The organism is Catellatospora coxensis (assembly GCF_016862635.1).
GTDB classification, from domain to species: domain Bacteria; phylum Actinomycetota; class Actinomycetes; order Mycobacteriales; family Micromonosporaceae; genus Catellatospora; species Catellatospora coxensis.
This window is the reverse complement of the sequence record NZ_BONI01000049.1, coordinates 1-54,431: the sequence shown is the minus strand read 5'-3', so window position 1 is coordinate 54,431 and position 54,431 is coordinate 1. Positions and strand designations below refer to the sequence as shown.

Here is a 54,431-nt window from a genome sequence, read left to right as displayed (position 1 = left end):
ACCCGAGGTGCCCGGCCTTGTTGGGGTGGTAGGACTCCCCTGTGGGCCAGGACGTGCCGTTGATCCATTCGACGTCGTCGCAGACCGCGTGGCCGGTGAACGGGCCGCGGGCGTCGACGAAGCCGAAGCCGTGGGCCGTCGCGCGGGCCTTGGTGGTGGTGGCCAGCAGGTCGGCGGCGGCGTTCAGCTCGGCCTGCTCGCCGGGTGAGATGCGGGCGATGGCGTTGCACTCCTCGCCGTTGAACAGCCGCGGGTAGCCGACCACGACCACGGTCGCGTTCGCAGCCAGCGCGCGGATGCGGGTGTAGAGCTGGTCGAGCTGGCCGGGCAGGGTGTTGCGGATGTACGTCTCGGCCTTGTCGATGTCGCCCCAGCAGGTGTACGGCCAGGGTTTGGCGCACTGGACGATCACCGAGGACCAGCCGATGTCGTTGCCGCCCGCGCTGACGGTGACGTAGCGGGTGTCGGCGTTGAGGCTGCCGAGCTGGCCGATGAGGATGGCCGGGATCTTGGCCCCGGCGCAGGCTGCGAAGGTGAGGGTCGCGCCGAGCCGGGCGGCGTCGAGCTTCGGGTAGGCGCTGTTCGAGCGCTGGCAGGTCGTGTCGTAGTACTCGCGGGTGCCGGTGCCGGAGGCGTACGAGTCGCCGAGGGCGGTGTACGCCGGGGCGGCGGCGTGCGCGGGCGTGCCGAGCAGCACGAACGAGAGCGCTGCCAGCAGGGGTACGGCGGCGCGGAGCGGGAACACCATGGGGGCTCCATCACGGGGGTGTGGGACGGGTGCGCACATGCTGTCAGAAACATTCACAAACGTGAAGACGACCTGGTGGAATTCTTCGCCCGCCGAGCACTGTGGACGCGTCCGGGCGAATCCGCCCCGCAGGCAGCGCGGCGTCACTAATCTCAGGGCATGAGCCCGTTGCCGCGCGCCCTGCTGTGGGACCGGATGGTCGAGGTCGGCACCGACATCGCCCTGGTCGACCTGCGTCCCGAGAAGCTGCTCGCCCACGGTCAGGTGGTCGCCGCCGAGCCGGTGCCGCACGCCTGCCGCTACCGGCTGACCACGGTGGACGGTTTCGCCACCGACACCATGACCGTCGAGTCCGAGGGTGCCGGCTGGCAGCGCGAGGTGCGGCTGGAGCGTTCGGGCGACTCGTGGCGGGTGACCACCAGCGAGCAGGGCAGGTTCGGTTCGGTGCAGCTGCCCGGCATCGTCGACCCGGGCCGGCTGGCCGGGGTGCTCGACGTCGACCTGGAGGCCACCGCGCTGACCAACACGCTGCCGATCCGGCGGCTGGGCCTGCTCGGCGCGGAGCCGGGCACCACGCACACCGTGCCGATGGCCTGGATCCGGGTGCCGTCGCTGCAGGTGATCCCGGTGGAGCAGACGTACACGGTGGTCGACGCCGGCACCATCCGCTACACCTCGGGCAGCTTCACCGCCGACCTGACCGTCGACAAGGACGGCTTCGTGACCAACTATCCCGGCTACGCCAGCCTGGTCGGCTGAACCCGGTCACCGGGCCGTCGCACGCGCCTGCGTCATGCCCTTGTTCGCCAGCGCGTCGGCCCGCTCGTTGCCCGGGTCACCGGCGTGCCCGCGCACCCACCGCCACTCGACGGTGTGCCGCGCCACCGCCTCGGACAGCCGCTGCCACAGATCCGCGTTCTTGACCGGCTTACGCTCCGACGTCAGCCACCCGTTGCGCCGCCAGCCGTGCATCCACTTGGTGATCCCGTCGCGCACGTAGGTGCTGTCGGTGTGCAGGTGCACGGTCACCGGCCGGGTCAGCGCCTCCAGCGCCTCGATCGCCGCGGTCAGCTCCATCCGATTGTTCGTCGTCGGCCCCGGATCCCCACCGCACAACTCCCGCTCATGCCCCCCGTACCGCAGCACCGCCCCCCACCCGCCAGGCCCCGGATTCCCCGAGCACGCCCCGTCGGTATAAACCACCACAACCCGCCCGTCACCCTCACCCACCCCGGCACCGTACCAGCCCCCACCCCCGACGATCTTGCGCGAACCGTGGGGACGACACGGGCGCACCAGCCATATGCACCACAGTTCACGCAAGATCGTCGCGATCTTGCGTGAACCGGCGGGCGGGGTGGGGTGGGGTGGGGTGGGGTGGGGTGGGGTGGGGTGGGTTAGGGGATTGTGGCGGGGCCGTGGGGGGTGGTGGAGCGGTTGGCGGCGATGGCGTGGTCGATGCTGTAGAGGCCGGCGCCTACGGCGGCGAGCAGGAGGCTGCCTACGCCCAGGGCGATGACGAGTTCGGAGCCGCCGGAGCCGACGAACAGGCCGTGGCCGATGTGCACGGTGAAGAACGCGCCCAGCATGTCGAGGAAGAGCAGCACGCCGGCGATCGGCACGAGCAGGCCGACGATCAGCATCGCCCCGCCGACGAACTCGACCAGGCAAGCGAACCAGGCGGACAGGGTGGGCAGCGGCACACCCATGGCCTTGAAGCCGGCCGCGGTGGGGCCGAGGCCGACGGTGAACAGCTTCTGCCAGCCGTGGGCGAAGAAGATGATGCCGATACCGAGCCGGGCGATCAGGATCGCCAGGTCGCGGATCTGTGCGGGAAAGACGAACATCACGCCGCCTCCGGTCGGTCGGCTGCACTGAATGGCATGAACATCACTTTTACACAGCTGAGTGGTGGTTCGCGGTGATATCGGGGATCGCCGGAGCTCGGCGACACGCGTTTCGACCACGGATGAGTCCGCCCGGGTACCCGCCACGATCGCGGACATGGTGAGATGCGGTGGTGCGTACGGGTCGTGAGGATCGCGCCCGGTTCGCGGAGCCTGTTGGCATCGCTGCCGTTTCGGCTTACCCTGACGTGGCCGTATGAACATCAACCTGGGAGAACGGAGGACCCGATGTCGTCCGATCGTCTGATCAACCGGCGCTTCGAGTACAACGGTCACCACTGCACGGTGGCCGACTACGACGGCGGCAAGCGCCTCGCGATCGTCATGGACGACCAGCCCCACGTGGTCTACTCCGTCAACATCGACCTCAGCGACCGCAACATCGGCCGCCAGCTCGACCTCTACCTCTCCGACGGGCAGTACTACGCCTGGCCGGCCCGCGGCCGCGGCAAGCCGCCCGCGCTGCTGACGCCCGACGCGATGGTGGAACGCACCAAGGACGTGTGATCCCGGCTGGCGCGCGGTCCGCACCGCGCCGGACCGCACGCCGCCATCCTGCGCTTTCAGCGCCCCATGGTTAAGAAGGGCACCTTCTACAACGCGGAGCGTTGTGAAGGTGCCCTTCCTTTGCCTTAAGCGTCGAGGTCGGCGAGGGCGAGGGGGAGGGCTTCGGTGAGCTTCTCCATGTCGGGCAGGGCGGCGCCGTCGGCGTAGAGGCCGATGTGGACGCCGTCGCGGTAGCGCGACAGGCCGATCGCCAGGGCGTGGCCGCTGGCCAGCGGGGCGATCGGGTACAGCTCCTCCAGGCGCGCGCCGCCCAGGTGCAGCGGCAGCGGCGGCAGCGGCACGCTGGTCACCACGATGTCGAACAGCAGCGGCGCGGCGTGCGCGGCGAACGGGGCGGCGAGCCGGTTCAGCGCCGAGGGCAGCAGGTCCGCGAGCACCGGGATCGCCCCCGCGCCGCGGCGCGGCCCGGCGGCCTTGTTGCGGTCCATGGCCTCGCGGACCGCGGCCAGCCGGCGGGCCGGGTCGGCCTCGCCGACCGGCAGATCCAGCAGGTACGCCGAGAGCTGGTTCGCGTCGTCGCTGCCGCCCGAGCGCATCCGCTGGCTCGCCGGGATCAGGGCACGCAGCACGTCCACCGGGCGGCCGTGCCCGATCAGCCAGTGCCGCAGCGCCCCGGCGACCACGGCCAGCAGCAGGTCGTTGAGCGTGCCGCCGTGCTTGCGGCGGATGCGCTGCAGCTCGCGGGTCTCCAGGCTGACGAACGCGGCCCGGCGCGTGCCCGACGGGGCTGCCAGCAGCGGTGTCGGGGCCGGGGCGCGCATCCGCCCGACGATCGCCGACGCGATGTCGAACATCGTGCCGGCCCGCCCGACGACGTCGCCGACGACGTGCTCGGGCCGGCTGATCAGCTCCGCGCCCTGCCGGGCCAGCGTGGACAGCGCCGACGGCGTGCTCCGCGGGGCCTGCGGCGGCTCGGCGGCGAGCAGGTCGCCGCCGTCGAGCAGGCCGAGTCCGATCCCGACCGCGCCCTGACCGTCGCACAGCGCGTGGTGCATCTTGGCCAGCAGCGCGAACCGTCCCCCGGCGAGGCCGCTGACCAGGTGCAGCTGCCACAGCGGGCGGTTGCGCTCCAGCGGGGCGGTCATCAGGTCGGAGACCAGTGCCGCCAGGTCGTCGCGGCCGCCGGCTTCCAGGCGGTGGTGGAAGATGTGGTTGCGGGCGTTGAAGACCGGGTCCTCGGTCCACGCCGCGCCGCCGAGCGCGGCAGGGGCGATCTTGCGCCGCATCCGGGGCACCCGGCTCGCCCGCTCGGCGAGCAGCGCCACCAGTTCCTCGGGGCGTACGGAATCCGCCGGGTGGAACACCGCGACCGCGCCCAGATGCATGGGCGAAGCGCTGTTCTCCAGGCACAGAAACGACATGTCCAGAGCGCTGAGCCGCCCGTCCACCATGGCCATCCTCGCGTCGTCGGGTGACGTGGTCGGCCTGCCGAGCGGCTGCGCTGCCGCGTCGAGGCGACCTGACCTTGATACAACGTCTGAGACCACGTTAAGGCTGCGGTTTGTCGGCGCTGTTACAGGCCTGTATGAAGGTGTCGACGGACACCCCCGGATCGCATCATCGCTGGTGGATTGCTAGGCGTCGTCGCGGCGTTCCAGGCGCAGCCGCTCGTCGTGGCTGATGTGCCCGGTCGCCTCCTGCGCCTTGGCGACGTCCTTGGCCCGCTGCCGGGCCTCGTCCTCGTCGACCGCGGCCACCCGGGCCCGGCCTTCGCGCTCCCAGCGCTCATTGTGGGTGACCTTGCCGGCCACCTCCTCGGCCCTGCCGGCCACCCGTTGAGACATGTTGTGGATCTTCTCGTCGAATCCCATCGCCCCCGCCTCCGCTCCGCGCTCCACCGGCGCGACTGCGTCCCCTCTTCGATTGTGGCGCGTCCGGGGCGTCAGTGCTCGGCTGTCCGGCGAGTCCCGGTGTAGTACTCGAACAGCAGCGCCGACGCCGTCACGATGGTCGCGACGACCCCGACGGCGATCAGCCACCACATCCAGAACACCAGCCCCAGCGAGGTGATCAGGGCGGCCAGCGCGATGCCGAACGGCCAGTAGCTGCCGGGGCTGAAGAAGCCGATCTCGCCCGCGCCCTCGGCGATGTCGGCGTCGCCGCGGTCCTCGGGTCGCAGCTCGATGCGGCGCGAGACGAACCAGAAGTAGCCGCCGCACATCAGGCACAGCAGGCCGCTGAGGGTCAGCGCGGTGGTGCCGATCCAGTCGTACTGCGGCAGCGCCGCCCCGCTCCAGAACCAGTACACGACCGCGGTCACGAACAGGAACGCGGCCACACCGAGGAACAGCCGGTACTCGGTCTTCATCGCGGACCCCCGGAAGGCTTGCGGAAACGCTGAGGCGGGCACGGGGGGCGAGTGCAAGTTAGCACCGGCCCCGCCGCGCCCGCCCGGGTTCCGGCGGTTCGGCGTGTCAGCCGACGTACTCCTCGGCCTGCTCCTTGCTGTGGCTGAGCTGGCGGCGCAGCGAGGCGACCGCCTCGTCCACCGGGTGCCCGCGCAGCAGCTCCGCGACCGCGAAGCCGGCCAGCGCGCCGATCCCGGCGGCCGCCACCACCCATCCCCAGCGCATCGGAGCCGGCCGGCCCGCGAGCGCATCGAGGGCCAGCGAGGCCCGGTGCCGCGCCTCGGAGCCGGTGTCGGACAGCGTGCTGCGCATGCTCCCCGCCTTCTCCTTCGCCCGTTCGGCTGCCACGTCACGGGTGCTGCCCAGCCCGTGCAGGAACTCGTTCCAGGTGGCCGAGGCGACACTGTCGTTGTTCCGGGTACGGAGGAACATCATGATCTCCTGACGTCAGACGTCGTGCGACAACGAGTCGATACCCCGGCCCGCGCCCTGCGAAACGGGCGTTCGGGCCGGTGGGGCCGCATCGAGCTGATAGACGCTGTAGGCCTGACGGATCACCGGGTGCGCCACGTTGCGCACGCGCACCCCGCCCGGGGTCACCCCGCGCTCCACCCCCGCGTGCGCGTGCCCGTGCACGGCCAGCGAGGTGGGGGCCGAGTCGATCGCCTGGCCCAGCAGGTACGAGCCGAGGAACGGGTAGATCTCCAGCGGCTCGCCGAGCAGCGTGTCCGGCACCGGCGCGTAGTGCGTCAGCGCGACCAGCACGTCGGCGTCCAGCGCCAGCAGGGCTGCCTGCAGGCGGGTCGCGGCGCGCTCGGTCGTACGCACGAAATCCTTGATCTCCTGCTCGCCGAACATGGACGCGCAGCGCCCCGCGAAACCGCCGCCGAAGCCCTTGATCCCGGCCACGCCGAACTTCATGTCGCGGCAGCTGATCGTGATGCCGTCGCCCTCCAGCACGGTGATGCCGGCCGCGGCCAGCACCTTGGTGACCTCGCGCTGCTGGTCGCTGTGGTAGTCGTGGTTGCCGAGCACCGCCACGACCGGCACCGGCAGGTCGCCGAACTCGCGGGCCACGCACTCGGCCTCGTTGACGGTGCCGTGCCGGGTCAGGTCGCCGGCCAGCAGCAGGACGTCGGCGCGCTCGCCGAGCTGCTCCAGGGACGGGCGGTACCGGCCGAGCACGTCCACGTCCATGTGCACGTCGCCGACCGCCGCCACCCGGATCACGTGATCACCTCGGGCTCGGCGGGTTCGGCGACCGCCGTCACCACGATGTCGTTGCACACGTGCTTGTCCGGGAACATAGCCGCCACCCGCTCCCCGATCGCGTCGCGCCGGTGAGCCGTCTCGACCTGGCCGCGCAGCAGCACCGCCCCGTCCCGGCGGATCACCTCGATGCCCTGCTCGCAGATCGTGCCGTCCTCGGTCAGCATGCGGTGCACCTCGGCGTCGGCGTACTCGTCGACCACTCTGGGCTCGCTCACCATGCCCCCGTCCTGTCCGCTCCGGCAGGCACCGAGGCCTGCGTGGGTCGCTCGTGCTGCTCGTGCGCGCCGCCCTCGGTCGCCGGCGGGATGATCTCCAGCAGGCTCAGCAGGTAGAGGCAGGCCTCGGCGTACACCGAGTGGGCCGTGTCGCGGCGTACCTGCTCCCAGTCGATCTGCTCGCGCAGCGAGCGGGCCAGCGGCAGCGCCCGGGAGTAGTCGCAATGGTGCTGGGAGAAGGTCAGCAGCTTGTGCTCCATCAGCATGGTCGCCGACAGCACGGGAATGTGCAGCGCGCCGACCGGCACGATCGAGCTCTCCGCCAGGACCTCCTCGGTCACCTGACGCTGCACCGGCCGGAAGATCAGATCCACCAGCCGGTCCTCGTCGTACACCTTCACCAGCCAGTCCTCGGGGGGACGCTCGGTCCGGAAGCCCTCCTCGGCGTACGCCTGCAGGGTCCGCTCGACGTCCTCCTCACGGATGACGAAGTCCACGTCATGCTCGCTGGAGGTGCCGCCGCGGGCGTAGACCGCGAAACCGCCCGCCAGTGCGAAGGGCACCTCGGCGCGGCGCAGCACGCTGGCCGCACGCTTCATCGTCTCCAGGAGCTCTGCACTGATCTCGCTGAGCATGGGGTCGCTATACCCCACAGCCCCTCCCCTCACACCTGATGGCCTCCACCGCTCGGGCCGCGCCGCCCGGCGGCGAATGTCGGACCCGGGTGTTTGACTGGCCCGATGGCCACCGACGCCCCGATGCTGACCTTCGTAGACGCCGACGCCTTCGAGCAGTGGCTCGCCGCGCAGCCCGCCGACAGCGCCGGCGTGTGGCTCAAACTGGCGAAGAAGGCCTCCGGCGTGCCGTCGGTGGACTACCCGCAGGCGCTCGACGTGGCGCTGTGCCACGGCTGGATCGACGGGCCGAAAGCGGGCGTCGACGACGTGTACTGGCTGCAGAAGTTCACCCCGCGCCGGGCCCGCAGCCGCTGGTCGAAGATCAACCGCGACAAGGCGGCGGCCTTGATCGCATCGGGCCGGATGCGTCCCGGCGGCCTGGCCGAGATCGAGCGGGCACAGGCCGACGGGCGCTGGGACGCCGCCTACGACGGCATGCGCACGGCCGAGGTCCCCGACGACCTCGCCGAAGCGCTCGCCGCGAACCCCGAGGCGCAGCGCTTCTTCGCCACCGTCGACCGGCAGAACCGGTACGCGATCCTGCACCGCGTCCAGGAGGCGAAGCGGCCGGAGACCCGGGCCAGGCGGATCGCCCAGTACGTCGCGATGCTCGCGGAAGGCCGCAAGATCTACCAGTGAACCCCGGCGCCCAGTCGGCCGCGGCCAAGCGCGCCGGTGCCGCGGGCTCGCCGGTAGCATGGCGATCATGGCAACGGTAAGGGTCGAACGCACCGACGACGGTTTCATCGCCACCAACGAGCGCGGGGCCTCGGTCGCCGTGGGCAGCTCCGATCAGGACGGCGTGTTCTCGCCGGTCGAGCTGCTGCTCGTGGCCCTGGGCGGCTGCGAGATCGTCACCGTCGAGCCGCTGACCGCCAAGCGCGGGCACCGGCTGGTCAAGCTGGCGGTACGCGTCGACGCCGAGAAGGTCGCGCCGACGAAGCTCGGGCCGATCACGGCGACGTACGAGATCGAGCTGCCGCCGGGCGACGACAAGGCCGCCGAGGTCTTCGAGTCCGTGGCCCACCGGGTGCACGAGAACCACTGCACCGTCGGCCGTGCCCTGCGCGAGGGCACCGAGACGATCCAGATCCTCCCGCCCCGCGCGGTGTGACGGACCATCAAGGCCGGCCGTGACGGTCGGGAGCGGTGCGGTGGATGTCCCGTTTTCGGGGTTCCGGTTCCGGGGCGCGGCGTAGCGTGAGGGCACACAAGGGACCGGTGGGGGCGGTCGATGGAGCACCCGTGGGGCCAGGCCGCGCTGGCCAACCTGGTCGATCTGCTCCTCATGCTGGTCGAGGCCGCCGGCGCCGTGGTCATCTTCATCGGCGCGAGCGTCGCGTTCGTGCAGTTCGTCGGCGCGGCGATCCGCGGGCGGCACACCGTCGACTTCGTACCGATCCGGCTGGGGCTCGGCCGCTTCCTCACCCTCGGCCTGGAGTTCCAGCTCGCCGGTGACATCCTGCGCACCGCGGTCTCGCCCACCCTGCGCGAGATCGCCGAACTCGCGGCGATCGCCACGATCCGCACCGCGCTGAACTACTTCCTCACCAAGGAGATCCAGGAGGCCCGCGCCGAGCTGAGCGGACGCGTCGACGTCACCGCGCCCGGTCCGGCCCGGGGCACGCCGTGACCCTGCTGCCCGACGAGGTGGTACGCGGCGCGGCGCAGCTCTGCGTGGCGGCGGGTTTCGTCGCCGGGGCGCTGATGTTCGCGCGGAGCCGATCCGGCCGGCTGGCCCTGTCGGTGGCGCTGGACTTCTGGCTGGCGGCGGGACTGCTCACCCTGTCGGTGGCCACGACCTGGACGGCGATCCTGGCCGCCGCGGCGATCGTCGGGCTGCGCCGGATGCTCACGCTGGCCCTCGCGCAGGACACCCACCCGGCCGCCGGTGACCGGCCGGGTTGAGACGGCGGAATGCTCCCGTCGGGTCCCCGGCGGAAGTCGCCGTGCCCGCGCCCGCCGCGCCCCGCCGAAACCGCGTGGACGGGGACTGACGGAGGTCGCCGGTACGGTGCCTCGCATGCGTGATGAGGACCTGCTGCGGCAGATACAGGACGAGCAGTGGCTCGCCGAGCTGCTCGCCCGCTTCGACTTCGATCTTCGGCGGGCAGAGAACGGGCCCGTCGAAGCGGTGCGGCTGGCGGACGGCGGCGCGCTGGAGATGATCGCCGGGGACGCGTCCGGGGGCGCGTTTCTACTGGCCGGGGCACCGGCGGACAACCGGCCGGTGGTCTACGCGGGCTCCGAGGGCGAGGGCGGGCTGATCGCGGCGGACCTGCGTACGGCGCTGGCGCTGGTGGTCGGGCTGCCCAGCCTGCACGACGCCACCTCGATGCCGTACGGCGACGGAGCGGCGCTGCGCGAGTGGCTCGCGTTCGCCGACGACGAGATCCGCGAGGACTGGCCCGAGCTGGACGACGACCGGGCTCGGCTGCGCGACGCCCTGGGCCTGCCCGAGGCGGCCGGCCTGCTGGCGGGCCTGCACGCCGCGGCGGCCGACGAGCGCTACCTGCCGGTCAGCGACCGCGGCGACGTGTACGAGCCGCTGACCAGCTGAACCCGGCGCGAGCGGCCGACCCGCCCAACGCGCCGCCGGGCGCACATCCCCGCACGCCACAGGCTTATTTGGTTGGGAAGGGCACCTTCTACATCGCGGAGCGATGTGAAGGTGCCCTTCCTTTCCTCAGGTGCAGGGGGTGGTGTTGAGGGTGAAGGTGGTGGGGGTGGGGTTGCTGCCGGGGTGGGTGCCCTGGAGGCCGAACTGGGCGGTGGCGCTGGGGGCGATGGCGGCGTTCCAGCCGGCGTCGCGGGCCGTGACGGTGGCGCCGGACTGGGTGACGGTGGCGTTCCAGGCGCTGGTGACCTGCTGGCCGCCGGTGAAGGTCCAGGTCAGGGTCCAGCCGTTGATGGTGGTGGACCCGGTGTTGAGGATGGTGACGTCGGCCGTGAAGCCGTTGCCCCAGCTGTTCGGGGTCCAGGTGACCCGGCAGCTCGCGCCGGTGCCGCCGCCGGTCGTGGTGACGGTGAGGGTGCCGGATCGGGTCGAGCGGTTGCCCGCGGCGTCCTTGGCGTACACCGCGAACGTGTAGGCGGTCGAGGCGGTCAGGCCGGTCAGGGCGGCGGTGCTGGTGGTCGGCGAGGACACGACGGTCTCCGTCGAGCCCTGGACCCGGACCACGTCGTACCCGGTGACGGCGACGTTGTCGGTGGACGCCGTCCAGGACAGGGTGGCGCCGGAGGCGGTGACGCTGGACGCGGTCGGGGTGCCGGGGGTGGACGGCGGGGTGGTGTCGACCGGGGTGCCGCCGTAGGTCAGGCCGAAGCCGTACGCGAACAGCGGGGTCTTGCCGTCGCCGTCGTTGATCGGCTGCTGGCTCGCGCTGCTCATCCAGGTCACCGGCAGCTTGCCGGTCGGCGGGACGGCCCCGAACAGCACGTCGGCGACGCCCTGCCCCTCGGTGCCGGGCAGCCAGGCCGCGACCAGGGCGTTCCAGTTCGGCAGCTGGGCCGCGACGTCGAGCGGGCGGCCGGAGACCAGCACGACCACCACGGGCACGCCGGAGTTGCGCAGCGTGGTGAGGGTGTTGAGGTCGGTGCTGTCCAGGCCCATGCCGCTGGGGCGGTCGCCCTGGCCCTCGGCGTACGGCTGCTCGCCGACGACCGCGATCGCCACGCGGTACGAGCTGTCGATGCCGCCGCCGTTGCTGCTGTAGGTGACGGTCGTGCCGGACCCGACGGTGTCGCGGATGCCCTGCAGGATCGTGGTGCCGGGGGTGGTGTTGCCGGACGCGCCCTGCCAGGAGACGGTCCAGCCGCCGCTCTGCAGGCCGATGTCGTCGGCGTGCCGGCCCGCGACGAAGACCTTGCCGCCGGTGGCCGGGATCGGCAGCACGTTGCCGCTGTTCTTCAGCACGACCTGCGACTTGGCGACCGCCTGGCGGGCCAGGGCGCGGTGCGCCGTGCCGCCGAACGTGGACAGGTAGGAGCGGTCGGCCAGCGGCCGCTCGAACAGGCCCAGCTCGAACTTCTTGGCCAGGATGCGGCGCACCGCGTCGTCGATCCGGGAGGTGCTGACCCGGCCCGCGTTCACCTCGGCGCGGAGCAGGTCGAGGAAGCTCTTCCAGGCGGTCGGCACCATGACCATGTCGATGCCGGCGTTGACGGCGCTGCGCACGTCGGTGGCGCTCATGCCGGTCGCGCCGTCGATCTGGTCGATGCCGTTCCAGTCGGACACGACGATCCCGGAGAAACCCAGCTCGCCCTTGAGCACGGTGGTGATGAGGAACTGGTTGCCGTGCAGCTTGGACCCGTTCCAGCTGCTGTAGGAGATCATGACGGAGCCGACGCCGCGCTGGATCGCGGCCTGGAAGGGCGGCAGGTGGATCGCGCGCAGCTCCGCTTCGGACAGCTGGGTGTTGCCCTGGTCGGTGCCGTTGGTGGTGCCGCCGTCACCCAGGTAGTGCTTGGCGGTGGCCAGCACGGACGCCGGGCCGCCCAGGGTGGCGCCCTGCAGGCCGGTGACGATGGTGGCCATCGAGCTCACCAGGTCGGGTTTCTCGCCGAAGGACTCGTAGGTGCGGCCCCAGCGGTCGTTGCGGGCCACGCACAGGCACGGGGCGAAGTCCCAGTCGACGCCGGTGGCGGTGACCTCCTCGGCGACCGCCCGGCCGATGTTCTGGACCAGGGCCGGGTCGCGGGTCGCGCCGAGGCCGATGTTGTGCGGGAAGATCGTCGCGCCGACGACGTTGTTGTGGCCGTGCACGGCGTCCGCGCCGTACAGCAGGGGGATCTTCAGGGGTGTGGCCGACGCGGCGTTCTGGAAGCCGTCGGTCAGGTCCGCCCACGAGGTGGGGTTGTTCGACGCGGGGGCGGAGCCGCCGCCGGACAGCACCGAGCCGAGCCGGTACTGCGTGATGTCGCCGCCGGTGACCGAGGCCCGCTCGGCCTGGGTCATCTGGCCGAGCTTCTCGTCGAGCGTCATCCGGGACAGCAGGTCGGCGACGCGGGTGGCCACGGGCAGGGCGGGGTCCTGGTAGGGGAGGTCGGCGGCGGCCGCGGGCGGGGCCGCCGCGAGGGTGGCGGCCACCAGGACCGCCGGCACGGCGAGGCGCAGGAATCTCATGATCCTTTTCCCGTCTGGAGAGGTGGCGACGGGGCGGGACAGGGCAGGGACCGGTCCCACCGTCACGAAAGCGCTCGGCGGTGCCCGGTCTCGCCGTTGGGAGCGCTCCCGCGCCGAGTTTACGGGACGTTCACCGGCTTGAGAAGAAGCGGGGAATCGGCCGGGGCCCGCATTCCGGGGGTACGGCCGGACGCGACGTGACACGATCCGGGAGGGGCCGTCACCTGCCACGCGATGGTGCTCGACCGGTGGCGTGAACGCGGACCCGTCGCCTGACTGTCCTGATCGGGAGGTCCTGTGGGCAGTGTCGAGTCGCAGCCGGTGCTGACGGGCATCACCGAGGCCGCCGTGTTCCTGGTCGTCACCGTACGCGAGGGCGCCGAGGACGACGTCCGCGACCTGCTCGGCGATGCCGCGAGCCTGGCCCGGGCAGTCGGGTTCCGGGTGCCGGACGGGCAGCTGCAGTGCGTGGTCGGCATCGGCTCGCTGCTGTGGGACCGGCTGTTCAGCGGCCCGCGGCCGGCGGGCCTGCACCCGTTCCAGGAGCTCACCGGCCCGCGCCACGTCGCCGTCGCCACCCCGGGCGACCTGCTGTTCCACCTGCGGGCCCGGCGCATGGACCTGTGCTTCGAGCTGGCCAAGCAGTTCATGGCCCGGCTGGACGGCCGGGTCGACGTCGCCGACGAGACGCACGGCTTCAAGTACTTCGACGAGCGGGACCTGCTCGGCTTCGTCGACGGCACGGAGAACCCGACCGGCCTAGCCGCCGCCAGGGCCGCCCTGATCGGCGACGAGGATCCGGCGTTCACCGGCGGCAGCTACGTCATCGTGCAGAAGTACCTGCACGACATGGCCGCCTGGAACGCGATCTCGGTCGCCGAGCAGGAGCGGGTCATCGGCCGCACCAAGCTCGACGACATCGAGTTCCCCGACGAGGACAAACCGGCCGACTCGCACCTGACCCTGAACACGATCACCGACCCCGACGGCACCGAGCGCAAGATCGTGCGGGACAACATGCCGTTCGGCTCGCCCGGCGCGGGCGAGTTCGGCACCTACTTCATCGGGTACGCGGGCACGCCCGAGGTCACCGAGCAGATGCTGCGCAACATGTTCCTCGGCGACCCGCCCGGAACCACCGACCGCATCCTGGACTTCTCGACCGCCGTGACGGGCAGCCTGTTCTTCGTGCCGTCGGCGGACCTGCTCGACGACCTGCCGCCGTCCGCCTCGGCCGGAGCCGGTGCGGCACCCGTGGCGGACACGTCGGCGAAAGCGCCGCCGGTGGAACTCGGGCCGCTGGGTGTGCCGGGCGCGCTGGCCGTCACGCGCGGCACGACGGCGGAAGAGGCGGAGCCGGGCGACGCGTCGCTGGGCATCGGGAGTCTGAAGGGGAGCCGGGCATGAACAACCTGCATCGTGAACTCGCCCCGATCTCGGACGAGGCGTGGGAGGACCTGGAGGCCGAGGCGCGGCGCACCTTCACCCGGCACGTGGCGGGCCGCCGGGCCGTCGACGTGATCGGGCCCGGGGGCCTGGCGCAGGCCGCGGTCGGCACCGGGCACCTGCGCCCGGCCGGCGGCTCCGGCGGCGCGGTGCAGGCCCGGGTACGCGAGGCGCGGCCGCTGGTCGAGTTCCGGGTGCCGTTCACGGTGAGCCGTCAGGCGGTCGACGACGTGGCCCGCGGGGCGAAGGACCCGGACTGGCAGCCGGTCAAGGACGCCGCGAAGCAGATCGCGTTCGCCGAGGACGGCATGGTCTTCGACGGCTTCGCCGACGCCGGGGTGGTCGGGATCCGGCAGGCGGCGTCGAACCCGCCGATCGCGCTGCCCGCCGACGCCGCGATGTACCCGGACGCGGTCGCCCAGGCGATGACCGAGCTGCGCCTGGCCGGGGTGGCCGGGCCGTACACGCTGCTGCTCAGCGCCGACGCGTACACGGCGGTCGCGGAGACCACCGACCACGGCTACCCGATCCGGGAGCACATCTCCCGGGTGCTGGGCAAGGAGAGCCACATCATCTGGGCCCCGGCCCTCACCGGCGGGCTGCTGCTGTCGGCCCGCGGCGGCGACTACGAGCTGCACCTGGGCCAGGACCTGTCGATCGGCTACCTGTCCCACGACGCGTCCGCTGTCCAGCTGTACTTCCAGGAGTCCCTGACCTTCTTCACCCAGACCACCGAAGCCGGCGTCGAACTCACCGCCCCCTGACGCCACCCGTGCCGCGACTCTTGAAGACCTGCGGCCTCACGGGGCACTCAAGGCCGCGGGTTTTTAAGAGTTGCGGCAGGTGGGGGGCGTTGGACGTGGCACGATTCCGGTGAGGAGGCGTGCGGTGGCGCGCCGCCTGCGTGAGGGGATGAGGATGATGCTCTCCGGTAAACGCGCCCTGGTGTTCGCCGCGGACGAGCGGCTCGCCGAGACCGTGGCCCGGCACCTGGGCAAGCTGGGGGCCGAGGTGTGGGTCAGCGGCCTGGACACCGAGGCCGTCGAGGCGCTCGCCGAGAAGATCCACGCCGACGGCGGCGAGGCGCACCCGGCCACCGTCGACCCCTGCGACCCGCACCACGTACGCGAATACGTCACCGCCGTCGCGTCCAAGGGCCCGGTGGACGTGTGCTTCAACGGCTTCGAGCTGCCCGCGCACGCCGCCGGCGTCGGCGTGCCCTACCGCGACCTGGACCCCGCCGTGCTCACCGACGCCCTCGCCGAGGTGATCGGCGGGCAGTTCCTCACCGCACGGGAGGCGGCCCGGGTGATGGTCCCGACCGGGCGCGGCTCGATCATCACGGTCGGCTCGACGAACGGCAGCAGCGGCCGCCCGCACACCGGCGCGCTCGGCGCGGTGGCCGGCGCGCTGGAGGCGCTGTCGCGCAGCATGGCCAGCGAGTACGGCCCGTCCGGGGTGCGGGTCAACCACGTGCGGGCCACCCGGCTGTCCAGCGGCCCGATGTACTACGAGAACGCGCTGGGCCGGCCGGTGACCGTGGACGAGGTCGCCGGGGCGGTGGCCTGGCTGTCGTCCGACGCGTCCGGCGGCGTGACCGGGCAGGTGATCGAGGTCAGCGGTGGGGAGCACGGGCTCAGCGAGGCCGTGGCCGCCCGCGGGCCGAGGAAGGAGCGCCATGTCGAACTCGATCTACCATGACGAATACGGCACGATCAGCCGCGACGACGGCCGCGCGCTGCTGGAGCTGACCTGGTCACCGGCCACCGACCACATCAGCGAGGCCGAGTTCAAGGGGCTGATGTCGCGCTTCGCGCAGACCGCCGAGCAGCTGCCGACCCGCTACGCGGTGGTCGACGCGCGGGAGCTGCACCACCGGCCGGACGCCGACTTCGACAGCTGGTACGACCAGCACGTCGTGCCCTCGTTCGACCGGGCCGGGCTGGCGAAGCTCGCGTACCTGACGCGTCCCGCCGAGGCGGCCGAGGCCGAGCCGGTGCCCGAGGGACCGGCCTCGTTCCCGACCGGGTACTTCGACTCGATGCAGTCCGTGGAGGATTGGCTCAAGACCGGCTGAGAAACGATGGCGTGACGGTGCAACAGGCCGCCTGCCTCCGGCGTACATACCGGGTGGAGGTGGCGACTGGTGCCGGATCATTCGTTCGACGACTTCGTCCATGCCGCCCTGCCCGCGCTCAGCCGCTACGCGTACGCCCTGACCGGCGAACGGGTGGCCGGTGAGGACCTGATCCAGGACACCCTGGTCAAGGTCGCCGGAGCGTGGCGGCGGGTGCATCGCGACGGCAGCGCGCTGGCGTACGCGCGCACGACGATGCTCAACACGTACCTGAGCGCGTGGCGGATCCGCCGACGGCGGCCCGCGAGCGTGCCGCTGGAGGTCGACTGGCCGGGGCCGGACGCGTACGGCCCGGTCGATGTGCGTGATCAGCTGCGGCGGGCGCTGGACGCGCTGCCGCGGGCCCAGCGCGCGGTGCTGGTGCTCGGCTTTCTCGACGATCTGTCCGATGAGGAGATCGCCGCGATGCTGGACCGCCGCCCGGCCACGGTGCGCTCGCTGCGCCACCGGGGCCTGGCCGCGCTGCGCCGGCAGCTCGACAACGACCAGGTGGAGGGCGGCTCGTATGCACGACGTTGACCGACTGCTGCGCGACGAGCTGCACCGGCGCTCGGACCTGCCCGCCCCGTCGGCGGCCGCGGTGGTCACCGCGGTGCACGGCCTGCGCCGCCGCCGGCGGATCACCGCGGTGGCGGCGCTGAGCGCGGTCGCGGTGCTGGCCACCCTGGCCGGCACGATCTCCGCGCTGCGGCCCACGGCGGGCTCGGTGCCACCGGCGTTCCCGCCGTCGTCACCGGCCGGCGAGGTGTCGCTGACCGAATCGCCGGAGGTCTGGTTCGCCGATGCCGATCACGGGTTCGCACTCGCCCGCGCTTGCCCGGCGGACCCTTGCCAGCTCTATCTCGCGCAGACGGAGGACGGCGGCGCGTCCTGGCAGCGGCACGCCGTGCCGGGCGAGACGATGCCCGCCGAGCAGCGCGGCCCGCAGCTCAACCTGCGGGTGCTCAGCGCCACCACGGTCGCGCTGGACAGCTACGACGGCACGCGCCGCAGGTTCACCACCGACGGCGGCCGGACCTGGACCTCGCCATCGATGGAGCCGCAGGGCACGGTGGCGGAGATCCCGGAGGGCGGGCTCGCCGAGGTGCGGTCGAACACGGGCAAGCCCATCGACATCGTGGTGCTGCGCCCGGACGGAAGCTCCGCGCTGCTCGCGACGCCACCGCCGACCAAGCCGTTGACCTCGATGTGGACCAAGGTGGTGCGCGGCGACGACGGCAGCGCCTGGGTGCACGGCGGGGACGACACCAAGACCTGGCTGTGGGTCAGCCGCGACCGCGGCCGCACCTGGCGGGACGTGCCGCTGCCGGGCGACGCCGCACGGGCGGGCGCGGGCCAGCGGCCCTATGTCGATCACGGCCGGATCTTGTTCATCGTCGAGTCGTCGCCGAAGCGCCGGGTGTGGCGCACCACCGACGACGGCGCGCACTGGGCGGACCTGGGCAAGGACCTGCCACCAGACCCCTCCGGCGACGCCGGGCTGGGCGCGGTGGTCTGCTTCGACGGCACCCTGCTGGTGTACGAGCCGCTTTCGGGTGCGGTCTACCGGGCCATGCCGTCCGAGGCAACGCTGGGCAGGGTGGGCGACGCGCCGCTCTGGGACCGGTTCGGTGCCCGCTACCTGCGGGGCGCCGGGCGCAAGACGTTCGAGCCGCCCTTCGAGCACTCCCTCGACGGGTTGACCTGGACCGAGCTGCGCCTGTAGCCGGGCACCGATCAAGGCTCCGTTCACGCCGCTCACCCGGCGAGGACGGAGCCTTGGTCATGTCCGGGCGGCCGCACCCTAGCAGAGCACGATCACCACTTCCAGACCTTTCGTTCATACCACTTGAACACTAAGAATTAGTGCGAACCGGACACACCGGCGGGAGAACTCCCGCCGGTTCGTACTACCAGAGGTGGGTGATGGTGGTGTCTGTGGATTCCTCCGCGGAAGTCGAGAGTGGACAGGCACGGTCGAGTCTGGCCACGGCGGCCGCTCGCAACCTGGCGACGACGACGAAGTCGGCGCCGCAGATGCAGGAGATCTCGTCCCGGTGGCTGCTGCGCATGCTGCCCTGGGTGCAGGTCAAGGGCGGCACCTACCGGGTCAACCGGCGGCTGAGCTACGCCGTCGGCGACGGCCGGGTCAGCTTCACGACAGTGGGCGCGCAGGTCAAGGTCGTGCCGCCGGAGCTGTGCGAGCTGCCGCTGCTGCGCGACTTCGAGGACCTCGGCGTGCTCGGCGCGCTGGCCGACCGGTTCACGCAGGCGGAGTACGCCCCCGGCGACGCCATCGTGGAGGCCGGCCGCCCCGCCGACCAGGTGCACCTGATCGCGCACGGCAAGGTCAACAAGATGGGCACCGGCAAGTACGGCGACCGCATCGTGCTCGGCGTGCTCGCCGACGGCGAGTACTTCGGCGACCAGTCGCTGACCAAGCTCGGCAGCACCTGGGACGTCACCGTCAAGGCGGTGACCAGCTGCATCGTCATGTCGCTGAGCCGGGCCGCGTTCGACGAGGTGGTCGGGCAGTCCGAGCTGCTGCGCGACCACGTACGGCGCTTCCAGGCCAACCCGGTGCCGCCGCAGAACAAGCACGGCGAGGCGGCGATCGAGATCTCCGCGGGCCACGTCGGCGAGGCGCAGCTGCCCGGCACGTTCGTCGACTACGAGCTGAGCCCCCGGGAGTACGAGCTCAGCGTCGCGCAGACCGTGCTGCAGGTGCACACGCGCGTGGCCGACCTCTACAACGAGCCGATGAACCAGATCGAGCAGCAGCTCCGGCTGACCATCGAGGCCCTCAAGGAGCGCCAGGAGCACGAGCTGATCAACCACCGGGAGTTCGGCCTGCTCCACAACGCCGACCTCAAGCAGCGCATACACACCAGGTCCGGGCCGCCGACCCCCGACGACCTGGACGAGCTGCTCAGCCGCCGCCGCAGCTCGCACCTGTTCCTGGCGCACCCGCAGGCCATCGCCGCGTTCGGCCGCGAGTGCACCCGCCGCGGCATCTACCCGCAGGGCGTGGAGATCAACGGCAGCACCGTGCCCGCCTGGCGCGGCGTGCCGCTGCTCCCGTGCAACAAGATCCCGGTGAGCCCGACCCGGACCACCTCGATCCTGGTCATGCGCCTCGGCGAGGCCGAGCAGGGCGTCATCGGCCTGCACCAGACCGGCCTGCCCGACGAGTACCAGCCGAGCCTGTCCGTGCGCTTCATGGGCATCAACGACAAGGCCATCCTGTCGTACCTGGTCAGCGCCTACTACTCGGCCGCGGTGCTGGTCCCCGACGCGCTCGGGGTGCTGGAGAACGTGGAACTCGGCCACTGATCCCGCCGCCGGGCACCTTGCCGGCGTGTGCGCACGTTGGACAGGGTGCCCGGCGTTCTTGTCATGAGCCCTTCGGAGAGGTGGTAGCACCATGAGCACTGTGGAGATGGCACGCGGTCAGTCCGCACGGGATGTGCTGGCGTGGAGCCGCACCCTCGTCGACCCCGCGTTAAGAACCGCGGTCGGCACCCTGCGGCCCTCGATGCGCCGCATCTCGGGGTACCACTTCGGCTGGTGGGACGCCGACGGCACCCCCGCCAGCGGTGACGCCGGCAAGGCGATCCGGCCCGCGCTGGCGCTGGTGGCGGCCGAGGCGGTGGGCGCCGACGCGGCCCAGGCGGTGCCCGCGGCAGTGGCGGTGGAGTTGGTCCACAACTTCTCGCTGCTGCACGACGACATCATGGACGGCGACGTCACCCGGCGGCACCGGCCCACCGCGTGGACGGTGTTCGGGCAGGCCCCGGCCATCCTCGCCGGGGACGCGCTGCTCGCGCTCGGCTTCGACGTGCTCGCCGGCTGCGGGCACCCGGCGGTGCCCGAGGCGGGCCGGCTGCTCAACGCCGCGGTCCAGGAACTGCTCGACGGCCAGAGCGCCGACCTGGAGTTCGAGGAGCGCGACGACGTACGCCTCGCCGAGTGCCTGTCCATGGCCGAGGCGAAGACGGCCGCGCTGCTGGGCGGGGCGTGCGCGCTCGGCGCCCTGCTCGGCGGCGGCAACGCCGACCAGGTCGCGGCGCTGACCGAGTTCGGCCGCCGGATGGGGCTGGCCTTCCAGTTCGTCGACGACCTGCTCGGCATCTGGGGCGACCCCGCGGTCACCGGCAAACCGGTGCACTCCGACCTGGCCAGCCGCAAGAAGTCGCTGCCGGTCGTCGCCGCGCTCACCTCCGGCACCCCCGCCGGGCACGAACTGGCCCTGCTGTACCAGCGCCAGGGCCCGCTCGACGGCCCGGACCTGACCCGCGCCGCCGAACTGGTCGACGCCGCCGGCGCGCGTTCGTGGGCCCGCGCCCGCGCCGACGCCCTGCTCGCCCAGGCCCTACGCCGCCTCCACGCCGCCGACCTGGCCCTCGCCCCCGCCTCCCAACTCCACGCCCTGGCCCGCCTGGCCACCCACCGCCACCACTGACAGCCCGCCCCGCCCTGCCCCACCCTGCCCCACCCTGCCCCACCCTGCCCGCCCCGCCCGCCCTGCCCCGCCCCGCCCTGCATAGACGTTGGCCTATCTCATCGAATCCGGGTCACGGATTTTCAATGTGATAGGCCAACGTCTATGAAAAGCGGAGTCCTCGGCGCGAGCGGGCGCTCGGGTTCGGTGGTCAGGCGAGGAGGGTGGCGAGTTTGGTGACCGTGTTCCAGTTGCGGGCGGTGGCGACGGTGACGCCCAGGCGCTTCTGGAAGGCCAGGTGGGTCAGCTTGGTCTCGGCCGCGCCGTCGGGCAGCCACATGTGCACCTCGCGCTCCCCCGCCGCGAGCCGCTCCCCCGGCTTGGCCAGCGCCTCGACCTCGGCCAGCTTCGCCTGGTCGACCGCGCCGGACAGGAACACCACGAACTGGCGGGACGGGTTGTCGGCGACCTCGCCGAGCGGGTCAGCCGCGATGATCCGGGCCAGGTCGGCCCCGTCGCGTACCAGGCAGCCGACGGACATGCCCAGCTCGGCCTCGATGGCCCGTTCCAGCTCCGCGGCCAGGGCGGCCTGGTCCGGCGAGTCGCTGGAGAACACCACGTTGCCGCTCTGCAGCAGTGTCTTCACGTCAGAGTGGCCCAGGCCCTCGACCAGTTTGCGCAGGTCGGCCATGGCGATCTTCTTGTTGCCGCCGACGTTGATCCCGCGCAGCAATCCGGCGTACCGCGTCACGCCGCCCCCTTCTGACACGTCGCGCACCAGTACGAATTGCGTCCGGCCAGTTCCCCGCGGCTGACCTCGGTGCCGCAGGCCAGGCAGGGCAGCCCGGGGCGGCGGTACACGTAGACCTCGCCGCCGTGCCGGTCGACCCGTGGCGGGCGGCCCATCGCCTGCGGCTCGTGCTCCGGGCGCACCGTGTCGATCCGGCCGCTGAGCACGGCCTTGCCCATCAGGTCGACCAGGTCGGCCCACAGCTCCCGCCACCCGTCGGGGGTGAGCCTGCGACCGGGCATGGTCGGGGCGAGCCCGGCCCGGAACAGCGCCTCCAGCACGAAGATCAGGCCGGTGCCGGCCACCACCGACTGGTCGAGCAGCAGCGCGGCGAGGGCCTGGTCGCTGCGGCGGATGCGCTCGTACGCCTGCTCGGGTTTGGCGTCGGCGCGCAGCGGGTCCGCGCCCAGCCGGGCCCGCAGCGCGTCGACCTCGGGCGGGTCGAGCAGCTCGCAGGCGGTCGGGCCGCGCAGGTCGAGCCAGTGCCGGGGGTTGGCCATCCGCAGCCGGATCTGGCCGACCGGGGCCGGCACGGGCAGGTCGCCGTCGGCGAACTTGCCGTAGAGCCCCAGGTGCACGTGCAGGCTGACGTCGCCGTAGTGGTGCAGCAGGTGCTTGCCGTACGCCTCGGTGTCGAGCAGGACCGCGCCGCTGATCCGGGCCGCGCCCTCGGCGAACCTGCCCTGCGGACTGGTGACCGCGACCGGCTCCCCCGCGAACAGTTCGCGGTGCCGGTCGGCGAGCCGGCGTACGGTGTGACCCTCGGGCATCGGTACACGATAGCCGGGGGCCGCTCAGGGACGCAGATGCGCCCGCATCCGGGTGTACGCCTCGCGGATGTGGGCCTGCTCGGCCTGGCTGAGGTGGTCGAACATGTGCTCGCGCACCGCGCCGACGTGGCCGGGCGCGGCCGCGGCGAGCTTGGCCGCGCCGGCCTCGGTCAGCTCGGCGTGCATGCCGCGCCGGTCGTCGTCGCACTCGACGCGCCGCACCCAGCCGGCGTCCTCCAGCCTGGTCACCGCGCGGGTCACCCCGCTGCGCGAGGTGAAACTGGCGTCGGCCAGGTCACGCATGCGCAGCCGGTGCCCCGGCGCCTCGGAGAGCAGGACGAGCAGCTCGTAATCGGCGAAAGATACCCCGGAGTCCGTTTCGAGCTGGCGGTCCAGCGCGTGGATCAGCAGCCGGGTGCCCTCCAGGTACGCCCGCCAGGTCGCCTGCTCGTCGTCGTCCAGCCAGCGCGTCTCAGCCATGCCCGCAGTCTACCGGGAATAGTTGACCGCGCAACAATGTCATGTATGCTGCACTCGTTGACAACGCAACGACCCGATCGAAAGGCACGGCCGTGAAGACCTCCACCGCCAAGCCCCGCCGCGAGCTCATCGACGTCCGGTACGCCGACGAGCGGGCCAAGACCCGCATCGGCTGGCTCGACTCCAAGCACTCGTTCTCGTTCGGTCGACACTACGACCCGCGCAACACCCACCACGGACTGCTGCTGGTCAACAACGACGACATCGTCAAGCCCGGCATGGGCTTCGAGACGCACCCGCACCGCGACATGGAGATCGTGACCTGGGTGCTGCGCGGCTCGCTGGTGCACCAGGACTCCACCGGCCACTCCGGCGTCATCTACCCCGGCCTGGCCCAGCGGATGAGCGCGGGCACCGGCATCCTGCACTCGGAGAAGAACGACTCCTGGCGGCTGGAGGGCCACAAGCACGCCGACCCGGTGCACTTCATCCAGATGTGGGTGGTCCCGGACACCGACGGCATCAAGCCCGGCTACGAGCAGCTCGAGATCGACGACGAGCTGCTGCGCGGCGGCCTGGTCACGGTGGCCTCCGGCATGAAGCAGCACGACGGCGCGTCCGCGATCCGGATCAAGAACCGGCACGCCGCGCTGCACGTCGCACGGCTGGAGGCGGGCGGCAGCGTCGCGCTGCCCCACGCGCCGTACCTGCACCTGTTCGTGGCGCGCGGCTCGGTGGCCATGGAGCAGGCGGGCACCCTGGCCGAGGGCGACGCGGTGCGCCTGACCGGCAGCGGCGGCCAGCGCATCACCGCGAGCGCTCCGGCCGAGGTGATGACCTGGGAGATGCACGCCACCATCGCCGGCTGACGGCCCCACAGCTGCCGGACCTCCGACCCTGCGCCCGAACGCGGCCGGAGGTCCGGCTCTCCACCCCGTCCCGGCCGGCCCTCGCCGGCGGCCGGGACCGGTGCCCGGCGCGAGCCGGGCCCATGATCGAGGGCGATGGAAACCGCTGGCCGCGGGCGTCGCGGCCGGGCACGATGGCCGGGTGCCGCCGACCGTCGCCATCGCCCTCACCTCCCCGCCCGACCCCGCCGCCCAGGGCGCGCTGCGCGGGTACTTCACCGACATCGTCGGCCGCTGGTACGGCCGGGCGGCGACCGCGGCCGAGGTCGACCACGTTCTGGCCGACACGGTCGCTGCTGCGCCTGGACACCCGCGACGACCTGGTCGAGGCCCGCGCCCTCTACGCCCGGTGCGGCTTCGCCGAGGTGCCCGCGTTCAACGACGCGCCCTATGCGCATCACTGGTTCGCCAAGCCGATCAGGTGATCGACGTATTGACGTACGTACGCTGACCGGACTTTGATGGCCTCCTACCCGGACATCGCGCGACGTGGCGCAGCGTCCCGCCTGGAAGGTCGATGTCCGTGGCCAACTCCTCGCAGCGGCGGATCGTCGTCGCGGCCGCCGTGCTCGTCGCCACCGCGCTCACCCTGGCCGTCGCGTGGGGCCGGTCCGGCGCGCCGGCCGAGGCCGCGCCGGGCGAGGGCTGGGTCGGCACGTGGGCGTCCGCGCTGGCTCCGGCGGGCGGCGGCATCGCGGGCAAGGGCTTCACCAACCAGACGGTACGGATGACCGTGCGCACCTCGGTCGGCGGCGACGAGACCCGCATCCGCCTGTCCAACGCGTACGGCACGCAGCCGCTGACCGTCGGCCGGGCGACGCTGGCCCTGCCGGTCGCCAACGACACCCCACAGATCCAGCCGGCCACCCTGCGCGAGCTGACCTTCGACGGCCGCCAGCAGGTCACCGTGCCCAAGGGCGGCCAGGTGCTCAGCGACCCGGTGCCGATGCCGGTGCGGGCGCTGCAGGAGCTGACCGTCAGCGTGTTCCTGCCCGCGGCGACCGGCCCGGTGACGTTCCAGTTCAACGCCCGCGAGCCGGCGTACATCGGCGCGGGCGACCAGGCCGCGAAAGCCGAGTACACGGTCACCGACAGCCGCAACTACTGGTTCTTCCTCAGCGGCGTCGACGTGCGCACCCGGCACGCGGCCGGGGCCGTGGCGGTCCTCGGCGACTCCCTGACCGCCGCCAACGGCTCCACCCTGGGCCTGCACCGGCGCTGGACCGACTACCTGGCCGCGCGGCTGCAGGACGACCCGGGCGAGGCCGACCCTGCCGTGCTCAACCTCGGCCTGGCCGGCAACGCGCTGGCCCACGACGGCTCCGAGATCGGCTTCCCCGAGCTGGGCGTGAACGGCCTGGCCCGGTTCCTGCGCGACGCCCCCGGACAGACCGGCGTGCGCACGGTCGTCGTCGCGCTGGGCATCAACGACATCCAGATCTACGACGACTCCCCCGAACGGGTCATCTTCGGCCTGCGCCAGCTCGCCACCCAGGCCCGCCAGCTGGGCCTGCGGGTGCTCGCCTGCACCCTCGGGCCGTTCCAGGGCTTCACCTCCTGGACGCCGGGCAAGGAGAACACGAGACTCGCGGTGAACGCGTACCTGCGCGACAGCGACCAGTTCGACGACGTCATCGACGTCGACGCCGTACTCCGCGACCCGGACGCGTCCGGCAAGCTGCGCGCGGCCTTCGACAGCGGGGACCACATCCACCCCAACGACGCGGGCAACGAGGCCATCGCGAAGGCCGTACCGCTGGATCTGTTGACCGGATCGTAATCAATTTAAATATAGAGTTGCTTGACACTTTGTTGCACGCGCAGGAAGCTGAGTTCACGCACGTCAGGCAGTCCTCGGAAAGGTGGTGTTCGCCATGTCCGCATTGGAGTTCGCTCTCGAGTACGCACTGGAGTTCGCACTCGAGTAGGCCGCTCAGGGCCACTGACACAACGGCGGCGGCGCACCCCACCGGGGCTGCGCCGCCACTGCCCGAAGGAAGGGCACCTTCCCATCGTTCTACGTAGAGGAAGGGCACCTTCTTAACTCTTCACCTGCGGTGAGCTGGGGCCGGAGAGAACAGATCGACCGGTGGCCCGCCGAGCGAACGCTCGGCGTTGTCGACCAGCTCCTTGTACGTGAGCACCTCGACTCGGTTGAGGTGACCGTTGAACGTACGCAGCGTTTCGTTGATCTCGACCTCCGGAACGCCTGGCTGCAACGCCGGATGTCCGATGAGCACCACCGCGCTCGCCCGTCGGGTCTCGATCCCGAAGTCCTCCCGGATACGCTCGCGATTCTCGTCGAGGCCGACAAGGTAGTTGACCGCCTGCCCGACCGCGTCGTGAACCTCGGACGTCGGCACCCAGGCGCTACGATGCCGCTTGATCAGAGGCTTACCGAGCTTCATCGCCAGTTTCAGTTCGACGACGTGCAGTGCGCCGTCGCCACGGATGAGCGGAATGTCGACCTCGTCGCCCTCGACCAGTCTGCGCTGCGCGGCCTCGTGCACGAAACTGCCGCCGAAAATCCATGGCTGCCCACGCAGCACCCGCAAGAGATCGTGCTCGGACGCACTGGGATCTTCGACCGCCTCCCGCAAAGTCAGCAACGCGGCAGCCCGCCGACGAAGCTCGGCGGCCCTGAAGAGCAGCCATCCGCTCTCGTCCTCCGCCAGCGCCGCCACGGCTTCGGGAGACAGTGCCATGGTCCGGGCCAGCTCCCGGGCATCTTCGACATCGATACGATGATCTCGAATGACCCGCTCCAACCAGATCATGGTCTCAGCGCTTCCGCGAACGATCCGGTAGCGTCCCGGACGGTCCGGCGGCGCCTGCATGAGCCGGGAATCCTCGCCCAGCGACCGCATCCGAATCAGCAATTCTTCCGCGCTTGCCCCAGGTTGCGAGTCCAGGAAAGCCCGGCCCTGCTCCACTGCGAACTCGCACACGCTCGCCGTGACGCTCGACAGCAGCCGGAGCAGGCCGGTGTCGCGCGCGGCTCCGTTCTGAAAAGTCGATAGCGCTCCTCGAACTCCACCTTGATGATGCGGCCCTCGACATAATCGATCGAGTCTTGAAGTAGCCTCACCACCTGCCATTCGTCTGCCACCGCAGCTTCATGACGCGCCTCGCCGAGAAGCATCACCAGCCTCTGACCCGCGCGGCGTCTACGTCCACCGCTGCGCAGATGTGCGTGCACCGCCGAGAGAGCTGCTTTGACAGCATGATCCCGCGCAATCTCATCGACTCGCTGCAACTGCAATTCGAGTGCAAAGTCGGCCCTGGTCTCCACGCCGACATGATGGTGGACCGATACGACGCTTCGAAACGGGCCAACGACCGAGAGCCAGAAGGGGATCTTCACTTCGCCGTAGGAAGCCAAAGGGGCACCTTGTCAACGCTTCATGCGTGGCCACCTGCACGGTGACACCCCCCAGCCGTGGTTCGGGACGCGATAGCCTGCAACGCCATCACCGAACGGACGGGGAGACCATGACGGACCTGGAGAGCCTGCAGGAACGAGCGCTGCAGATCTGCGAGATGTACGACGAACTCAACGTGCGCACCCAGGGCCGGGCCTGGACCCGGGAAGACCTCATGCTCGGCTTCGTAGGCGATGTCGGTGACCTGGCCAAGCAGGTTATGGCCGCTGAGGGCCGGCGTGAACTGCCCGGCGGGCGGGAGGCGCTCGCGCACGAGCTGGCCGACTGCCTGTGGTCGGTGCTGGTGCTGGCCCGACGGTACGACTTCGACCTCGCCGCCGAGTTCACCCGCACCATGGCCGGACTCGAGCAACACGTGACCGCCCGCCTGAACGCGCTGCCCGCCGCCGGCTGACCGCTCCACCGCAGCTCAGTAGGCATGCCACGTTAAGAAGGTGCCCTTCCTCTACCTATGGCGATGTGAAGGTGCCCTTCCTTTCCAAAACGTGGTGGCCGGGGGTGAGGGGGAGGGTGCGGTCGGGGAGGGCGAGGGTGATCGGGCCGTCGGTTTCGACGGTCAGGGTGGTGTCGTCGGCGATGAGGGTCACGCGGGTGTCGGCGACGCGGAGGTTGTGGATGCCGGTGCGGCCGGGGAGGTGGGGGCGGTAGTGGAGGGTGCGGGTGAGGGCGTCGACGCGGAAGCCGAGGACGTGTTCGATGAGCATCGAGATGGGGGCCAGGGCAGACCAGCCGCAGAAGTCGGGGCGTACGGGGGTCAGGTCGTCCTTGGCCGTGGAGGGGGCCGGGCGGGTGGGTGAGTAGGCCTCCCAGATGGTCGGGGGCGAGTAGGACGACCAGGTGCGGGACATGTGGCGGATCAGGTCGAGGGATGCGCGGTGGGCCAGGTCGGGGTGGCCGGAGTCGGACAGGGCCCGGGCACTGGCGTAGGCGACGGGGATCCAGACGCCGCCGCGCCAGTACATGCCGTCGGGGCGGAACTCGGGGTCGTCGCGCGCCACCGACGGCCAGGGCACCGGTCCGCCGAAACAGGTCGGGTCGGCCAGGGCGGCGGCGAGCGCGTCGGCCTGGGCCGCGTCGCAGGCGCCGGCGAGCAGGGGCCAGTACACAGCCGGTGTGCGTACCCGGTGGAAGTTGTAGGGCTCCTCGGCGAAGCGGTCGAAGTAGAACCCGTGCTCGGCCGACCAGAAGTCGTTGACCAGTTCGACGAGCCGAGCGTGATGCGCCTCGTATTCCTCCGCCAGGTCGTCGGAGCCGATGAGCCGGGCCAGGGCGGCGATGGACCGGGCGGACAGGGCCTGCTGGGCGGCTACGTCGAACCAGAGGACGTCGCCGGAGGTGCCGTGTTCGCCCTGGATCGGGGCGCGGGGCGTGTTGTCCATGCCGCTGGTGACGCCCTCCCACAGGTAGCCGCGCGGCACGCGCTGCACCGTGGTCGGGATGTTGCTGTGCGGGAAGCGGCTGCCGGCCGGGGTGCCCTCCATGAACGCGAAGTGCTGCTGGAGGTAGCGGCGGTCGCGCAGCAGCCACCGGACCCGGTCCAGGTCGCCGGTGTGGCGGACGTACTCCAGCTCGGACCAGGCGAACAGCGGCGGGTTGTCCGGGTGGTGGATCTTCAGGGACGTCGGCGAACCGTCGTACATCGGCCGGTAGAAGTTGTCGAAGCTCTCCACCCCGGGGAACAGGTCGGGGGCATACTTGCAGAAGTGCGCCATGAAGCAGGTGTCCCAGATCCAGATCGTGTCCGGATCGAACCCCTCGTCCATGTACGGCGACCGCGGCGCTCCCTCCCGCGTCACGACGTGCTGGTACGCCAGCTCCCAGGCGGCCCAGTAAAGCTCGACGAGTTCCGGCGAAGCGTCCAGGACGGGCGTGGGCAGCGCGGACCGGTCCAGCGGGCGGTCGAGCGCGACGGGCTGGGGCAGGTTCATTTGATCTCCGCGATGGCGACGCCCTTGTCGATGTACTTCTGCCCGAGGGCGTACAGGACGACGGGCGGGATGAGCGAGATGACGATGGCGGCCATCAGCATGGGCAGCGACGAGCCGAACGGCGAGGTGAAGTACAGCAGGCCCAGCGGCAGCGTGCGGTTCTCCTCCCCGGTGAGGTAGATCAGCGGCCCGAACAGCTCCCGCCAGCTCCCGAGGAAGGTGAAAACGGCCACGACGATGATGACCGGCTTGGACTGCGGCAGGATGATGTGCCACCAGGTGCGCAGCGTCCCGCAGCCGTCGATGCGGGCGGCCTCGTCGATCTCGCGGGGCAGGCTGAGGAAGAACTGCCGGAACAGGAAGATCTCGAAGGCGGCCCCGAACAGCTTCGGGACCAGCAGCGGATAGAAGGTGTCGATCCAGCCGATGTCGCGGTAGAAGCGGTACAGCGAGATCGTCATGACCTGGCCGGGCAGCATCATCGTGGCGAGCACGACCATGAACAGCGCGTTGCGGCCCGGGAAGCGGAACCGGGAGAAGCCGTACGCGACGAACGACGACGACAGGATGTTGACCACGACGGCGTAGACGGCGAGCCACAGGCTGTTGCCGATGTAGTGCAGGAACTCGTACTTGAAGATGACGTCGGTGAAGTTCTCCCAGCGGAACGGGCTGGGGATCCACTCGAACGGCACGGCGAAGTACTGGTTGGTGTCCTTGAGCGACTGCGACACCAGCCACACGAACGGGAACAGCAGCAGCAGGCAGAACAGGCTCAGCGCGGTGATCCGCGCGGTCAGCTCCCAGCGCGCCCGGCCGTTGCGGCGGCGGGCGGCGGAACGGGCGGCGGGCGGGACGGGCGTCGTCGGGGCGGGTCGCTCCAGGACGTCGTGCATGGCGGTCCTCCGGATCAGTTCTGGTCGGCGTCGCCGTACGCGGTGAAGCGCCGGGCCAGCCAGAGCACCAGGCCGGTCAGCAGCAGGGTGGCGGCGAACATGATGAACGCCAGCGCGGAGGCGTAGCCCATGTCCTGGTAGACGAAGCCCTTGACGTACAGGTAGGTGACGAAGGTGCCGAGGCTGTTCTCGTAGCCGAGCGGGTTGCCGGTGGCGACGCCGCCGCTGTTGGCGAACGCGAGCGGGGTCTCGAAGACCTGGATGTGCCCGATCAGCGCCATCACGGTGTTGAAGACGATGACCGGCGACAGCAGCGGCAGGGTGACCTTGCGGAACATCTGCCACGGCCCGGCCCCGTCGACGCGGGCGGCCTCGAAGTAGCTGGCCGGGATGCCCTTGAGGCCGGCCAGGAAGATCAGCATGGTGCCGCCGGCGAACCACACGTTGACCAGGATCAGCGCGACCAGCGCGAGCCAGGGCTTGTCGGAGTCGCCGAGCCAGTTGACGGGATCGGTGCCGAACAGGCTGAGGAACATGTTGGCCAGGCCGACCTCGCCGCCCCGGAACACCTGCTTGAACAGGTACGCGGTGGCGATGCCGACGAGCAGGCTGGGCACGTAGATCAGGGTGCGGAAGACGTGGTTGCCGCGGAAGTCCTTGTGCAGCAGCAGCGCCAGGATCAGGCCCAGGCCGATCGAGATGACCGTCGAGCCGATCACGTAGATCAGCATGTTCCCGGCGATGGTGGCGAACACCGGGTCGTTCGTGAGGATCTTCTCGTAGTTGTCGGTGCCGACGAAGCGGATCGTGCGGAACACGTTGGCCTTGGACAGGCTGGTCATGAACGCCGCGATCAGCGGCGCGACGCCGAACATCAGAAAGCCGAGCAGCCACGGGCTGATGTAGAGGTATCCCTGCACCCCCTCCCGCCGCCACCAGCGGCGCTGGGGCCGCTGCGGTTCAAGAGCGATGGTCATGCGGTACGCCTCCGGTCGGGACCTGCGGGAACGGGCGCGGATGGGGTCGGGAGGGGTGAGCCCGGCCGCCCCCGTGGCGGCCGGGCCCGGGCGGCGGCGCCCCGCGCGTGTGGGGCGTCGTCGCCGGGAAGGGCTACTGCGACAGCAGCGCGTTGCCCTTCTTCTCGATCTCGGCGGCGGCCTGCTCGGGGGTGAGCTTGCCGCGGCCCAGGTCGTCGATGATCAGGCCGACGTCCTTGCCCAGCTCCTCCTTGACGGTCAGCAGACCGGGGCGGAAGGCCGGCACGGAGGCCAGCAGGGTCGGCGCGAAGTCCTTCGGGGTGATGAAGTCGGGCAGCTTCTTCAGCGCCTCGACGTCGACCGGCACGTCGCTGAACTTCGCGAACTCGACCTGGTTCTCGGTCTTGAGCATCCACTTGAGGAACGCCCAGGCCTCCTTCTGGTGCTCGCTCTCCGCGGAGATCGCGTACCCGTTGGCGCCGGAGTAGAGGACCAGGCTGTCGCCGACCTTCGGCAGCGGGAAGACGCCGATGTTCGGGGACTTGGCGGCGATGTCGGCGAAGTTCCAGGGGCCGACCCGGGCCATGGCGACCTTGCCGGTGCGCAGGCTGTCCAGGTCACCGTTGAGCCACTGGTTCTCGCGCTGCTCGTCGATCGGCGGCACGATCTTGTCGGTGAACAGCCCGGCGTAGTCGGCCAGGCCCGCGATGCCCTGCGGGGTGTTGATGGTGACCTTGCTCGGGCTGACGAAGTTGTCGTACATCGAGCCGCCGCGCATGGCGATCAGCGACTCCCAGAAGTTGAGGCTGCCCGGGTGCAGGGCGTACTGGGTGACCTTGCCGGAGCTGTTGACCTTGGTGAGCTTCTTCGCCATCTCCTTGAAGGCGTCGAGGGTCATCGGCACGGCCGGGTCGGGCGTGGCGACACCCGCCGCCTTGAACAGGTCCTTGTTGTAGCCGATCAGCGGCACGGAGATGCCGACGGGCATCGCGTACTGCTTGTCCTGCCAGCCGAACACGCCGACCGGGCCGGGCTGCGCGCCCTTGACGGCGTCGGCGTATCCGTCCATCTTCTTGAGGTCGGCGAAGACCTCGTTGTCGAAGTAGGACGCGGCGAAGCAGGAGCACAGGCCGACCACGTCGTACGCGTTGCCGCCGGCGGTGGTGGTCTTCACCTTGTCCCAGTACGCGTCCCAGGGCAGGAACTCAGACTTGATCTTGATGTTGGGGTTGGCGGCCTCGAACCCGTCCAGCCACTTGCGGTAGAGCGCGTCCTTCTCGGGGGTGTTGCTCCACCAGCCCCAGCTGATGGTGACCGGGCCGCTCTCGGCCTCGGGTTCGTCGGCGCCGCCGCAGGCGGCCGTGACGAGCGAGGCGGCCAGCAGCAGCGCGCTCAGGACGACGCCGGGCCTCCGGCGGGACTTCCTGGATCGAGCATGCTCCATAGTGAACTCCTGTGAGGTGCGATGCGCGTGGAGAGGTGCGGAAGCGTTGCGTCCGGCCGGCATCGGGCGGGCCCCCGGAGCGGAGTCCCCGGCGGTCCTGTCGCGATCCATCGAGACGCGATGGGAACTAAATCGAAACAGTGACCGGGACCATAGCCCTCCCCCGCAGGTACGTCAACACCGTGTTCCGCCGGAAACTTTTCCACCCCATCCTCAGAGGAGTATCACCGCAGATGAAGCACTATCCGCAGCGCCACAACAGATCTCGCCGCTCGCGGACCTCATCGACCGGGGTCTTCCACCCGACGGAGCGCGCTGCTACTGTGCCGGTCCGTAACAAAATCGGTTTAGTGCCAACGACCAGGGAGCTGCCCATGCGGAACGGAGGACGGCCGTGAAGCGCCCCACCATCGCCGACATCGCCGACCGTGCCGGAGTCTCCCGGTCGGCGGTCTCGTTCGCGCTCAACGACCAGCCCGGCGTCTCCGAGGAGACCCGTCAGCGGGTCCTCGCCGTGGCCGCCGAGCTGGGCTGGCGGCCGCACAGCGCGGCCCGCGCCCTGCGCGGAGGCCGGGCCGGCGCGATCGGCCTGGCCCTGCAGCGGCCCGCCCGGCTGCTCGGGGCCGAGCCGTTCACCATGGAGCTGATCAGTGGCCTGGAGTCCGAGCTGTCGGCCCGCTCCTGCGGGCTCAACCTCCAGGTCGTCGAGGACACCGAAGCCGAGATCGCCACCTACCGTCGCTGGTGGGCAGAGCACCGCGTCGACGGCGTCATCGTGCTCAACCTGCGCGACGCCGACCCGCGGGTCGGCGTGCTGGAAGACCTGCACCTGCCCGCGGTCGTCATCGGCGGCCCGGCCGGGACCGGCTCGCTGCCGAGCATCTGGTCGCAGGACGCGGCCGGCATGACCGACGTCGTCGAGTACCTGGCCGCGCTCGGCCACCGCCGCCTGGCCCACGTCGCGGGCGACCCGGACATGCGCCACATCGTGGACCGCACCACCGCCCTGCACGAGGTGTGCCGGCTGCGCGGCCTGCCCGAACCGGTGACCGTGCGCGCCGACTACTCCGACGAGGACAGCGCGCAGGCCACCCGGCGGCTGCTGGCCTCCCCCGACCGGCCGACCGCGATCATCTACCACACCGACCTGACCGCGGTGACCGGCCTGGAGGTCGCCCTGGAGATGGGGCTGTCCGTTCCGGACGAGCTGTCCCTGGTCGCGTTCAACGACTCCCGGCTGTGCCGGCTGGTCAACCCGAAACTCACCGCGCTGGCCCACGACATCCCGGGCCGGGGCGCGCAGGCGGCGCGCATGCTGTTCGCCGCCATCGACGGCGGGCCGGGGGCCGACTCCCAGCCCGCCGAGCCCTACCGGCTGCTGCCCCGGGGCAGCACCGGCAAGTACCGCACTCGCTGATCCGCCCTCACCCGCAAGGAGTGCCGCCGATGACCGCCCCCACGGAGACCGCGCCCGACCGCCGCCACGCACCGCCGGAGTTCCCCGCGGGCTTCCGCTGGGGCGCGGCGACGGCGGCGTTCCAGGTCGAGGGAGCCCTGGACGCCGACGGCCGTACGCCCTCGGTCTGGGACACCTTCACCGCAGTCCCCGGGCGGGTGGACAACGGCGACCGGGCCGACCTGGCCGTCGACCACTACCGCCGCTACCGCGACGACGTGGCGCTGATGGCGCAACTGGGCCTGGGCACCTACCGCTTCTCGGTGTCCTGGCCGCGGGTGCAGCCCGACGGGCGCGGCCCGGCGAACGCCAAGGGGCTGGACTTCTACTCACGGCTGGTGGACGAGCTGCTCGCCAACGGCGTCGAGCCGATGCTGACCCTCTACCACTGGGACCACCCCCAGGTGCTGCAGGACGCGGGCGGCTGGGCGAACCGGGACATGACCGAGCGCTTCGCCGACTACGCCGCGCTGGTCGCGGCGCGGCTCGGCGACCGGGTGCCGCTGTGGGTGACCCTGAACGAGCCGTGGTGCACCGCGTTCCTCGGCCACGCCTCGGGCATCCACGCCCCCGGCGTCGCCGACGACGCCACCGCGCTGACCGTCGCCCACCACCTCAACCTCGCCCACGGCCTGGGCGTGCAGGCCCTGCGCGCGACCCTGCCCAGCACCGCGCAGGTGTCGATCGCGCTCAACCCGGCTCCGGTGCGCACACCCGTGGAAACCCCGGAGAACCGGGACGCGGTACGCCGCGCCGACGCCCTGCGCAACCGGATCTTCCTCGACCCGCTGCTGCGCGGGCAGTACCCGGCCGACCTGATCGCCGACACGGCGCACGTCACCGACTGGGGCTTCGTGCGCGACGGCGACCTCGCCGCGGCGACCGCCCCGATCGACCTGCTGGGCGTGAACTACTACACGCCGCTGTACGTCGCAGCCGGTCCCGGCCCCGCCGACCCGTACAACCGGTGGGTCGGCAGCGACGGCCTGGTGCACATCGCGCCCGCCGACGGCCCGTCCACCATCCACGGTGTCGTCGACGCGGCCGCGTTGCGCGAGCTGCTCAACCGCATCCGGCACGACTACGGCCCGGTGCCGATCGTCATCGCCGAGAACGGCGTCGCCTCGCCCGACACGGTCGGCCCGGACGGGCGCGTCGACGACGCGGGCCGGGTCGCCTACCTGCACGCGCACCTGGCCGCGCTGCACGACGCCATCACCGACGGCGTCGACGTGCGCGGCTACGTGATGTGGTCCCTGATCGACAACTTCGAGTGGGTGTACGGCTACAGCCAGCGCTTCGGCCTCATCCACGTCGACCGGGACACCCAGCGCCGCACGATCAAGGACAGCGGCCACTGGTTCCGGCAGGTCATCGCCGCGAACGCCATCCCGCCCCTGGACCCGCCCGCAGCCGGCTGACGGGCGTCGTTAGAACCGGACCCGGGGACGCCCGTGTCCGTCTTGTTTGAAAGATGCGCATTAATCGAAGCACGTCGCGTTCGGGGCGCCCGGCCCCGGACGCGGCGCTCCCCCCAGAGCACCAGGAGAGACACAGGTAGGAGACCTGGCATGAAAGCTCTTCGGCTCAACCGGCTCACCATCCCGCTCATGATTGCGATGGTCCTCGCCGTGGCACTACCCCTGCTCGTCGGCAACAAGGCGAACGCCGCCCCCGGCTTCGTCACCACCGCCGGCACCAAGTTCATGCTCGACGGCAAGCCGTTCTACGTCGCGGGCACCAACAGCCACTACCTCGGCTGGGGCACCCGCGCCGAGGTCGACTCGATGCTCGGCTACGCCGACGCGAGCAACTACAACGTCGTACGCGGCATCCTGCACTCGGTCATCGGGTCGCTGGACGGCACCACCAAGCCGCACATCTGGAACCCGGCCAGCACCGGCGACGCGTCCAACATGGGCATGCACGGCACGTACCTGATCTACTGGGACACCGCCACCAGCACGTACGCCTTCAACCCGAGCACGACCAACGGGCTGGGCCGCTGGGACTACGTCATCGCGAAGGCCGGGCAGCTCGGCCTGAAGCTCAACATCGCGATGATGGACTTCTGGCAGTGGGCGGGCGGCACCCAGCAGATCAACTCCTGGTACATCCCCGGCTACAACGGCTCGAACCACGCCCAGCGCTACACGTTCTTCTACAGCGACCCCCGCACCAAGCAGCTGTACAAGGACTGGGTCGGCTTCGTGCTCAACCGCACCAACAGCATCACGGGCGTGAAGTACAAGGACGACCCGACGATCTTCGCCTGGGACCTGATGAACGAGCCCGAGGTCAGCTCGGTGTCCCTGGCCCAGGGCTGGTACCAGGAGATGGCGTCCTACATCAAGGCGCAGGGCGCCCAGCAGCTGGTCACCACCGGCAGCGAGGGCTTCTACGGCGGGCAGGCGGGCTCCGACCCGAACACCGAGGCCGCGAACGTGCCGGCGATCGACTTCCAGACCTGGCACACCTACCCGACGTACCACAACATCTCCCCCGCGCAGGTCAACAACCTGATCAACCAGCACTGCGCGACGGCGGTGGCCTCCGGTAAGCCCGTCCTCATGCAGGAGTTCGCCTACCCGGCGCGCAGCGCGGCCGAGAAGGTCACCCGGTCCGGCATCTACAGCGGCTGGGCCGACACGATCTACAACAACAACGACTGCGCCGGCTGGCTGTCCTGGCGGGTCGAGGGCAAGGTCGTGCCCCCGGCGACCAGGCCGCATCCGCAGGACGACACCGTCGACCCGGCCACGTTCATCTGGCCGCCCGACAACGGCGAGGGCTTCTCCATCTACGGCGAACCCGACACGTCCAAGGCGCAGTACGACCCGGCGTACCAGATGTTCGCTACCCAGGCCGCGCGCCTGATCGCCAAGAACGGCGGCGTCCTGCCGTCGTCGCCGCCGCCGTCTCCCCCGGCCTCGCCGTCGCCGTCGCCCAGCGCGTCGCCGCAGCCGCCGGGCACCGTCAACGTCGACGACGCGACCCAGGGCACCGGGCAGAACCAGTGGAACTACAGCGGCTGGAACCACTGCACCGCCTGCAACGAGACCGCCCCGGCGGTGTATTACAACGCCTCGCAGAGCTGGAGCCTCAACAGCGGCGAGACCGCGACGCTGGCGTTCAACGGCACCCGGGTCGTCTACCGGGCCGTGACCGGCTCACACCACGGCATCGCCGCGGTGTCGATCGACGGCGGCGCCGAGGTCAACGTGGACCTGTACGCCGCGGCCAAGACCGGCGACGTGGCGGTCTGGACCAGCCCGGTGCTGGCCGCGGGCAGCCACACGCTGCGGATCCGCAACACCGGCACCAAGAACGCCGCCGCCTCCGGCACGGTCGTCACCCTCGACCGGGCCGTGGTCACCGGCGGGTCCACCACCTCCCCGTCCGCGCCGCCGGCCTCGCCGTCGCCGCAGCCGTCGACCAGCCCGCCGGCCGTCGGCTTCGTCAAGGGGATCAACCTCAACGGACCCGCGGTCGTCGTCGAAGGCAACCAGTGGGTCAGCCAGACCACGGCCCAGTCCACCGGGTTCACCGTGTCCGGCGGCACCGCCCACACCAACACCGTCACGCCCAGCCCGCTGCCCGACGCGGCCACCGTGGACATGCTCCACACCGGCCTGATCGGCACGGACCTGGGCACGATCTCCATGTCGCAGACCGTCGCCAACGGCACCTACCAGGTGTACGTCTGGGAGATGGAGTCGGTGCAGGGCAACACCCGCCGGTTCAACGTCACCCTGGAGGGCATCCTCAAGGCCAGCAACCTCGGTGACCTGGCCCTGGGCCACTGGCGCGAGAACGGCGCGTACACCGTGACGGTGTCCGACGGCGTGCTCGACATCAACGTCACCGGCGCGAACGGCAAGCCCGCCGTCATGGGCCTGGCCATCTACCGCATCTGATCCGGCTCCCGCCTGCGCGGGTCCGCTGGGAAGATCGCCGTCTCCGGTCACGAAGTGAGGTCCGGCCTCACCTTCCGACCGGAGACGGCGATCTTCATCGTTCCAGGGCCGTCAGCCAGTCATGGATGGCGGTGAAGTCGGCGGCCAGCAGGCCCTGGCGCGGGTCGACCCGGTGCAGCAGGGCCCGGCCCGCGTGGTGCGCGGTCACCCAGGCACGGTCATGGTCGGTCAGCTCGTCGTCGACCCAGACGAACGACCGCCCCGCCGCCCAGGCGACCAGCCCGCGCGTCTTCCAGTGCACGCGGCCCGGCGGGTCGTCCTCGTCGTCCGGCCAGTCCACGACCGGCAGCCGCGGCAGGCCGAGCCGTGGCGCGATCACCTCGTTGGCGTCGTCCAGCCACGTCGTGGCCCACACGAGGTCGCACGGCAGCGCGGCCAGCAGGCGGCCGTGTCCGGGATCCAGCCGGGCCAGCAGCGGATGCGCATCGTCCAGCGGCGGCTCCGCGACGGTGGCCGGCACCGTGCCGCCGAACGGGATCAGCGGCCCGTCGACGTCGAGGAAAAGCAGCGGTCGATCCACGAGACCTGGCATCAGCGCACGATAGCCGCCATGGGTCGCCCGCGTGCGTCCCCTCGGCGGCGTCCGCCCGATGTGAAGATCGCCGTTCTCGGTCAACCGGTGAGGTCCGGCCCCGCTTCCCGGCCGGAGACGGCGATCTTCGAGCGCGACCCGAGGACGTTCGACCGGCGTGACGGCATACGCTGCCTGCTCATGAACGTTGACCCGGTCCTGCGCGCGCTGATCCGCAACCCGTCCGCGCCGGAGGAGCTGCTGCGCCGGATCGTCGAGCGGGCCGACCCGTCGGTGAGCCGCCACATCGGCTTCCACCGGGACCTGCCGCTGTCGCTCATCGACACGATGGCGCACCACCCGGCGCCGGAGGTGCGAAGGGCGGTGCTGGGGGTCCGGAACGCACCCCCGGAAACGGTCGCCATGCTGGCCCGCGACCCGGACGCCAAGGTGCGCATGGAGGTGCTCGGCCGGGCCTACGAGTACCTGCCGATCCCCGAGGCCGCCTGGCGCGCGCTCGCCGAGGACCCGCGCCGTGTCGTACGACAGGAGATCGTCGACCTCGAGGACGTGCCCACGGCCGTCAAGCTGCTGCTCGCCGACGACCCCGAGTTCGGTGACCTCGTCGTGCTCCGCCACGGCGCGGCGGCCGACGCGGACGCCGTCTACGAGCGCATCCTCACCGCAGGCGACCCGGCATCGATCATGGTGGCGGCGAAGGCCACCGGCCGCACCCCGCCTCCGCAGGTGATCCCCCGGCTGGTCGCCGACCCCGCCACCAGGGTCGACGCCGCGCGGTTCGACGAGGCCCACGCGGTCCGGCTCGCGCACGACCCGGACGAGCGGGTGCGCCGGCAGCTGGCCGCCGACCGGCAGCTGCCCGCCGCCGCCGCGGAGATCCTCGTGGCCGACGCGGACAAGGCAGTCCGTGAAACGCTCGCGAACAACCCCGCCGCACCCGTTGCCGTGTTGCGACAGCTCGCGGACGAGGACGACCGGTGGATGCGGCTCCGTGTGTTCAGCAACGAGAGCACGCCGGAGGAACTGCTGGCGACCATCGACCTGCCGGTGGCCGGCAACGACCACGTACGGCCGGTCGAGTGGCTGCGGCGCCGGTGCGCGGACATCGAGCTGCAGGCCCGGTACGCCCGGTCGCCTTACGTGATCTTCCGCCGGACCGCCGCGTACTGCCCCCACCTGCCTGCCGACGTGGTGGCCGAACTCGCCGAGGACGACGACTTCGCCGTGCGGCTGCTGCTCGCCGAGCACCACCCCGACGCCCCCGGTGAGCTGCTGGTCCAGGTGGTCCAGGTCTGGGACGGTTACACCACCCCGGCGATGGTGCGCCGCCCGCAGTTCCCCGCCGACGCGCTCGACCGCTTCACCCGCTCCGAGCTGGAACACCACCGGTGGCTGGCCACCTACTCGGACCGGCTGACCGAGGAGCAGCAGGCCCGGCTGCGGGCCGATCCGGTGCCCGCCATCCGCGAGCGGTTCGACCCGGACTTCCCGCCCGCGGCCGAGCTGCGGGCCATGCTCGACGACCCCGATCCGGAGGTCCGCTGCCGCGCCGCCGGGCACCGCAACCTGCCCGTGCCGCTGATGTGGGAGATCTTCGAGTCGGCCGTGCCGACCGGCTGAGGCCGGACGGGCCCGCCGGATGCCGCACACGCGGCGGTGGGCGTCGCCGGAACCCGGCCGCCGGGCAGGTACGCGGCATTAGGCTGGAGATCGATCCGCGGCGGATGGCGGGATGTGATGGGTCCCCGGCTCGGTAAGGGTGTCATCGAGGACGTGGCGCAGGTCGCGGCGGGCTGCGACTCGGTGGCACGCGCCTGCAACGCCGCGGTGTCGGTGCTGCACGGCCACACCGGCGCGGCCGTGGACGTGCTGCTGCTCGGTCCGGGCCAGCTGTCGGTGGTCGCGTTCAGCGGCGCCTGGCAGGCCCCGACCGCGGTGCCGAGCCATTACGGCGTCGTCGGCCACGTGCTGGCCACGGGTCGCCCGGCGGCGATCGACGACGCCTCGATCGCGTACGCGGGCCTGCACGCCGGACGCCCCGTCGGCTCCGTGGTCTGCGCCCCGCTCAGCGCGCGGCCCGACCCGCCCATCGGCGTGGTCAACATCGAGTTCGACCACGTCGTCACCGACCCGGTGCTGTGGGCGGAGGAGCTGGCCGAGGTCGGCCTGCGGCTCCGGCGGCGCATCGACGAGCTGGGCGGCCTGCCCAGCGAGTCCCGGGCCGAGCTGCTGCTGCGCCACACCCTCGGGTTCGCCACCGCGCACAGCGGCGTGCAGCTGGCCGACATGGCCTGCCGCGCCGCGGTCGAACTCACCGGGCTGGGCGGCGCGACGGTCCTGACGCGGCGCGCCACGCCTCGGGGCGAGCCGCAGCACCCGCTCCGGCAGACCGCCGTGTACACCGCCGCCGGGGCGTCCGACCTCCCGACACGCGTCGCCGAACTGCCGCCGGACGTGCTGTCGGCCCTGGTCGACGCGGTCTGCCGGCACGGGGCCTCGCGCACCCTGGGCGACCCGTCCGGCGAGGACGTGCGCGGTTTCGAACCACTGGTGCAGGCCGGGGTGCGCACGCTGCTCGCCTTCCCGGTGCGCGGAACGGCCCCCGACCCGCGGCTGGAGGTGGCGATGCTGGTCATGGACGAGCTGCAGGTGCGTGTCGACGCGGGCACCGTCACCGTGCTGGAGCTGCTGATGGCCAACGCCGCCGAGTGCTACGACCGGCTCGGGGCGCTGCACCAGATGCAGGCCCTCGCCGAGACCGACCCGCTGACGGGGCTGCGCCACGTCGGCCCGTTCACCGAGCGGCTCGCCGCCGCGCGGGCCGGGCGCACCGCGCTGCTGGTCATCGACGTGGACAACTTCAAACAGGTCAACGACCGGCTCGGGCACGCCGCAGGCGACCGGCTGCTCGTGGAGCTGGCCACGGGCATGCGCGACTGCCTGCGCCAGCGCGACGAGCTGTTCCGCGTCGGCGGCGACGAGTTCGTCGCGGTCCTGGAGGTCCGCGACGACGCCGAGGCGATCCGGGTCGCCGACCGGCTGGTCGCCGCGGCACGGGACAGCGGCAGCGCGGTCAGCGTCGGGGTGGCGATGCGCCGGCCCGACGAGCCCGCCGAGGCGACGCTGCGCCGCGCCGACCTGGCCATGTACACCGCCAAGCAGGACCCGCAGTACGCGGTGTGGCCCGCCGAGTGACCGTGGAGACTGGACGCATGCCCGGTGTGCCGTCCCCGACGCTCTACCACCGCTGGCTGGGCTGGCACGCCCCGGCGCTGCGGCGCGCGGCCGTGGTCGCCTGCCTGGGCCTGCTCGCGGGCGGCGCGCTGGCCATGGTCACGTCGTGGGAGCTGGCCGCGATCGGCGGGTGGAACGTGATGGCGCTGACGTTCCTCGCCGCGACCTGGCCGATGATCCTCCGCGCTGACGGCGCGGTGACCCGCAAGGTCGCCGGGCGGGAGGACGAGAGCCGCGGCTCGGCGACCCTGCTGCTGCTCGCGGCTAGCGTGGCCAGCCTGACCGGCGTCTTCGTCGCGCTGCGGCTCGCGGGACTGTCCAGCGGCTCGGCCCGGGGGCTGTTCATCGCGGTCGCGTCGTCGACGGTGCTGGTGTCGTGGGTCGTGGTCAACACGGTGTTCACGCTGCGATACGCGCACCTGTACTTCCGCGCGCCGGGCGGCGGCATCCAGTTCGGCTCGGAGCAGTCCGACCAGCCGGACTACCGGGACTTCGCGTACGTGGCGTTCACCATCGGGATGACCTACCAGGTGTCGGACACGACGCTGCGGGACCGGCGGGTACGGCGGACGGTGCTGGTGCACGCGCTGGTGGCGTACCTGTTCGGGGTGGTCATCGTGGCGGGCGCCATCAACCTCATCGCGGGCCTGGTCCGCTGACCCGCGGCGTCAACTGGTGCGGGCGGGCCGGGACGCCGGTCAGCCCCAGATCGCCGTCGCCCACTCCGGGTGGTCGATGAACGGGTTGCGGTTGCCCTGCCAGCTGTCGAAGATGACCTGGTTGCGGCGCTTCTCGAAGGCGTCCGGCGGGTCCTGCAGGTTCCACTGGAGCAGCACCGACAGCTTGCCGAGGTAGGGCACCGACCCGTTGCTGGTCGAGTTGTTCAGTTCCAGGTTCGGCCAGCCGTCCTCGCCCTCGTACCGGATGGCCATGTACATCAGCATCCGGGCGACGTCGCCCTTGACCGCGTTGCGCGGCTCCCACGAGTCGGTGTCGGTGAAGTTGCCGGGCGCTTCGCCCACCGCGGAGCCGCCGAGGTCGAAGTCCTTGTTGCCGCGGGTGGAGTTGACCGTGACGTCCTCCGGCCGCAGGTGGTGCAGGTCGGTGCCGGGGCCGGTCGCGGTGCCGAAGTCGCCGTGCGACTGCGCCCAGACGTGCTCGCGGTTCCAGTCGTCGACCCCGCCGCCGTTGCTCGTCTTGCTCTGCGAGCGCCCGCTGTAGATGAGGATGACGTTGCCGGCGTTGTTGGGGTCCTGGTCGGTCGCCTTCAGCCCTTCCCACACCTGCGCGTACGTGATCTTCGTCTGCACCTTGATGATGTTGTGCAGCGCGGTGCGCAGCGCCGGCCCGGTCTTGCCGAGCGCGCTCGCGTAGTACGTCGGGTCGTACGGTCCGCTCGACGCGCTCGGCGCGGGCGACGGGGTCGAGCCGCCGCCGAGGCTCATCGCGGTCGGGTCCTTGAGCCCGCCGTGGGAGAAGTACGCCGTGAGCGTCCCGGTGACGGTCACCTGCCGGCCCATCAGCCCGGGGTTGCTCTGCAGCCCGAACGCGCTGCGGTAGGCCGCGGTGACCTGCACGTACAGCATGCGGGAGGTGCTCGACTCGGCGGCCGAGTCGGCGATGGCGATCGCCGTGTCGCCGGTGAACCCGGACTTGATGACCGTGTTCGTCGCGGTCGGCTGCCCGACGATGTAACCGAGCACGGTGGCGGAGCGGCCGTCCTGTGCGGACAGTGCCGCCGCCACGGTCAGCGGGGCCGCCGCCGAAGCTGACATGGTGGCGACGCCCGTGGCGACGGCGACCGCGGCGGCCAGCGCGACGGCGAGCCGCTTGCCGCCGACGGAAGTCAGCTTCGACATATTCATGGCCAGAATGCTATGGGTCGCCGCGCGCGGGCAGAAGAGGCGAGCTGTCGTATCAAGACAGTTCACTCTCCCCGGACAGCGTTCGCACTGCTCCGTGGGCCATTCCAGTTTGGTCATAACGGGGTTGGGGGCGTCGCCGGCTACGGTCGACGCCCCCTCACCGGGCGGGTGTCACGGCATGACGCCCAGGATCAGGGCGATGGTGCCGATCGTGGCCATCAGCAGGCAGGTGCCGGGGTGCATGCCGATCGACACCCGGAGGTCGTGCTTGCGCCAGACCAGCCAGACCGCAGGGAACATGAACACGACCTTCGACAGCACGGTCCACGGCGCCCAGAAGTGGTACACCGAGAACAGGACCGTGTTGAGCACCGGCGCCGCCCAGCGCAGGTGGGCGATGCGGGGCAGCAGGAACCCGCGGAAGTAGTACTCCTCGATCAGGGGCAGGGTGAACCCGGTCAGCGGCAGGCAGATCAGCATCGTGACGACCACGCGCGTGTGCGAGTACCCGTCGATGTAGGTGGTGGCGCTGCCGCCCGCGCCCTCGAACGGGATCCAGGTGAAGAAGTTGTCGAAGACGAGGTCGTCCAGCGGGGTCAGCGCCAGGGACACCACCGTCATCCACACGATCAGCCCGGCGATCACGGCGATGATCTTCCCTCGCGGGATCGGCCTGTCCAGGTACGCCACCACCGGGCGCAGCGAGAACCGGCCGCTGCGCAGCCGGCCCAGCCACAGCAGGCCGAACTGGACCGGTGCGAGCACCACGACCAGCGCGATCGCCCAGGCCAGGAAGATCGGGTAGTCGATCGCCTTGACGAAGGGTTCGGCCAGGAACAGGTAGGCGGCGACGATCAGGACGCCGGGCACCAGGTGCAGCGCGATCGACAGCGGAACGGAGTGCCGGTCGGCGAGCAGCAGCTCGACGAAGCGGTTCGGGCGGGCGGGTTTCGCCGCGGCGGTGAGGGTCTGCGTGTTCTCCATGCCGCACAGAGTCGGCCCGGCGCCTTTCACCGCCCCGTCATGCCGCTGACGTGATGGCTCCAGCCGCCGGTGACCAGGTCCAGCGTCACCTCGTGCGGCATGACCTCCGGCAGCGCCTGTCCGAGCCGCCAGCGGGCGGCCGTCGGCGCGAGCGCCAGCGTGACCCGTTCCCCCGGGCACACCTGCGCCACCTTGCCCACCCAGGTGCCGGCGATGCCCAGCAGCTCGGCGGCGAGCGCCACCGGCGGCTGCGTCACCGTGACGGCGACCTCCGTGTCCTCGCCCTCCGCGTCGCGCTCGTCCAGCAGGCCCGCGCCGGCCCGCAGGGCCAGCAGTCGGGCCAGCAGCCGCGGCGCGAACCCGGCCGAGGTCGTCTCGACGTACACGTAGCAGTCGTCGTGCCCGTTGAAGTACAGACCCGCGCCCGGCGCCTGCGGCACCAGCGGCCCGGTCCGGAGGTCGTGGGTGTTGACCGCCAGCGCCAGCTCCTCCACCCGGGTCGGCGTCAGCGGCTCGGCCACGTCCAGGATCTCGATGTCGTACGGGTACCACCCGTCGAGGAACCGCGCCATCCGCGCCCAGGGCATCACCAGCAGGTCGCCGGAGGCGTACCGGGCCACCGCCCAGCGGATGTCGTGGACGTCGACGTCGACGCCCTGCTCCCGGGCGATCCGCTCGAGCGGCGCCTGCCGGTGGTCGTCGGCCGGCCAGCTGTTCGTGCCCACGTTCAGCACCACGGCGTGGCCCCGGGCGTACGCGGCGAACAGGTCCACGAGCTCGGAGACGCTCGCGGCGGCGGCGTCGACGCAGTGCACCCCGTCTGCGGACGAGACGGCGAACGACAGCGGGAACGGCAGCGAGCCCGCACGGCTCCACAGGCCGTTGACCCGGAACGCCGCGAACCGGTCCACCCGGATCGGGCCGCCCTGCTCGGTCATCGGCACCGGACCTCTCGCGGGTCGCGCGGCATCGGTGCAGTGTAGGCGGGGCGACCGGGCTGTCGACCACCGGCCGGCGAGCAGTGTCGGCAAGGAGGTCCGCGGCGGGCCGGTCGCGGAGACAATGGTGGCGGAGGGGAGTGATCGTGTCGATCGGGCAGGGAACGCTGCGGGTGACGCTGGCCTACCCGTTCCTCACCCGGGTGTACCGGCGGAGCACGCCGAGGTTCAGCATCGACGGGGTGGACCAGCTCGTCCAGGGCTGGGGCACCCACACCGTGGCCGTCGCCGCCGGTCCGCACCGGATCGCGGTGCAGGTCGTCCCGAAGGACGGCGACCCCTTCGGCCGGGCCGAGGCGGGCGCCGTCGTCGAGCTGGGCGCCCAGACGGTCGTGGAGTACCGCGCGCCGCGTTTCCGCCGCTCGGGCACGATCACGATCGTCAGATCGGTGTAGCCGGCCGCGGGACACGTTTGACGCCGTGGACGGTGATCACTATGGTCACGGCTCATGTCCTTCCTCTCGGGCCTGTTCGGCGGCGGCGGAACGCCCCCCGCCCTCCCCTACCCCGCGGACTCCCCGGAGGGACTCGCCGCACGCTGGGTGCGGTGGGCCGCCGGGACCCCCATGGAGCGGAACCCGATCGCCGACCCCGTCGGCAACTACGCCGACGCCCAGCAGCCCGACGACGTGTGGTTCCTCGCCGGAACCTTCGGAACCTCGGTCGTCCGGCACTGCACCGTGCCGTTCGGGCGTGCGCTGTTCTTCCCCGCGTTCAACATGTGGCACCACAAACCGCAGGGTCCGCCACCGCACCTGCCGCGCGCCTGGGGCAGGCTGACGGTCGACGACACCCCGATCGACCTGGACGTCGTCGCGACACCGGTCCCCTTCACCGTCACCGGCGCGGCAGGCAACCCGGTGACCGGGACCAGGCGGCCCGTCGCGATGACCGTCTGGGGGCACTGGAAGCGGCTGGACCCGCTCTGGCACGGCGCCCACACCGTGGCGTTCAGCGGCGGCGACGGCCACCGCTTCACCGTCTCGGCGACCTACCGGATCACCGTGCGGTAGCGTCCGCGGGATCCCTCGCGGGAGAGGCTTGACCTTGGTGGGTGCGGGCCGGCCGACGCTGCCGGCCGGCCCGCGCGCACTACTTGGCGTCGGTCAGGTCGACGATGGCCCGGGCAGCCCGGAAGTAGGGGCTGCGGCCCAGCTCGCCGATCGTCTTGACGCCCAGGGCGTCCTTGATGTGCTCGGCGGCACGCTCGCTCACACCGGCGAGCGCGGCGACCGGCGCGTTGACGATCTCCTCCAGGGACTTGTCCTGGTACTCCTTGTCCAGCAGCTTGGCGAGGTCGGCGGAAACCGGCATGGCAACTCCTTCGGTGTCGGTGGCCCGGTGGGGTGCCGGACGCACACTGAGATCCTTTCACTACCGTCGCGAGCGCCGCCGATCGGCCCGTAATGGACGGTACGGGCCGATCAGGAACCAGCTCGCCAGCGGTCGATGTGGCAGATTTCGTGATTCCTACATGCCAGGATTGACCCGGAAGGGGAGGTTGTATGTACGCGACGGTACGTCGTTATGAAGGAGTGGCCGACCCCGGCGAGGCGGCGCGGCGGGTGAAGGAGGGCTTCGTCCCGATCATCAGCGCCGTGCCGGGCCTGCTCGCCTACTACTGGGTCGACGCCGGCAACGGTGTGATGGTGTCCACGAGCGTCTTCGCGAGCCGGGACGGCGCGGACGAGTCGAACAGGATGGCCGCGGACTGGGTGCGGGAGAACCTGGCCGCGCTGCTGCCGAACCCGCCCCAGATCACCGCCGGGGAGGTCGTGGCCGACTGGGCCCGGTGAGCTCGGTGGCCGGCGGCACGGGCTGCGGCACGACGCGGTCCGGCGGGCGGACGCTCCCGCACTCCAGCCGGGCGAGCCTCGCCTGCGCGTCGGCGAGCAGCGCCCGCAGCCGTTCCGCCTCGGCCTGTGCCTGCTCGCGCTCGCCGGCGACGATGCGCTCCGCGGCGGCGTACGCCTCGGGGACCTCCAGCGCGCCGACGGTGCGCAGCGCCGCGGCCGGGTCGAGTTCGCGCGGCGCGGCCAGCTCCACCCGGCCCCGGGTCGCCAGGACCCGCCAGGTCCCGTCGGCGTACGCCAGCGTCACCGTCAACGGCGGCACGGTCTCCGGCACGTCGAACGCGGTGCTCGTGTCGTCGAGCCGCCGCCAGGTCCGATACCCGAACACCGGGCTCGACGTCGCCGCCAGCAGGACCAGCCCGCACACCAGCAAGCCGGCGGTCAGCCCCGCCCCCTGGGCCAGCCACCCGCCGACCAGGCTCCCGACCGGCAGTCCCGCGTACGCGAACGCCGCCGCCAGCCCGAACACCCGCGCCTGGTAGGCGACCGGCACCCGCTGGTACAGCACCGCCCCGATGATCGGGTTGACCGCCGCCAGCCCGACCCCGGACAGGAACAGCACCGCCACCACCACGGGCAGCTCGTCGGTGAACGCCAGCACCAGCATGCGCGGCGCCCCGCCGACCAGGTATCCGGCCGTCAGGGTCAGGTACCGGGGCAGCCGCTCGGCCATGGCCGTGAACGCGACGTTGCCGACCACGGCCCCCAGCGCGAACGACCCGAACACCACGCCCAGCCCCGCCGGTGTGCCCAGCCGCTGGCTGACCCACAGCGGCACGAACACCACCTGGTGCGCCTGGGTGGCCAGGTTGCTGACGAACAGCATCACCAGCACGCCCAGGATCAGCCGGTCGTGCCTGAGGTAGCCGAACCCGCCCCGCAGCGATTCCAGGTACGGCTCCCGCGGGGCGGGCTCGTCCGGAGGAACCACCGGCGGCATCCGCACCAGCGCCGCGACGATCAGCCCCGACGCCGCGAACGTGGCGGCGTCCACGCCCAGCACGGTCAGCGGGTCCGTCCACGCGATGAGCAGCCCGCCGACCGGCGCCCCGATGAGTGTCGTCAACCGGCCGATGCCGTCGTACAGGCCGGTGACCCGGGTCGTCTCCGCGCCCGCCTGCTCGATCATCGGGCGCAGCAGCACGGCCCGCGCCCGGTCGCTGAGCCCGCGCAGCCCGCCCGCGACGGCGACGAGCACCAGCAGCGCCCCGAACCCGAGGTCGCGGTAGCCGAGCACGAGGCCCGTCAGCGCGACGGCGCTGAGCAGGTCGGCGTCGACGGTGACCCGCCACGCGCCGAGCCGGTCGATCCACGGTGCGCCGAGCACGCCGACGGCGACGTACGGGACCATCTCGGCGGCGGCGACCAGGCCCATCATGGTGGGGCTGCCGGTGTCGACGAGCACGAGCCACGGCAGCGCCACGAAGGTCATCTTCGTGCCGACCTGGGAGATCGTCTCGGCGAGCAGCACACCGACGAGGCCGCCGCGGCGGCGCGGGAGAGCCGCGCCGGTCACGCCGTGGCCGGGGCCGCGGCCAGGTAGCGGGCCCGCAGCTCCTTCTTGTCGATCTTGCCCATCGCGGTGAGCGGCAGGCTGTCGACGAACTCGACGGTGCGCGGGGCCCACATCTCGTTGAGCTCCGCGATGACGAAGTCGCGCACCTCGCCGGGGGTGACCTCGGCCCCGGGCTCGACGACGGCGTACGCGTGCACGGCCTCGCCGGTGTCGTCGGCCGGCACGCCGATGACGGCCGCCGCGCGGACCTGCGGGTGCGCGACGAGCGCGTCCTCGACGGGGCGGGTGTAGATGTTCGTGGACCCGTACCCGGTGATGATCATGTCTTTGAGGCGGTCGACCAGGAACAGGTAACCGTCGGCGTCGAGGCGGCCGACGTCGCCGGTGCGCAGCCAGCCGCCGGACAGCGTCTGCGCGGTCAGGCCGGGCTCGCCGAAGTAGCCGTCCATCATCAGGCTGCCGTTGATCCACACCTCGCCGGTCTCCCCGGCGGCCAGGGCCGTGCCGTCGGCGGCGCGGATCTCCACGCGCATGTCCCCGAACGGCAGCCCGCACGAGCCGAGCCGTTCCGGGTGCGCCGGATCGATCGTGAGGTTCGGCTGCGCGGTGATGAACGGCGCCTCGGTCATGCCGTACACCGGACGCAGCACCGGGCCGAACCGTTCGACCGCCTGGGCCAGCCGGGCCGGGGCGGCGGCGCTGCCGCCGCACGAGATCATCCGCAGGCTGGACGTGTCGGTGCCGGCCAGCCGGGGATCGTCGAGCAGCTGGTAGAGCAGCGGCGGCGGGAGCAGGATGCTGGTGATCCGGTCCCGGGTGATCGCGTCGAGGAACGGCTGCGTGTCGTACTTGTCGTGCATGACCAGGGTGCCGCCGGTGAACAGCGTCATCAGCACCGGCACCTGCGCGCTGACGTGCCAGAACGCGGACACGGCGAGGTGGCGTAGGTGGTGCTGGCCGGAGGCGGTCCAGTGGTCGGAGAACAGCATCAGGGTCTGGAAGAACGAGTGCCGGTGCAGCACCAGCTTCGGCGTGCCGGTCGTGCCACCGGTCTGGAACAGCGAGTGCGGCTCCGCCTCCGGGCCGTCCCGGCCGATCGGCGGCTCGCCGGACAGCGGGCGGGCCAGCAGGTCGGGCCCGAGCCCACCGCCGCCGAAGCACAGCACCGACAGGTGCGGCACCTCCGCCAGCAGCTCACGGCCGAGCTGGTCGTGGGTCCGCGCGTCGTAGACGAACACGTCGGCCTCGGCCAGGCGCAGGAACTCGACCCGGTGCCGGTGCGGCGCCGACGGGATCATCCACACCGAACGGCAGCCCAGCAGGTGCAGACCGAGCTGCAGGAAGATCGCCTCGTGCGGGTTGCCGACCAGGATCGCCACCGAGGTGCCCGCGTGCACCCCCTGCTCGTGCAGGGCGCTCGCCATGGTCACCACGGCCGTGCGCAGCTCCCGATAGGTCAGGGTGCGGCCGGGGGCGCGGATGGCCTCGGCGTCCCCGTATCCGGCGAACTGGTCCAGCGCACGCCACACGTAACTGCGGGCTGCCACGTCGTTGTCCACAGCCGAGGCCCCTTCTGCGAGGTCAGAAGGGTCACAGTAGCGGCGGTCGGTCAGCGCGTCTAGATCTTTCGATGTCACTGCGGCGACAGCTCGGAGCCGGTGACGCGTTCGGCGGGGCGGCCGACGAGCGCGGCGAAGTCGGCCTCGTTGCGTTCGGCGAGCCGGGTGTAGACCAGGCCGGCCCCGGCCAGGAACGGGAACGACACGACGCCCAGCAGCAGCCAGGGCAGCGGCATCCCGGCCACGGCCACGTGGGTGCCGGCGGGCCACAGGCTGAACAGCAGCGGCAGCCCGCCCAGCGCGACCGCGACGACCGCGGCCAGCCGCAGCGCGAGCCCGAGCTGCACCCGCATCAGTTCCCGCACCAGCGCGTCACCCATCGGGGTCTGCTCGACCAGCTCGTCGTGCGCCCCCGGGCGCGGCCGGACGCGGCGGTGCGCGGCGAGGTCGACCCGTACCCGATCACTCACGGCAGCCACGCTACAACCGCGATGTTTCGGATCTGCGCTGCGTTTCCGGGCTGTGCAGGGTCTCCGGCGCGTGCAGGCGCAGCAGCATCGCGCCGACCGCCCCGGGCACCCGCCGCCGGGTCGCCAGCGACACCGACACCATCACCGCGAACGCCAGCGGCACCGTCCACGCGGCGGGCTGCGCCAGCAGGTCCGCGGCCAGGCCCGGCGCGGGCGGCAGGAAGATCGTCCACAGTACGGCGACGACGGCGCTGCCGCCCCCGGCCAGGATGCCCGCGGCCGCGCCCGCTGCGGTCAGCCCTCGCCACCAGATGCCGAGCACCAGCATCGGGCAGAAACTCGACGCGGCCACCGCGAACGCCAGCCCGACCACCTGCGACACGTTCAGCCCGTGCACGGCCAGCGCCAGGCCCGTCGGCACCGCGCCCGCGAACAGCGCCGCCGCCCGGAACAGCGGCAGCGGCCCCCACCCGGCCAGCCGCCCCCGGCCCAGCACGTCGTTGGCGAGCACCCCGGCGACGCTGGTGAGCAGCCCGTTCGAGGTGGACAGGAACGCGGCGAACGCGCCCGCGGCGACCAGCGCCCCGAGCACGTCGGCGGCCAGTCCCGGCCCGAGCGCGGCCGCGGGCAGCAGCAGCACGACGGTGTCGTTGCGGCCGGTGGCCAGCTCGGGGGTGTAGACCCGGCCGAGCACCCCGTACACGGTCGGGAACAGGTAGAACAGGCCGACCAGGCCGAGCACGATGGTGGTGGTGCGCCGGGCCGAGCCGCCGTCGGGGTTGGTGTAGAACCGGGCCAGCACATGCGGCAGCCCCATGGTGCCCAGGAACGTCGCCAGGATCAGCGAATAGGTCGCGACCATGCCGCCCGCCGGGGCCAGCCACGCGTCGTCGACCGGGATCGCCGGCCGCCCGTCGTCGTTCCACCTGGCCAGCAGGAAGAACGCGGGCACCGCGATCGCCGTCAGCTTCAGCCAGTACTGGAACGCCTGCACGTACGTCGCCGAGCGCATTCCGCCGAACGCGACGTTGCCGGTCACCACCGCGCCGACCAGCACCACCCCGACCCAGCTCGGCGCACCGGTGACGATCCGGAACGTCAGCCCCGCCCCCTGCAACTGCGGCAGCAGGTAGAACCACCCGATGAACAGCACGAACGCCGTCGCCAGCCGCCGCAGCCGGGGCGAGGCGAGCCGGGCCTCGCAGAAGTCCGGCAGCGTGAACGCCCCCGACCGCCGCAGCGGCGCGGCCACGAACAGCAGCAGCGCCAGATACCCGGCCGCGAACCCGACCGGATACCACAGCATCTGCGCCCCGTACGCCAGGATCAGCCCGGCGACCCCGAGGAAGCTCGCCGCCGACAGGTACTCCCCGCCGATCGCCGCCGCGTTCTGCGTCGGACTCACCATCCGCGAAGCGACCAGCAGATCCGACGTCCCCCGCACCAGCCGGATCCCCCACGCGCCGATGGCGACCGTCGCCACGGTGACGGTCGCGATCGCGAACAGCGCGTAAGCATTCACAGCCGCCGGATCCTACACCGCGAAGGAAGGGCACCTTGCAAACCGGATACGTAGAGCAAGGGCACCTTCTTAACCTCGTACCTGCCCTGAACTGGGCGGTCAGGGTGCGGTTTCGAGGCGCGCGCGCAGCCAGCGCAGGCACGCCTCGCCCTGGGCGCGCTGGAAGGCTCGGACCGTCGGCAGGCCCGGCGGTGGGGGTTTGCGGCAGGCGTCGAGGAAGTAGCCGGTCATCCCGGCCAGCAGCCCGGTCAGGTCGTCCGGGCGCGCGCCCAGCGGGACGGCGTACGCGCGCAGCAGCGCATCCACGTCGTGGCCGCCGAACAGGTTCACGTTGACCATCAGCATCGCGGTGTCCAGCCAGGCCGGACCGACGCACGCCCACGGCCAGTCGACCACGGTGACCGTGCCGTCCGGGCCGACGAGCAGGTTGTCCGCGCGCAGATCGGTGTGCGCGACCGTGTCGCCCGCCAGCGCCGCCACCCCCGCCGCCCCGAGTGCGACCAGCTCCGGCAGGCGCGCGGCAGCCCACGGGTCGAGGTCGTCCGGCACCTCGTCGGCAAGGCGCTGCCAGCCGGACAGGTCCTCGCCGAGCAGCTCGGCCACGGTGGGCAGCTGCGGCATCGGGCACGGGGTCGTGCTCGCCGCCAGCGCGCGCAACGTGGCGAGCACGGCGTCGAGCTCGGCCGCGACCCAGGGGGTGACGGGGTGCCGGCCCTCGACGTCCTGCAGCACGAGCGCGACCCAGTCGCCGTCGTCGAAGGAGCCGAGCAGCCGCGGCGCGGGCACGCCCGGCGGCAGGGCCGCGGTGATCAGCGCCTCCTGCCGGTACAGCTCCGCCGAACGCTGGTTCTGCGCGGGGCTGACGGCCTTGACGAAGGCACGGCCGCCGCCGGCGGTGCGGACCCGGTCGGCGGTGCCGGGCGAGAAGCCGCCCCGCTGCGACACCGCTGCCACGACCCGGTCGCCGAGTATCGCCTCCACCGCTGCCTGGACGTGCTCCGGCACGTCAGCCCACCCGATACGCACCCCGCTGGCCAGTGTCATCTGATTCCTTCCGTGGATACTGCGACCTTCAGGCCGGAGAGGAAACGGAACCCCTGCGCAGCAGGACAGGCAAAGCCGATCAGCCGTCGAGGCGGACCAGCGTCGACCCGAGCCCTGCGGCCGATCGGTGTCCGTTTAGGATCCGAACCGTGTCCAGGACCGTGAAGCGTGCGTTCAGGTTCCGCTTCTACCCGACCGACGCGCAGGCAACTGAGCTGTCGCGGACGTTCGGGTGCGTCCGGCTGGTCTACAACATGGCCCTGCAGGCCCGGACCGAAGCGTGGACCCAGCGCCAGGAGCGGATCAACTACAACGCGACCTCGGCCCTGCTCACCGCGTGGAAGAAGACCGATGATCTGGCGTTCCTCAGCGAGGTCTCGTCCGTGCCGCTGCAGCAGGCGCTGCGTCACCTGCAGACCGCCTACACCAACTTCTGGGCAAAACGCGCCAGGCACCCCACGTTCAAGTCCAAGAAGCGCTCGCGCCGGTCGGCGGAGTACACCGCCAGCGCGTTCCGGTGGCGCGACGGCCGGCTGACCCTGGCCAAGATGACCGAACCCCTCGACGTCGTGTGGTCGCGGCCGCTGCCCGACGGTGCGTCGCCGTCGACGGTGACCGTCTCGTGCGACGCGGCCGGACGCTGGTTCGTGTCCCTGCTCTGCGACGACATGATCGCCCAGGCCCCCGCCACGGGCCGGGTCGGGATCGACGCCGGGATCGACAGCCTGCTCACCCTGTCCACCGGCGAGAAGATCACCAATCCTCGGCATGAGCAGGCTGACCGGCAGCGGCTGGCCCGCGCGCAACGCAACCTGGCCCGCAAGCAGAAGAGCTCGGCCAACCGCGCCAAGGCCCGGATCGCCGTCGCCCGGATCCACGCCCGGATAGCCGACCGTAGGCGCGACCATCTGCATAAACTGACG

The 54,431-nt window shown here is 71.6% G+C and carries 58 protein-coding genes (1 of these 58 running past the window's edge); 28 read left to right on the top strand and 30 right to left on the bottom strand.

Annotation, left to right across the window (positions count from 1 at the left end; all coding sequences use genetic code 11):
- Positions 1-748, bottom strand: partial view of an SGNH/GDSL hydrolase family protein gene (locus tag Cco03nite_RS26365; RefSeq protein WP_203694906.1) — the 5' portion only. Its footprint begins 35 nt before the window's first position; the window shows 748 of its 783 coding nt (coding positions 1-748); its start codon is at positions 746-748; its stop codon lies beyond the left edge, outside the window.
- 159 nt (positions 749-907) lie between these two features.
- Between Cco03nite_RS26365 and Cco03nite_RS26360 the strand changes: the two genes are divergently transcribed.
- Entirely contained in the window at positions 908-1,507 is a 600-nt protein-coding gene (locus Cco03nite_RS26360) for a putative glycolipid-binding domain-containing protein (protein WP_203694905.1), read from the top strand.
- A 6-nt stretch (positions 1,508-1,513) separates the two neighbouring features.
- Here Cco03nite_RS26360 and rnhA read toward each other — a convergent pair whose 3' ends face one another.
- Together rnhA and Cco03nite_RS26350 are read right to left on the bottom strand one after the other, a co-directional pair.
- The gene (gene rnhA / locus Cco03nite_RS26355) at positions 1,514-1,978 is read right to left on the bottom strand and encodes a ribonuclease HI (RefSeq protein WP_203694904.1); all 465 of its coding nucleotides are present in this window, start codon (positions 1,976-1,978) and stop codon (positions 1,514-1,516) included.
- Between the two features lie 167 nt (positions 1,979-2,145).
- The gene (locus Cco03nite_RS26350) at positions 2,146-2,595 is read right to left on the bottom strand and encodes a DoxX family protein (protein ID WP_203694903.1); all 450 of its coding nucleotides are present in this window, start codon (positions 2,593-2,595) and stop codon (positions 2,146-2,148) included.
- A gap of 288 nt (positions 2,596-2,883) precedes the next feature.
- Between Cco03nite_RS26350 and Cco03nite_RS26345 the strand changes: the two genes are divergently transcribed.
- Complete coding sequence (locus Cco03nite_RS26345) at positions 2,884-3,162, top strand: hypothetical protein (RefSeq protein WP_203694902.1); 279 nt, start codon at positions 2,884-2,886, stop codon at positions 3,160-3,162.
- Positions 3,163-3,287: 125 nt separating this feature from the next.
- Here the strand turns inward: Cco03nite_RS26345 and Cco03nite_RS26340 are convergent, their stop codons facing one another.
- The 7 genes from Cco03nite_RS26340 to Cco03nite_RS26310 all read right to left on the bottom strand — a co-directional run bounded on the left by Cco03nite_RS26340 (position 3,288) and on the right by Cco03nite_RS26310 (position 7,692).
- Positions 3,288-4,613: a wax ester/triacylglycerol synthase family O-acyltransferase gene (locus Cco03nite_RS26340; RefSeq protein ID WP_203694901.1), complete on the bottom strand. Its 1,326-nt coding sequence runs from the start codon at positions 4,611-4,613 to the stop codon at positions 3,288-3,290.
- 183 nt (positions 4,614-4,796) lie between these two features.
- A complete protein-coding gene (locus Cco03nite_RS26335; protein WP_203694900.1) occupies positions 4,797-5,033 on the bottom strand; it encodes a CsbD family protein in 237 nt (78 codons plus the stop codon).
- A 71-nt stretch (positions 5,034-5,104) separates the two neighbouring features.
- On the bottom strand, positions 5,105-5,530 hold the full coding sequence (locus Cco03nite_RS26330; RefSeq protein ID WP_203694899.1) for a cytochrome c oxidase subunit 4: 426 nt from the start codon (positions 5,528-5,530) through the stop codon (positions 5,105-5,107).
- Positions 5,531-5,636: 106 nt separating this feature from the next.
- On the bottom strand, positions 5,637-6,002 hold the full coding sequence (locus Cco03nite_RS26325) for a hypothetical protein (protein WP_203694898.1): 366 nt from the start codon (positions 6,000-6,002) through the stop codon (positions 5,637-5,639).
- Positions 6,003-6,017: 15 nt separating this feature from the next.
- Positions 6,018-6,800: a metallophosphoesterase family protein gene (locus Cco03nite_RS26320; protein ID WP_203694897.1), complete on the bottom strand. Its 783-nt coding sequence runs from the start codon at positions 6,798-6,800 to the stop codon at positions 6,018-6,020.
- Complete coding sequence (locus tag Cco03nite_RS26315; RefSeq protein WP_373314328.1) at positions 6,797-7,057, bottom strand: BON domain-containing protein; 261 nt, start codon at positions 7,055-7,057, stop codon at positions 6,797-6,799. Before Cco03nite_RS26315 ends, Cco03nite_RS26320 begins: the two co-directional genes overlap by 4 nt.
- Positions 7,054-7,692, bottom strand: a complete 639-nt coding sequence (locus Cco03nite_RS26310; RefSeq protein ID WP_239167675.1) for a nucleotidyltransferase family protein — start codon at positions 7,690-7,692, stop codon at positions 7,054-7,056. The genes Cco03nite_RS26315 and Cco03nite_RS26310 overlap by 4 nt, the downstream gene beginning before the upstream one ends.
- Positions 7,693-7,797: 105 nt before the next feature.
- Between Cco03nite_RS26310 and Cco03nite_RS26305 the strand changes: the two genes are divergently transcribed.
- The 5 genes from Cco03nite_RS26305 to Cco03nite_RS26285 all read left to right on the top strand — a co-directional run bounded on the left by Cco03nite_RS26305 (position 7,798) and on the right by Cco03nite_RS26285 (position 10,294).
- On the top strand, positions 7,798-8,373 hold the full coding sequence (locus Cco03nite_RS26305) for a YdeI/OmpD-associated family protein (RefSeq protein WP_203694895.1): 576 nt from the start codon (positions 7,798-7,800) through the stop codon (positions 8,371-8,373).
- 67 nt (positions 8,374-8,440) lie between these two features.
- Entirely contained in the window at positions 8,441-8,848 is a 408-nt protein-coding gene (locus Cco03nite_RS26300) for an OsmC family protein (protein ID WP_239167674.1), read from the top strand.
- Between the two features lie 120 nt (positions 8,849-8,968).
- The gene (locus Cco03nite_RS26295; RefSeq protein ID WP_203694893.1) at positions 8,969-9,367 is read left to right on the top strand and encodes a DUF1622 domain-containing protein; all 399 of its coding nucleotides are present in this window, start codon (positions 8,969-8,971) and stop codon (positions 9,365-9,367) included.
- Positions 9,364-9,642: a DUF1622 domain-containing protein gene (locus tag Cco03nite_RS26290; RefSeq protein ID WP_203694892.1), complete on the top strand. Its 279-nt coding sequence runs from the start codon at positions 9,364-9,366 to the stop codon at positions 9,640-9,642. The genes Cco03nite_RS26295 and Cco03nite_RS26290 overlap by 4 nt, the downstream gene beginning before the upstream one ends.
- A gap of 115 nt (positions 9,643-9,757) precedes the next feature.
- Positions 9,758-10,294, top strand: coding sequence for a hypothetical protein (locus tag Cco03nite_RS26285; protein WP_203694891.1), 537 nt, complete (start codon positions 9,758-9,760; stop codon positions 10,292-10,294).
- Positions 10,295-10,420: 126 nt separating this feature from the next.
- Here Cco03nite_RS26285 and Cco03nite_RS26280 read toward each other — a convergent pair whose 3' ends face one another.
- Positions 10,421-12,859: a glycoside hydrolase family 3 N-terminal domain-containing protein gene (locus Cco03nite_RS26280; protein WP_203694890.1), complete on the bottom strand. Its 2,439-nt coding sequence runs from the start codon at positions 12,857-12,859 to the stop codon at positions 10,421-10,423.
- A 297-nt stretch (positions 12,860-13,156) separates the two neighbouring features.
- Between Cco03nite_RS26280 and Cco03nite_RS26275 the strand changes: the two genes are divergently transcribed.
- The 8 genes from Cco03nite_RS26275 to Cco03nite_RS26240 all read left to right on the top strand — a co-directional run bounded on the left by Cco03nite_RS26275 (position 13,157) and on the right by Cco03nite_RS26240 (position 20,883).
- Entirely contained in the window at positions 13,157-14,266 is a 1,110-nt protein-coding gene (locus Cco03nite_RS26275; RefSeq protein ID WP_203694889.1) for a Dyp-type peroxidase, read from the top strand.
- The gene (locus tag Cco03nite_RS26270) at positions 14,263-15,069 is read left to right on the top strand and encodes a family 1 encapsulin nanocompartment shell protein (RefSeq protein ID WP_203694888.1); all 807 of its coding nucleotides are present in this window, start codon (positions 14,263-14,265) and stop codon (positions 15,067-15,069) included. Before Cco03nite_RS26275 ends, Cco03nite_RS26270 begins: the two co-directional genes overlap by 4 nt.
- Before the next feature lie 157 nt (positions 15,070-15,226).
- On the top strand, positions 15,227-16,006 hold the full coding sequence (locus Cco03nite_RS26265; protein ID WP_203694887.1) for an SDR family NAD(P)-dependent oxidoreductase: 780 nt from the start codon (positions 15,227-15,229) through the stop codon (positions 16,004-16,006).
- Complete coding sequence (locus Cco03nite_RS26260) at positions 15,984-16,382, top strand: hypothetical protein (RefSeq protein WP_203694886.1); 399 nt, start codon at positions 15,984-15,986, stop codon at positions 16,380-16,382. Before Cco03nite_RS26265 ends, Cco03nite_RS26260 begins: the two co-directional genes overlap by 23 nt.
- A gap of 69 nt (positions 16,383-16,451) precedes the next feature.
- Positions 16,452-16,961 (top strand): SigE family RNA polymerase sigma factor, encoded by a 510-nt coding sequence (locus Cco03nite_RS26255; protein WP_203694885.1) that lies wholly within the window; start codon positions 16,452-16,454, stop codon positions 16,959-16,961.
- Positions 16,948-18,147: a hypothetical protein gene (locus Cco03nite_RS26250; RefSeq protein WP_203694884.1), complete on the top strand. Its 1,200-nt coding sequence runs from the start codon at positions 16,948-16,950 to the stop codon at positions 18,145-18,147. Before Cco03nite_RS26255 ends, Cco03nite_RS26250 begins: the two co-directional genes overlap by 14 nt.
- A 212-nt stretch (positions 18,148-18,359) precedes the next feature.
- On the top strand, positions 18,360-19,754 hold the full coding sequence (locus Cco03nite_RS26245; protein WP_373314327.1) for a family 2B encapsulin nanocompartment shell protein: 1,395 nt from the start codon (positions 18,360-18,362) through the stop codon (positions 19,752-19,754).
- A 91-nt stretch (positions 19,755-19,845) separates the two neighbouring features.
- Complete coding sequence (locus Cco03nite_RS26240; protein ID WP_203694882.1) at positions 19,846-20,883, top strand: family 2 encapsulin nanocompartment cargo protein polyprenyl transferase; 1,038 nt, start codon at positions 19,846-19,848, stop codon at positions 20,881-20,883.
- 190 nt (positions 20,884-21,073) lie between these two features.
- Here the strand turns inward: Cco03nite_RS26240 and Cco03nite_RS26235 are convergent, their stop codons facing one another.
- From Cco03nite_RS26235 to Cco03nite_RS26225, 3 genes are read right to left on the bottom strand one after another with little or no spacing between them, the layout of a single operon-like run.
- Positions 21,074-21,613 carry a DUF1697 domain-containing protein gene (locus Cco03nite_RS26235; RefSeq protein WP_203694881.1) on the bottom strand — a complete coding sequence of 180 codons (540 nt, stop codon included), beginning with the start codon at positions 21,611-21,613 and terminating at the stop codon, positions 21,074-21,076.
- The gene (locus Cco03nite_RS26230; protein ID WP_203694880.1) at positions 21,610-22,422 is read right to left on the bottom strand and encodes an Fpg/Nei family DNA glycosylase; all 813 of its coding nucleotides are present in this window, start codon (positions 22,420-22,422) and stop codon (positions 21,610-21,612) included. The genes Cco03nite_RS26235 and Cco03nite_RS26230 overlap by 4 nt, the downstream gene beginning before the upstream one ends.
- Before the next feature lie 24 nt (positions 22,423-22,446).
- A complete protein-coding gene (locus tag Cco03nite_RS26225) occupies positions 22,447-22,902 on the bottom strand; it encodes a MarR family winged helix-turn-helix transcriptional regulator (RefSeq protein WP_203694879.1) in 456 nt (151 codons plus the stop codon).
- Between the two features lie 92 nt (positions 22,903-22,994).
- Between Cco03nite_RS26225 and Cco03nite_RS26220 the strand changes: the two genes are divergently transcribed.
- The gene (locus tag Cco03nite_RS26220; RefSeq protein ID WP_239167673.1) at positions 22,995-23,771 is read left to right on the top strand and encodes a pirin family protein; all 777 of its coding nucleotides are present in this window, start codon (positions 22,995-22,997) and stop codon (positions 23,769-23,771) included.
- Between the two features lie 556 nt (positions 23,772-24,327).
- Positions 24,328-25,590, top strand: a complete 1,263-nt coding sequence (locus Cco03nite_RS26215) for a GDSL-type esterase/lipase family protein (protein ID WP_373314326.1) — start codon at positions 24,328-24,330, stop codon at positions 25,588-25,590.
- Between the two features lie 268 nt (positions 25,591-25,858).
- Here Cco03nite_RS26215 and Cco03nite_RS26210 read toward each other — a convergent pair whose 3' ends face one another.
- Both Cco03nite_RS26210 and Cco03nite_RS26205 read right to left on the bottom strand, forming a co-directional pair.
- The gene (locus tag Cco03nite_RS26210; RefSeq protein WP_203694876.1) at positions 25,859-26,677 is read right to left on the bottom strand and encodes a Shedu anti-phage system protein SduA domain-containing protein; all 819 of its coding nucleotides are present in this window, start codon (positions 26,675-26,677) and stop codon (positions 25,859-25,861) included.
- A gap of 5 nt (positions 26,678-26,682) precedes the next feature.
- A complete protein-coding gene (locus tag Cco03nite_RS26205) occupies positions 26,683-27,192 on the bottom strand; it encodes a hypothetical protein (RefSeq protein ID WP_203694875.1) in 510 nt (169 codons plus the stop codon).
- Positions 27,193-27,302: 110 nt separating this feature from the next.
- Here Cco03nite_RS26205 and Cco03nite_RS26200 point away from each other — a divergent pair, with 110 nt between their 5' ends.
- Positions 27,303-27,647, top strand: a complete 345-nt coding sequence (locus Cco03nite_RS26200) for a MazG nucleotide pyrophosphohydrolase domain-containing protein (protein WP_203694874.1) — start codon at positions 27,303-27,305, stop codon at positions 27,645-27,647.
- A 55-nt stretch (positions 27,648-27,702) separates the two neighbouring features.
- Here the strand turns inward: Cco03nite_RS26200 and Cco03nite_RS26195 are convergent, their stop codons facing one another.
- From Cco03nite_RS26195 to Cco03nite_RS26180, 4 genes are all read right to left on the bottom strand, one after another.
- A complete protein-coding gene (locus tag Cco03nite_RS26195) occupies positions 27,703-29,181 on the bottom strand; it encodes an MGH1-like glycoside hydrolase domain-containing protein (protein WP_203694873.1) in 1,479 nt (492 codons plus the stop codon).
- Positions 29,178-30,077 carry a carbohydrate ABC transporter permease gene (locus Cco03nite_RS26190; protein WP_203694872.1) on the bottom strand — a complete coding sequence of 300 codons (900 nt, stop codon included), beginning with the start codon at positions 30,075-30,077 and terminating at the stop codon, positions 29,178-29,180. The genes Cco03nite_RS26195 and Cco03nite_RS26190 overlap by 4 nt, the downstream gene beginning before the upstream one ends.
- A 14-nt stretch (positions 30,078-30,091) precedes the next feature.
- The gene (locus Cco03nite_RS26185; protein WP_203694871.1) at positions 30,092-31,054 is read right to left on the bottom strand and encodes a carbohydrate ABC transporter permease; all 963 of its coding nucleotides are present in this window, start codon (positions 31,052-31,054) and stop codon (positions 30,092-30,094) included.
- 133 nt (positions 31,055-31,187) lie between these two features.
- A complete protein-coding gene (locus Cco03nite_RS26180; protein ID WP_203694870.1) occupies positions 31,188-32,498 on the bottom strand; it encodes an ABC transporter substrate-binding protein in 1,311 nt (436 codons plus the stop codon).
- 394 nt (positions 32,499-32,892) lie between these two features.
- Here Cco03nite_RS26180 and Cco03nite_RS26175 point away from each other — a divergent pair, with 394 nt between their 5' ends.
- The 3 genes from Cco03nite_RS26175 (at position 32,893) to Cco03nite_RS26165 (ending at position 37,871) form a co-directional block, all read left to right on the top strand.
- Positions 32,893-33,915 carry a LacI family DNA-binding transcriptional regulator gene (locus Cco03nite_RS26175; protein WP_203694869.1) on the top strand — a complete coding sequence of 341 codons (1,023 nt, stop codon included), beginning with the start codon at positions 32,893-32,895 and terminating at the stop codon, positions 33,913-33,915.
- Positions 33,916-33,944: 29 nt separating this feature from the next.
- The gene (locus Cco03nite_RS26170; RefSeq protein WP_203694868.1) at positions 33,945-35,375 is read left to right on the top strand and encodes a GH1 family beta-glucosidase; all 1,431 of its coding nucleotides are present in this window, start codon (positions 33,945-33,947) and stop codon (positions 35,373-35,375) included.
- Between the two features lie 150 nt (positions 35,376-35,525).
- Positions 35,526-37,871 carry a glycoside hydrolase 5 family protein gene (locus tag Cco03nite_RS26165; RefSeq protein WP_203694867.1) on the top strand — a complete coding sequence of 782 codons (2,346 nt, stop codon included), beginning with the start codon at positions 35,526-35,528 and terminating at the stop codon, positions 37,869-37,871.
- Positions 37,872-37,965: 94 nt separating this feature from the next.
- On the opposite strand, the gene Cco03nite_RS26160 is transcribed toward Cco03nite_RS26165, so the two are convergent.
- The gene (locus tag Cco03nite_RS26160) at positions 37,966-38,463 is read right to left on the bottom strand and encodes an HAD domain-containing protein (protein ID WP_203694866.1); all 498 of its coding nucleotides are present in this window, start codon (positions 38,461-38,463) and stop codon (positions 37,966-37,968) included.
- 180 nt (positions 38,464-38,643) lie between these two features.
- Between Cco03nite_RS26160 and Cco03nite_RS26155 the strand changes: the two genes are divergently transcribed.
- The 3 genes from Cco03nite_RS26155 (at position 38,644) to Cco03nite_RS26145 (ending at position 42,356) form a co-directional block, all read left to right on the top strand.
- Positions 38,644-40,083 (top strand): hypothetical protein, encoded by a 1,440-nt coding sequence (locus Cco03nite_RS26155; protein WP_203694865.1) that lies wholly within the window; start codon positions 38,644-38,646, stop codon positions 40,081-40,083.
- A 117-nt stretch (positions 40,084-40,200) separates the two neighbouring features.
- Positions 40,201-41,658: a GGDEF domain-containing protein gene (locus Cco03nite_RS26150; RefSeq protein ID WP_203694864.1), complete on the top strand. Its 1,458-nt coding sequence runs from the start codon at positions 40,201-40,203 to the stop codon at positions 41,656-41,658.
- A 17-nt stretch (positions 41,659-41,675) separates the two neighbouring features.
- Complete coding sequence (locus tag Cco03nite_RS26145; RefSeq protein ID WP_203694863.1) at positions 41,676-42,356, top strand: DUF1345 domain-containing protein; 681 nt, start codon at positions 41,676-41,678, stop codon at positions 42,354-42,356.
- A gap of 39 nt (positions 42,357-42,395) precedes the next feature.
- Here Cco03nite_RS26145 and Cco03nite_RS26140 read toward each other — a convergent pair whose 3' ends face one another.
- From Cco03nite_RS26140 to Cco03nite_RS26130, 3 genes are all read right to left on the bottom strand, one after another.
- The gene (locus tag Cco03nite_RS26140; protein ID WP_203694862.1) at positions 42,396-43,562 is read right to left on the bottom strand and encodes an endonuclease; all 1,167 of its coding nucleotides are present in this window, start codon (positions 43,560-43,562) and stop codon (positions 42,396-42,398) included.
- A 171-nt stretch (positions 43,563-43,733) separates the two neighbouring features.
- Positions 43,734-44,546: a CPBP family intramembrane glutamic endopeptidase gene (locus Cco03nite_RS26135; RefSeq protein ID WP_203694861.1), complete on the bottom strand. Its 813-nt coding sequence runs from the start codon at positions 44,544-44,546 to the stop codon at positions 43,734-43,736.
- Between the two features lie 26 nt (positions 44,547-44,572).
- Complete coding sequence (locus tag Cco03nite_RS26130) at positions 44,573-45,484, bottom strand: hypothetical protein (protein WP_203694860.1); 912 nt, start codon at positions 45,482-45,484, stop codon at positions 44,573-44,575.
- A gap of 146 nt (positions 45,485-45,630) precedes the next feature.
- Here Cco03nite_RS26130 and Cco03nite_RS26125 point away from each other — a divergent pair, with 146 nt between their 5' ends.
- Complete coding sequence (locus Cco03nite_RS26125; RefSeq protein ID WP_203694859.1) at positions 45,631-45,939, top strand: hypothetical protein; 309 nt, start codon at positions 45,631-45,633, stop codon at positions 45,937-45,939.
- A gap of 54 nt (positions 45,940-45,993) precedes the next feature.
- On the top strand, positions 45,994-46,557 hold the full coding sequence (locus tag Cco03nite_RS26120; RefSeq protein WP_203694858.1) for a hypothetical protein: 564 nt from the start codon (positions 45,994-45,996) through the stop codon (positions 46,555-46,557).
- Positions 46,558-46,636: 79 nt separating this feature from the next.
- Here Cco03nite_RS26120 and Cco03nite_RS26115 read toward each other — a convergent pair whose 3' ends face one another.
- Positions 46,637-46,858: a hypothetical protein gene (locus Cco03nite_RS26115; protein WP_203694857.1), complete on the bottom strand. Its 222-nt coding sequence runs from the start codon at positions 46,856-46,858 to the stop codon at positions 46,637-46,639.
- A gap of 191 nt (positions 46,859-47,049) precedes the next feature.
- Between Cco03nite_RS26115 and Cco03nite_RS26110 the strand changes: the two genes are divergently transcribed.
- Positions 47,050-47,340, top strand: coding sequence for a hypothetical protein (locus Cco03nite_RS26110; RefSeq protein ID WP_203694856.1), 291 nt, complete (start codon positions 47,050-47,052; stop codon positions 47,338-47,340).
- Here Cco03nite_RS26110 and Cco03nite_RS26105 read toward each other — a convergent pair.
- The 5 genes from Cco03nite_RS26105 to Cco03nite_RS26085 form a co-directional block, all read right to left on the bottom strand.
- Positions 47,303-48,913 carry an MFS transporter gene (locus tag Cco03nite_RS26105; protein WP_203694855.1) on the bottom strand — a complete coding sequence of 537 codons (1,611 nt, stop codon included), beginning with the start codon at positions 48,911-48,913 and terminating at the stop codon, positions 47,303-47,305. The two genes, Cco03nite_RS26110 and Cco03nite_RS26105, sit on opposite strands and share 38 nt — an antisense overlap.
- On the bottom strand, positions 48,910-50,460 hold the full coding sequence (locus tag Cco03nite_RS26100; RefSeq protein ID WP_203694854.1) for a class I adenylate-forming enzyme family protein: 1,551 nt from the start codon (positions 50,458-50,460) through the stop codon (positions 48,910-48,912). The genes Cco03nite_RS26105 and Cco03nite_RS26100 overlap by 4 nt, the downstream gene beginning before the upstream one ends.
- Before the next feature lie 86 nt (positions 50,461-50,546).
- Positions 50,547-50,942, bottom strand: coding sequence for a hypothetical protein (locus tag Cco03nite_RS26095; protein WP_239167672.1), 396 nt, complete (start codon positions 50,940-50,942; stop codon positions 50,547-50,549).
- A gap of 10 nt (positions 50,943-50,952) precedes the next feature.
- Positions 50,953-52,464: a sodium/solute symporter gene (locus Cco03nite_RS26090; protein ID WP_203694852.1), complete on the bottom strand. Its 1,512-nt coding sequence runs from the start codon at positions 52,462-52,464 to the stop codon at positions 50,953-50,955.
- 99 nt (positions 52,465-52,563) lie between these two features.
- Positions 52,564-53,508, bottom strand: coding sequence for an aminoglycoside phosphotransferase family protein (locus tag Cco03nite_RS26085; RefSeq protein WP_203694851.1), 945 nt, complete (start codon positions 53,506-53,508; stop codon positions 52,564-52,566).
- Between the two features lie 149 nt (positions 53,509-53,657).
- Between Cco03nite_RS26085 and Cco03nite_RS26080 the strand changes: the two genes are divergently transcribed.
- On the top strand, positions 53,658-54,431 hold a 774-nt coding region (locus Cco03nite_RS26080), incomplete at its 3' end, for an RNA-guided endonuclease InsQ/TnpB family protein (RefSeq protein WP_203694850.1).

What these genes read in the sequence shown, in the direction of transcription:
- Cco03nite_RS26360 (WP_203694905.1), top strand. Translation starts at nt 908, where the DNA reads ATGAGCCCGTTGCCGCGCGCCCTGCTGTGGGACCGGATGGTCGAGGTC.
- Cco03nite_RS26350 (WP_203694903.1), bottom strand. Translation starts at nt 2,595, where the DNA reads ATGTTCGTCTTTCCCGCACAGATCCGCGACCTGGCGATCCTGATCGCC.
- Cco03nite_RS26345 (WP_203694902.1), top strand. Translation starts at nt 2,884, where the DNA reads ATGTCGTCCGATCGTCTGATCAACCGGCGCTTCGAGTACAACGGTCAC.
- Cco03nite_RS26340 (WP_203694901.1), bottom strand. Translation starts at nt 4,613, where the DNA reads ATGGTGGACGGGCGGCTCAGCGCTCTGGACATGTCGTTTCTGTGCCTG.
- Cco03nite_RS26335 (WP_203694900.1), bottom strand. Translation starts at nt 5,033, where the DNA reads ATGGGATTCGACGAGAAGATCCACAACATGTCTCAACGGGTGGCCGGC.
- Cco03nite_RS26330 (WP_203694899.1), bottom strand. Translation starts at nt 5,530, where the DNA reads ATGAAGACCGAGTACCGGCTGTTCCTCGGTGTGGCCGCGTTCCTGTTC.
- Cco03nite_RS26325 (WP_203694898.1), bottom strand. Translation starts at nt 6,002, where the DNA reads ATGTTCCTCCGTACCCGGAACAACGACAGTGTCGCCTCGGCCACCTGG.
- Cco03nite_RS26310 (WP_239167675.1), bottom strand. Translation starts at nt 7,692, where the DNA reads ATGCTCAGCGAGATCAGTGCAGAGCTCCTGGAGACGATGAAGCGTGCG.
- Cco03nite_RS26305 (WP_203694895.1), top strand. Translation starts at nt 7,798, where the DNA reads ATGGCCACCGACGCCCCGATGCTGACCTTCGTAGACGCCGACGCCTTC.
- Cco03nite_RS26300 (WP_239167674.1), top strand. Translation starts at nt 8,441, where the DNA reads ATGGCAACGGTAAGGGTCGAACGCACCGACGACGGTTTCATCGCCACC.
- Cco03nite_RS26295 (WP_203694893.1), top strand. Translation starts at nt 8,969, where the DNA reads ATGGAGCACCCGTGGGGCCAGGCCGCGCTGGCCAACCTGGTCGATCTG.
- Cco03nite_RS26285 (WP_203694891.1), top strand. Translation starts at nt 9,758, where the DNA reads ATGCGTGATGAGGACCTGCTGCGGCAGATACAGGACGAGCAGTGGCTC.
- Cco03nite_RS26280 (WP_203694890.1), bottom strand. Translation starts at nt 12,859, where the DNA reads ATGAGATTCCTGCGCCTCGCCGTGCCGGCGGTCCTGGTGGCCGCCACC.
- Cco03nite_RS26270 (WP_203694888.1), top strand. Translation starts at nt 14,263, where the DNA reads ATGAACAACCTGCATCGTGAACTCGCCCCGATCTCGGACGAGGCGTGG.
- Cco03nite_RS26265 (WP_203694887.1), top strand. Translation starts at nt 15,227, where the DNA reads ATGCTCTCCGGTAAACGCGCCCTGGTGTTCGCCGCGGACGAGCGGCTC.
- Cco03nite_RS26260 (WP_203694886.1), top strand. Translation starts at nt 15,984, where the DNA reads ATGTCGAACTCGATCTACCATGACGAATACGGCACGATCAGCCGCGAC.
- Cco03nite_RS26250 (WP_203694884.1), top strand. Translation starts at nt 16,948, where the DNA reads ATGCACGACGTTGACCGACTGCTGCGCGACGAGCTGCACCGGCGCTCG.
- Cco03nite_RS26240 (WP_203694882.1), top strand. Translation starts at nt 19,846, where the DNA reads ATGAGCACTGTGGAGATGGCACGCGGTCAGTCCGCACGGGATGTGCTG.
- Cco03nite_RS26230 (WP_203694880.1), bottom strand. Translation starts at nt 22,422, where the DNA reads ATGCCCGAGGGTCACACCGTACGCCGGCTCGCCGACCGGCACCGCGAA.
- Cco03nite_RS26225 (WP_203694879.1), bottom strand. Translation starts at nt 22,902, where the DNA reads ATGGCTGAGACGCGCTGGCTGGACGACGACGAGCAGGCGACCTGGCGG.
- Cco03nite_RS26215 (WP_373314326.1), top strand. Translation starts at nt 24,328, where the DNA reads ATGTCCGTGGCCAACTCCTCGCAGCGGCGGATCGTCGTCGCGGCCGCC.
- Cco03nite_RS26210 (WP_203694876.1), bottom strand. Translation starts at nt 26,677, where the DNA reads ATGCGGTCGCTGGGCGAGGATTCCCGGCTCATGCAGGCGCCGCCGGAC.
- Cco03nite_RS26200 (WP_203694874.1), top strand. Translation starts at nt 27,303, where the DNA reads ATGACGGACCTGGAGAGCCTGCAGGAACGAGCGCTGCAGATCTGCGAG.
- Cco03nite_RS26195 (WP_203694873.1), bottom strand. Translation starts at nt 29,181, where the DNA reads ATGAACCTGCCCCAGCCCGTCGCGCTCGACCGCCCGCTGGACCGGTCC.
- Cco03nite_RS26190 (WP_203694872.1), bottom strand. Translation starts at nt 30,077, where the DNA reads ATGCACGACGTCCTGGAGCGACCCGCCCCGACGACGCCCGTCCCGCCC.
- Cco03nite_RS26185 (WP_203694871.1), bottom strand. Translation starts at nt 31,054, where the DNA reads ATGACCATCGCTCTTGAACCGCAGCGGCCCCAGCGCCGCTGGTGGCGG.
- Cco03nite_RS26180 (WP_203694870.1), bottom strand. Translation starts at nt 32,498, where the DNA reads ATGGAGCATGCTCGATCCAGGAAGTCCCGCCGGAGGCCCGGCGTCGTC.
- Cco03nite_RS26170 (WP_203694868.1), top strand. Translation starts at nt 33,945, where the DNA reads ATGACCGCCCCCACGGAGACCGCGCCCGACCGCCGCCACGCACCGCCG.
- Cco03nite_RS26165 (WP_203694867.1), top strand. Translation starts at nt 35,526, where the DNA reads ATGAAAGCTCTTCGGCTCAACCGGCTCACCATCCCGCTCATGATTGCG.
- Cco03nite_RS26160 (WP_203694866.1), bottom strand. Translation starts at nt 38,463, where the DNA reads ATGCCAGGTCTCGTGGATCGACCGCTGCTTTTCCTCGACGTCGACGGG.
- Cco03nite_RS26155 (WP_203694865.1), top strand. Translation starts at nt 38,644, where the DNA reads ATGAACGTTGACCCGGTCCTGCGCGCGCTGATCCGCAACCCGTCCGCG.
- Cco03nite_RS26150 (WP_203694864.1), top strand. Translation starts at nt 40,201, where the DNA reads ATGGGTCCCCGGCTCGGTAAGGGTGTCATCGAGGACGTGGCGCAGGTC.
- Cco03nite_RS26145 (WP_203694863.1), top strand. Translation starts at nt 41,676, where the DNA reads ATGCCCGGTGTGCCGTCCCCGACGCTCTACCACCGCTGGCTGGGCTGG.
- Cco03nite_RS26140 (WP_203694862.1), bottom strand. Translation starts at nt 43,562, where the DNA reads ATGAATATGTCGAAGCTGACTTCCGTCGGCGGCAAGCGGCTCGCCGTC.
- Cco03nite_RS26135 (WP_203694861.1), bottom strand. Translation starts at nt 44,546, where the DNA reads ATGGAGAACACGCAGACCCTCACCGCCGCGGCGAAACCCGCCCGCCCG.
- Cco03nite_RS26130 (WP_203694860.1), bottom strand. Translation starts at nt 45,484, where the DNA reads ATGACCGAGCAGGGCGGCCCGATCCGGGTGGACCGGTTCGCGGCGTTC.
- Cco03nite_RS26120 (WP_203694858.1), top strand. Translation starts at nt 45,994, where the DNA reads ATGTCCTTCCTCTCGGGCCTGTTCGGCGGCGGCGGAACGCCCCCCGCC.
- Cco03nite_RS26115 (WP_203694857.1), bottom strand. Translation starts at nt 46,858, where the DNA reads ATGCCGGTTTCCGCCGACCTCGCCAAGCTGCTGGACAAGGAGTACCAG.
- Cco03nite_RS26110 (WP_203694856.1), top strand. Translation starts at nt 47,050, where the DNA reads ATGTACGCGACGGTACGTCGTTATGAAGGAGTGGCCGACCCCGGCGAG.
- Cco03nite_RS26085 (WP_203694851.1), bottom strand. Translation starts at nt 53,508, where the DNA reads ATGACACTGGCCAGCGGGGTGCGTATCGGGTGGGCTGACGTGCCGGAG.